The sequence below is a fragment of the Chitinophaga sp. OAE865 genome, from assembly GCF_040546735.1.
In the GTDB taxonomy this organism is placed as follows: Bacteria; Bacteroidota; Bacteroidia; order Chitinophagales; family Chitinophagaceae; genus Chitinophaga; species Chitinophaga polysaccharea_A.
In genome coordinates, this window is the sequence record NZ_JBEPOF010000001.1 from 7,742,972 (window position 1) to 7,800,642 (window position 57,671).

At 45.6% G+C, this 57,671-nt stretch carries 51 protein-coding genes and 1 other RNA gene (2 of these 52 running past the window's edge); 24 read left to right on the forward strand and 28 right to left on the reverse strand.

Going from position 1 to position 57,671, the window contains the following annotated elements; genetic code table 11:
• Positions 1-425, forward strand: the 3' portion of a protein-coding gene (locus ABIE50_RS30840) for a hypothetical protein (RefSeq protein WP_209862874.1). It extends 94 nt beyond the left edge of the window; 425 of the gene's 519 nt are visible here — the last part of the coding sequence; its start codon lies beyond the left edge, outside the window; the stop codon is at positions 423-425.
• Positions 426-1,657: 1,232 nt separating this feature from the next.
• On the opposite strand, the gene ABIE50_RS30845 is transcribed toward ABIE50_RS30840, so the two are convergent.
• Both ABIE50_RS30845 and trpS read right to left on the reverse strand, forming a co-directional pair.
• Complete coding sequence (locus tag ABIE50_RS30845; protein WP_142686051.1) at positions 1,658-2,293, reverse strand: deoxynucleoside kinase; 636 nt, start codon at positions 2,291-2,293, stop codon at positions 1,658-1,660.
• A gap of 48 nt (positions 2,294-2,341) precedes the next feature.
• The gene (gene trpS / locus ABIE50_RS30850) at positions 2,342-3,349 is read right to left on the reverse strand and encodes a tryptophan--tRNA ligase (RefSeq protein ID WP_209862877.1); all 1,008 of its coding nucleotides are present in this window, start codon (positions 3,347-3,349) and stop codon (positions 2,342-2,344) included.
• A 185-nt stretch (positions 3,350-3,534) separates the two neighbouring features.
• On the opposite strand from trpS, the gene gatC reads away from it, so the two are divergent.
• The 5 genes from gatC to ABIE50_RS30875 all read left to right on the forward strand — a co-directional run bounded on the left by gatC (position 3,535) and on the right by ABIE50_RS30875 (position 6,550).
• Positions 3,535-3,825 (forward strand): Asp-tRNA(Asn)/Glu-tRNA(Gln) amidotransferase subunit GatC, encoded by a 291-nt coding sequence (gene gatC / locus ABIE50_RS30855; RefSeq protein ID WP_142686049.1) that lies wholly within the window; start codon positions 3,535-3,537, stop codon positions 3,823-3,825.
• Positions 3,826-3,830: 5 nt separating this feature from the next.
• On the forward strand, positions 3,831-4,532 hold the full coding sequence (locus tag ABIE50_RS30860) for an ABC transporter ATP-binding protein (RefSeq protein ID WP_142686048.1): 702 nt from the start codon (positions 3,831-3,833) through the stop codon (positions 4,530-4,532).
• A 114-nt stretch (positions 4,533-4,646) separates the two neighbouring features.
• A complete protein-coding gene (locus tag ABIE50_RS30865; protein WP_142686047.1) occupies positions 4,647-5,207 on the forward strand; it encodes a cob(I)yrinic acid a,c-diamide adenosyltransferase in 561 nt (186 codons plus the stop codon).
• Positions 5,208-5,228: 21 nt separating this feature from the next.
• Positions 5,229-5,819 (forward strand): riboflavin synthase, encoded by a 591-nt coding sequence (locus tag ABIE50_RS30870; protein ID WP_209862880.1) that lies wholly within the window; start codon positions 5,229-5,231, stop codon positions 5,817-5,819.
• Positions 5,820-5,860: 41 nt separating this feature from the next.
• Positions 5,861-6,550 (forward strand): hypothetical protein, encoded by a 690-nt coding sequence (locus ABIE50_RS30875; RefSeq protein WP_209862883.1) that lies wholly within the window; start codon positions 5,861-5,863, stop codon positions 6,548-6,550.
• Here the strand turns inward: ABIE50_RS30875 and ABIE50_RS30880 are convergent, their stop codons facing one another.
• Genes ABIE50_RS30880 through ABIE50_RS30900 form a run of 5 tightly spaced genes read right to left on the reverse strand, consistent with a single transcriptional unit; the run spans position 6,551 to position 11,951 of the window.
• A complete protein-coding gene (locus tag ABIE50_RS30880; protein WP_209862886.1) occupies positions 6,551-7,903 on the reverse strand; it encodes a DUF58 domain-containing protein in 1,353 nt (450 codons plus the stop codon). It abuts the gene before it with no gap.
• A gap of 22 nt (positions 7,904-7,925) precedes the next feature.
• On the reverse strand, positions 7,926-8,906 hold the full coding sequence (locus tag ABIE50_RS30885; protein ID WP_209862889.1) for an AAA family ATPase: 981 nt from the start codon (positions 8,904-8,906) through the stop codon (positions 7,926-7,928).
• Positions 8,907-10,133 (reverse strand): DUF4350 domain-containing protein, encoded by a 1,227-nt coding sequence (locus tag ABIE50_RS30890; RefSeq protein ID WP_209862892.1) that lies wholly within the window; start codon positions 10,131-10,133, stop codon positions 8,907-8,909.
• Positions 10,130-10,954: a hypothetical protein gene (locus ABIE50_RS30895; protein ID WP_209862896.1), complete on the reverse strand. Its 825-nt coding sequence runs from the start codon at positions 10,952-10,954 to the stop codon at positions 10,130-10,132. Before ABIE50_RS30895 ends, ABIE50_RS30890 begins: the two co-directional genes overlap by 4 nt.
• 1 nt (position 10,955) lies before the next feature.
• Positions 10,956-11,951 (reverse strand): stage II sporulation protein M, encoded by a 996-nt coding sequence (locus tag ABIE50_RS30900; protein WP_142686040.1) that lies wholly within the window; start codon positions 11,949-11,951, stop codon positions 10,956-10,958.
• Positions 11,952-12,071: 120 nt separating this feature from the next.
• On the opposite strand from ABIE50_RS30900, the gene ABIE50_RS30905 reads away from it, so the two are divergent.
• Entirely contained in the window at positions 12,072-12,812 is a 741-nt protein-coding gene (locus ABIE50_RS30905) for an RDD family protein (protein ID WP_209862899.1), read from the forward strand.
• 214 nt (positions 12,813-13,026) lie between these two features.
• On the opposite strand, the gene ABIE50_RS30910 is transcribed toward ABIE50_RS30905, so the two are convergent.
• The gene (locus ABIE50_RS30910; RefSeq protein WP_209862902.1) at positions 13,027-13,545 is read right to left on the reverse strand and encodes a hypothetical protein; all 519 of its coding nucleotides are present in this window, start codon (positions 13,543-13,545) and stop codon (positions 13,027-13,029) included.
• 383 nt (positions 13,546-13,928) lie between these two features.
• Complete coding sequence (locus ABIE50_RS30915; RefSeq protein ID WP_209862905.1) at positions 13,929-14,372, reverse strand: DUF5684 domain-containing protein; 444 nt, start codon at positions 14,370-14,372, stop codon at positions 13,929-13,931.
• 202 nt (positions 14,373-14,574) lie between these two features.
• On the opposite strand from ABIE50_RS30915, the gene ffs reads away from it, so the two are divergent.
• The 5 genes from ffs (at position 14,575) to ABIE50_RS30940 (ending at position 19,950) form a co-directional block, all read left to right on the forward strand.
• An RNA gene (gene ffs, locus ABIE50_RS30920) (signal recognition particle sRNA small type) lies at positions 14,575-14,674 on the forward strand.
• 123 nt (positions 14,675-14,797) lie between these two features.
• The gene (gene fsa / locus ABIE50_RS30925; RefSeq protein ID WP_142686038.1) at positions 14,798-15,448 is read left to right on the forward strand and encodes a fructose-6-phosphate aldolase; all 651 of its coding nucleotides are present in this window, start codon (positions 14,798-14,800) and stop codon (positions 15,446-15,448) included.
• A gap of 153 nt (positions 15,449-15,601) precedes the next feature.
• Entirely contained in the window at positions 15,602-17,095 is a 1,494-nt protein-coding gene (gene glpK, locus ABIE50_RS30930; protein WP_209862908.1) for a glycerol kinase GlpK, read from the forward strand.
• Between the two features lie 28 nt (positions 17,096-17,123).
• Positions 17,124-17,834 carry an MIP/aquaporin family protein gene (locus ABIE50_RS30935; protein ID WP_209862911.1) on the forward strand — a complete coding sequence of 237 codons (711 nt, stop codon included), beginning with the start codon at positions 17,124-17,126 and terminating at the stop codon, positions 17,832-17,834.
• Positions 17,835-18,636: 802 nt separating this feature from the next.
• Positions 18,637-19,950 (forward strand): NAD(P)/FAD-dependent oxidoreductase, encoded by a 1,314-nt coding sequence (locus tag ABIE50_RS30940; RefSeq protein WP_209862914.1) that lies wholly within the window; start codon positions 18,637-18,639, stop codon positions 19,948-19,950.
• A 59-nt stretch (positions 19,951-20,009) separates the two neighbouring features.
• Here ABIE50_RS30940 and ABIE50_RS30945 read toward each other — a convergent pair whose 3' ends face one another.
• A complete protein-coding gene (locus ABIE50_RS30945; RefSeq protein ID WP_209862916.1) occupies positions 20,010-21,302 on the reverse strand; it encodes a type IX secretion system plug protein in 1,293 nt (430 codons plus the stop codon).
• 169 nt (positions 21,303-21,471) lie between these two features.
• On the opposite strand from ABIE50_RS30945, the gene ABIE50_RS30950 reads away from it, so the two are divergent.
• Positions 21,472-22,707 (forward strand): ABC transporter permease, encoded by a 1,236-nt coding sequence (locus ABIE50_RS30950; protein ID WP_209862918.1) that lies wholly within the window; start codon positions 21,472-21,474, stop codon positions 22,705-22,707.
• Here ABIE50_RS30950 and ABIE50_RS30955 read toward each other — a convergent pair whose 3' ends face one another.
• From ABIE50_RS30955 to ABIE50_RS30965, 3 genes are read right to left on the reverse strand one after another with little or no spacing between them, the layout of a single operon-like run.
• Positions 22,708-24,978 (reverse strand): hypothetical protein, encoded by a 2,271-nt coding sequence (locus ABIE50_RS30955; protein WP_354028258.1) that lies wholly within the window; start codon positions 24,976-24,978, stop codon positions 22,708-22,710.
• Between the two features lie 25 nt (positions 24,979-25,003).
• Positions 25,004-26,029, reverse strand: a complete 1,026-nt coding sequence (locus ABIE50_RS30960) for a hypothetical protein (RefSeq protein WP_209862922.1) — start codon at positions 26,027-26,029, stop codon at positions 25,004-25,006.
• A 6-nt stretch (positions 26,030-26,035) separates the two neighbouring features.
• The gene (locus tag ABIE50_RS30965) at positions 26,036-26,776 is read right to left on the reverse strand and encodes a TrmH family RNA methyltransferase (protein ID WP_502913950.1); all 741 of its coding nucleotides are present in this window, start codon (positions 26,774-26,776) and stop codon (positions 26,036-26,038) included.
• Positions 26,777-26,878: 102 nt separating this feature from the next.
• Here ABIE50_RS30965 and tamL point away from each other — a divergent pair, with 102 nt between their 5' ends.
• Positions 26,879-29,311 carry a translocation and assembly module lipoprotein TamL gene (tamL, locus tag ABIE50_RS30970; protein WP_354028301.1) on the forward strand — a complete coding sequence of 811 codons (2,433 nt, stop codon included), beginning with the start codon at positions 26,879-26,881 and terminating at the stop codon, positions 29,309-29,311.
• Here the strand turns inward: tamL and truB are convergent.
• Positions 29,292-29,987: a tRNA pseudouridine(55) synthase TruB gene (gene truB, locus ABIE50_RS30975; RefSeq protein ID WP_209862929.1), complete on the reverse strand. Its 696-nt coding sequence runs from the start codon at positions 29,985-29,987 to the stop codon at positions 29,292-29,294. The genes tamL and truB overlap by 20 nt on opposite strands.
• A gap of 122 nt (positions 29,988-30,109) precedes the next feature.
• Here truB and ABIE50_RS30980 point away from each other — a divergent pair, with 122 nt between their 5' ends.
• On the forward strand, positions 30,110-30,907 hold the full coding sequence (locus ABIE50_RS30980; RefSeq protein WP_142686026.1) for a class I SAM-dependent methyltransferase: 798 nt from the start codon (positions 30,110-30,112) through the stop codon (positions 30,905-30,907).
• A 222-nt stretch (positions 30,908-31,129) separates the two neighbouring features.
• On the opposite strand, the gene ABIE50_RS30985 is transcribed toward ABIE50_RS30980, so the two are convergent.
• The 3 genes from ABIE50_RS30985 to ABIE50_RS30995 form a co-directional block, all read right to left on the reverse strand.
• Positions 31,130-31,864, reverse strand: coding sequence for a shikimate dehydrogenase family protein (locus ABIE50_RS30985; RefSeq protein WP_209862932.1), 735 nt, complete (start codon positions 31,862-31,864; stop codon positions 31,130-31,132).
• A gap of 113 nt (positions 31,865-31,977) precedes the next feature.
• Positions 31,978-32,742, reverse strand: a complete 765-nt coding sequence (locus tag ABIE50_RS30990; protein ID WP_142686024.1) for a phosphosulfolactate synthase — start codon at positions 32,740-32,742, stop codon at positions 31,978-31,980.
• 180 nt (positions 32,743-32,922) lie between these two features.
• Positions 32,923-34,344: a tetratricopeptide repeat protein gene (locus tag ABIE50_RS30995; RefSeq protein ID WP_209862936.1), complete on the reverse strand. Its 1,422-nt coding sequence runs from the start codon at positions 34,342-34,344 to the stop codon at positions 32,923-32,925.
• A 278-nt stretch (positions 34,345-34,622) separates the two neighbouring features.
• Here ABIE50_RS30995 and ABIE50_RS31000 point away from each other — a divergent pair, with 278 nt between their 5' ends.
• Together ABIE50_RS31000 and ABIE50_RS31005 are read left to right on the forward strand one after the other, a co-directional pair.
• A complete protein-coding gene (locus tag ABIE50_RS31000) occupies positions 34,623-34,907 on the forward strand; it encodes a hypothetical protein (protein WP_209862939.1) in 285 nt (94 codons plus the stop codon).
• Positions 34,908-35,146: 239 nt separating this feature from the next.
• On the forward strand, positions 35,147-35,926 hold the full coding sequence (locus ABIE50_RS31005; protein ID WP_209862942.1) for a hypothetical protein: 780 nt from the start codon (positions 35,147-35,149) through the stop codon (positions 35,924-35,926).
• Positions 35,927-36,184: 258 nt separating this feature from the next.
• Here the strand turns inward: ABIE50_RS31005 and ABIE50_RS31010 are convergent, their stop codons facing one another.
• The 3 genes from ABIE50_RS31010 to pafA are packed head-to-tail and all read right to left on the reverse strand — an operon-like array spanning position 36,185 to position 39,366.
• A complete protein-coding gene (locus ABIE50_RS31010) occupies positions 36,185-36,832 on the reverse strand; it encodes a hypothetical protein (RefSeq protein ID WP_209862943.1) in 648 nt (215 codons plus the stop codon).
• 37 nt (positions 36,833-36,869) lie between these two features.
• On the reverse strand, positions 36,870-37,649 hold the full coding sequence (locus tag ABIE50_RS31015; protein WP_209862946.1) for an enoyl-CoA hydratase/isomerase family protein: 780 nt from the start codon (positions 37,647-37,649) through the stop codon (positions 36,870-36,872).
• 49 nt (positions 37,650-37,698) lie between these two features.
• Positions 37,699-39,366: an alkaline phosphatase PafA gene (gene pafA / locus ABIE50_RS31020; RefSeq protein WP_209862949.1), complete on the reverse strand. Its 1,668-nt coding sequence runs from the start codon at positions 39,364-39,366 to the stop codon at positions 37,699-37,701.
• A gap of 174 nt (positions 39,367-39,540) precedes the next feature.
• Here pafA and ABIE50_RS31025 point away from each other — a divergent pair, with 174 nt between their 5' ends.
• Positions 39,541-40,782: an aminotransferase class I/II-fold pyridoxal phosphate-dependent enzyme gene (locus ABIE50_RS31025; RefSeq protein WP_142686018.1), complete on the forward strand. Its 1,242-nt coding sequence runs from the start codon at positions 39,541-39,543 to the stop codon at positions 40,780-40,782.
• Between the two features lie 770 nt (positions 40,783-41,552).
• Here the strand turns inward: ABIE50_RS31025 and purL are convergent.
• Entirely contained in the window at positions 41,553-43,778 is a 2,226-nt protein-coding gene (gene purL / locus ABIE50_RS31030; RefSeq protein ID WP_209862951.1) for a phosphoribosylformylglycinamidine synthase subunit PurL, read from the reverse strand.
• Positions 43,779-44,067: 289 nt separating this feature from the next.
• Between purL and ABIE50_RS31035 the strand changes: the two genes are divergently transcribed.
• Entirely contained in the window at positions 44,068-46,257 is a 2,190-nt protein-coding gene (locus ABIE50_RS31035; protein WP_209862954.1) for a glutamine synthetase III family protein, read from the forward strand.
• 136 nt (positions 46,258-46,393) lie between these two features.
• Here ABIE50_RS31035 and accC read toward each other — a convergent pair whose 3' ends face one another.
• The 3 genes from accC to efp all read right to left on the reverse strand — a co-directional run bounded on the left by accC (position 46,394) and on the right by efp (position 49,027).
• Positions 46,394-47,731 carry an acetyl-CoA carboxylase biotin carboxylase subunit gene (gene accC, locus ABIE50_RS31040; RefSeq protein ID WP_142686006.1) on the reverse strand — a complete coding sequence of 446 codons (1,338 nt, stop codon included), beginning with the start codon at positions 47,729-47,731 and terminating at the stop codon, positions 46,394-46,396.
• 112 nt (positions 47,732-47,843) lie between these two features.
• Complete coding sequence (accB, locus tag ABIE50_RS31045) at positions 47,844-48,326, reverse strand: acetyl-CoA carboxylase biotin carboxyl carrier protein (RefSeq protein WP_142686005.1); 483 nt, start codon at positions 48,324-48,326, stop codon at positions 47,844-47,846.
• 134 nt (positions 48,327-48,460) lie between these two features.
• Positions 48,461-49,027: an elongation factor P gene (gene efp, locus ABIE50_RS31050; RefSeq protein ID WP_142686004.1), complete on the reverse strand. Its 567-nt coding sequence runs from the start codon at positions 49,025-49,027 to the stop codon at positions 48,461-48,463.
• Between the two features lie 238 nt (positions 49,028-49,265).
• On the opposite strand from efp, the gene ABIE50_RS31055 reads away from it, so the two are divergent.
• From ABIE50_RS31055 to ABIE50_RS31065, 3 genes are all read left to right on the forward strand, one after another.
• Positions 49,266-49,721 (forward strand): peroxiredoxin family protein, encoded by a 456-nt coding sequence (locus tag ABIE50_RS31055; RefSeq protein WP_209862957.1) that lies wholly within the window; start codon positions 49,266-49,268, stop codon positions 49,719-49,721.
• A gap of 98 nt (positions 49,722-49,819) precedes the next feature.
• Positions 49,820-50,761: a malate dehydrogenase gene (mdh, locus tag ABIE50_RS31060; protein WP_142686002.1), complete on the forward strand. Its 942-nt coding sequence runs from the start codon at positions 49,820-49,822 to the stop codon at positions 50,759-50,761.
• 343 nt (positions 50,762-51,104) lie between these two features.
• A complete protein-coding gene (locus ABIE50_RS31065; RefSeq protein WP_142686001.1) occupies positions 51,105-51,566 on the forward strand; it encodes a MarR family winged helix-turn-helix transcriptional regulator in 462 nt (153 codons plus the stop codon).
• On the opposite strand, the gene ABIE50_RS31070 is transcribed toward ABIE50_RS31065, so the two are convergent.
• The 3 genes from ABIE50_RS31070 to ABIE50_RS31080 all read right to left on the reverse strand — a co-directional run bounded on the left by ABIE50_RS31070 (position 51,567) and on the right by ABIE50_RS31080 (position 54,905).
• Positions 51,567-52,802 carry an MFS transporter gene (locus tag ABIE50_RS31070; RefSeq protein WP_209862960.1) on the reverse strand — a complete coding sequence of 412 codons (1,236 nt, stop codon included), beginning with the start codon at positions 52,800-52,802 and terminating at the stop codon, positions 51,567-51,569.
• A 72-nt stretch (positions 52,803-52,874) separates the two neighbouring features.
• On the reverse strand, positions 52,875-53,558 hold the full coding sequence (locus tag ABIE50_RS31075; RefSeq protein ID WP_142685999.1) for a DedA family protein: 684 nt from the start codon (positions 53,556-53,558) through the stop codon (positions 52,875-52,877).
• 66 nt (positions 53,559-53,624) lie between these two features.
• Positions 53,625-54,905, reverse strand: a complete 1,281-nt coding sequence (locus ABIE50_RS31080; RefSeq protein ID WP_209862963.1) for a dicarboxylate/amino acid:cation symporter — start codon at positions 54,903-54,905, stop codon at positions 53,625-53,627.
• Positions 54,906-55,106: 201 nt separating this feature from the next.
• On the opposite strand from ABIE50_RS31080, the gene ABIE50_RS31085 reads away from it, so the two are divergent.
• Complete coding sequence (locus ABIE50_RS31085; RefSeq protein WP_209862967.1) at positions 55,107-56,603, forward strand: amino acid permease; 1,497 nt, start codon at positions 55,107-55,109, stop codon at positions 56,601-56,603.
• A 172-nt stretch (positions 56,604-56,775) separates the two neighbouring features.
• Positions 56,776-57,486 (forward strand): YebC/PmpR family DNA-binding transcriptional regulator, encoded by a 711-nt coding sequence (locus ABIE50_RS31090; protein ID WP_142685996.1) that lies wholly within the window; start codon positions 56,776-56,778, stop codon positions 57,484-57,486.
• Between the two features lie 86 nt (positions 57,487-57,572).
• On the opposite strand, the gene ABIE50_RS31095 is transcribed toward ABIE50_RS31090, so the two are convergent.
• Positions 57,573-57,671 carry the 3' end of a response regulator transcription factor gene (locus ABIE50_RS31095; protein ID WP_142685995.1) on the reverse strand. The gene runs 624 nt beyond the window's last position, so only the last 99 of its 723 coding nucleotides appear in the window; the start codon falls outside the window, past its right edge — the gene reads right to left on this strand; its stop codon occupies positions 57,573-57,575.

Here is a 57,671-nt window from a genome sequence, read left to right on the forward strand (position 1 = left end):
ATACTTTGGCTAAAAAAACAATACGTAATTTCAGAATTCCCAGAGATGTTGCAGAATCCTGCAAATCTTCTGTTATCGCATTTATTATTAGAATTGATAGGAAATTAAACAAAAACATCGCTATAAAGAAAGAAATTCAATTCTCAAAAAATTTTCCCATAGAGCTTAAAAACGATATATTAAATAACCTTGTGATTTTAGAATCCATAAAATGGGAAAAGCTGTTTCCTAGCATAAAAAGTAGTGGTACTTACTCATTCCTTGTACCAATGGTTTATTATTTAAGTACTGACTGTAATGAGAGAATAAATTCTGGGGAGTTTGCAGACATTGTTAATGCTGGACTATCTTTTGATGAATATCCGCAACATTCATTATTTTTTCTTAAGCCTTTAGTCATTTCTATAAGTAAACCAATACCGTAGATTAGTTGGAAATATACTTTACTTATCCTTTAAGGCAATGCTTAATGCTGCTATCTCTAATCAACTTAAAAGCTGGGTAGCCAGGACTGTTAACTCGTTGGGGGATAATGAGCTATCGCCAAAAGATTCCTTAAATTCTCAGAGAACCCTCCCGAAGAGTTTAAAGATAATCTGTTGAAATTGCAGCAAGCTGATGTTAAATGGTCTGCATTCCTGCATGGGTAACCTTCACGGAAAAGGTATGATTTACTACTTACTGTCTATATAATAATAGATTCAGTTCATTTTGTATTTGCAGCCCCGGAAAATGGTCTTGTGCCAGCGAATTATTTTACACAGATTTATAATTTCAATGATACGAATTATGACTTAAGTTCAGCTATTTTTCGTACCTCCTATTGTCATGAATGCTTCGAATATAGAAATAGATGAGAGTCAACGACTAGACACCAATGATATCCGCAAAGCATTATCACACACCTAAGTTATATTATGAATTCAAAGGGAGTGACTGGAATTTTTATCTGCTTCATTTTTCTAATTAAAACTGCTTAGGTGGGTCTTTTGTTGCAAATGCCAATGATCTTTATCCTGGAATGTTTCAATTTGGAGAAGTCGACTTGATAAGTGAAAAAGGTTATGCATGGATTCGGACTACCACTGCAGAAAACTGAAAGTAAAATGGTACCAGGTAGCACGCAACTTCATTGGTAACGATCAGATATGTTTTCACAATGCTTATGTTTAATGACCTTAGTGTTAGTGGAACAAAATTGAAGGTCCTAATCCACTCCTTCTTAACTGCTATTTAAAGTAGCTGAATATTACAATACACAAATGACAATACGCTGGTAAGTTTAAGAGCTTGTTTAAAAATTAAAGGATGTGAAATTAGAGAAAAAGTAAGCCAACGACGAAGTACTTCTTTGGCGGGTATGGATGATGCGCTAACTTTACTGCAACAGAATTTTAAAGATGCAATTCGTCGTGAGCTTACTTCTAAAAAGGAAGTTACAGTGCCAAATAGACTACCATGATTAAATTGATTATATAGTTTTCTTTTACTCTCAGCATATCCCATAAAAAAAGGTTGTTCCCTGATAAAGAACAACCTTCTATAATGTCACAAAACCCGCCAATCATCTACTCAAAAACAAAAAAATACTCAAATCCTCAAAAATCAAATCATCGTAATCATCATAATCCTGAGTCAGACAACATCCGCGCACGCATCAGAACAAACCGTACAACTGGGAATCGATCCTCGAAATAATTTCTCCCAGGTCCTCATCGCTCTCAGGGAATTTGTTCTTGTCAATATCAATGATCAGTAACGGTCCTTCGTTATACTTTTCAATCCAGTTATTGTAATATTCGTTCAGGCGTTTCAGGTAGTCGAGGCGGATATTTTCCTCGTACTCCCTTCCCCTTTTCTGTATCTGCGCTACCAGCGTGGGAACGGATGCCTGCAGGTAAATCAGCAGGTCCGGTGGTTTCACCATGCTTTTCAGCGTTTCAAAAAAATTGAAATAGTTATCAAAATCACGTTTGGTCATCAACCCCATTTCATAAAGATTAGGCGCAAAAATATGTGCATCTTCATAAATGGTCCTGTCCTGGATCACCGTTTCTTTCCCGTTCTGCACTTCCAGCAACTGTTTCAACCTTCCGTTCAGGAAATATACCTGCAGGTTGAAAGACCAGCGGGGCATATCTTCATAGAAGTCGTTCAGGTAAGGATTGTGCTCCACATCTTCATACTGGGGATGCCATTTGTAATGCCTGCACAACATTTCTGTGAGCGTGGTTTTGCCGGCGCCGATATTGCCGGCGATGGCGATATGTTTGATCTTATGCTGTTTTGCCATGCGATATGAAGTGGTTAATACTGAAAATAGCTACAGTTGGCGACTTTTTCAATAATAATTTATTCCAATTAGTTTTTTCGCCTGTTGCAAAGTTTGTGCCGCATTCGCCCTGGCCTTTTCTGCACCGGCTTTCATAATCTTCTTCAGGTAGTCGGTATCACGCTGCAGCTCTTTCGACCGCTCCCGGATAGGCGATATAAATTTCACCATATCTTCTCCCAACTGCTTTTTCAGATCCCCGAACCGGATATTGCCCTTGTTGTTCCATTCGGATTCATAGAACGCCACGGCATCCGGGGCAGACACCAGCTTCATCAGGTCCAGCAGGTTTTGTACAGAGTCCGGAACAGGCGCCCCCGGCTCACCGGAGCCGCTGTCTGTTTTAGCTTTTTTGATCTTGTTGATGATCTTATCATCCTCATCTGCCAGGTATAGGGTAGCCAGTTCATTCTCACTTTTACTCATTTTACCATTGCCATCCAAGCTGGGGATACGTACCAGGCTGTCGCCATAGTTAAATGCTTCCGGCTCAGGGAACAGGTCACCATAACGGTGATTGAACCGCTGGGCGAAGTTACGCGCCATTTCCAGGTGTTGCCCCTGGTCCTTGCCTACCGGTACTTTTACCGCACGCTGGATCAGGATATCCACGCTCATGAGCACGGGATAAGTAAGCAGCCCGGCGTTCACATTCTGTGGCTGCAGCCGCACTTTATCTTTAAAGGTAGGCACCTTTTCCAGCTCGCCCACATAGGCAAGCATATTCATGAGCAGGTACAGCTCTGCTATTTCAGGGATGTCGCTCTGTACATACAGTGATACTTTCTCAGGATCCAGGCCTGATGCAATATTCTCCGCCAATACCCGCATTACATTCCCGGGAAGATCCTTCGGATCAGGATGGGTGGTCAGCGAATGCCAGTCTGCCACAAAAAAATAGCAGTTAAACTCGTCCTGCATCCGGATATAATTACGGATAGCGCCAAAATAATTGCCTAAATGCAAATAACCGGTAGGGCGTATGCCGCTTACCACAATTTCTTTTTCAGTAGCCATAACAGGGCGCAATTTAAAGAATAGCTTTTAGCTTTTAGCCATTCACAACAGGCTGTTTTGTAAAAAAAACGCCAAAAGCCAAAAGCAGATGATCAAAAGCACTTTATTCTGTCCGTTTATCCCTAATTTTGAGATACTATCATATTTACCATTTATATTTCATTATCTTTTGATTTAATTTGATTATGGAAGTGAACGACGTACTGGTGCAGCAGCTGGCCGATCTGGCCCGGTTGGAATTCAATGACCAGGAGAAGATTGAGATACGGGGAGACCTCCAAAGGATGATCACGTTTGTGGAGAAACTCAATGAACTGGATACTACAAACGTAAAACCATTACTTCATCTGACAGATGATTATAATGTTTTCAGGGAAGATAAGGTTATACCCGTGATCACCCGTGAAGAAGCTTTGAAAAACGCGCCTTCCGCCACGGAGGAATACTTTAAAGTACCGAAAATAATAAAGAAATAACCCACATGGAAAAGTCCGTCATACACCTGGAAGAAATCAGGAAAAGCTATTTTCTCGGTAAAAATGAATTACCGGTACTAAAAGGCGTATCGCTGGACATCTTCAAAAATGAATACGTAGCGCTCATGGGCCCCTCTGGCTCCGGGAAGTCTACCCTCATGAACATCCTCGGATGTCTCGACACTCCCACCGCAGGAAAATATGTTCTCAGCGGACATGATGTGAGCAAAATGGAAGATAACGATCTGGCCCTTGTTCGCGGCAAGGAAATAGGCTTCGTATTCCAGCAGTTCAACCTTATGCCCCGCCTTACCGCCCTGGAAAATGTAGCTATCCCGCTCATCTATGCAGGCATAAGCAAAAAGGAAAGAGACGAAAGAGCCATCGCCATGCTGGAAAAAGTAGGTCTTGGCGAACGCTATAAACACAAGCCCAATGAGCTTTCCGGCGGACAGTGCCAACGCGTGGCCATCGCCCGCGCCCTGGTAAACAATCCATCCCTCATCCTTGCCGATGAGCCCACCGGTAACCTCGATTCTAAAACATCCGTGGAAATCATGGAGATCTTCGGTACCATCCATGCCTCCGGTAATACTGTAGTACTGGTTACCCATGAAGAAGATATTGCCGACCACGCCCGCCGTGTTATCCGCCTCCGTGACGGCGTTATCGAATCAGACCGCATCAACGAAAAAGTACACGCGTAAAATATCAGTTACAAACAACGGCACATTACAGGCATCTCAGCGATCCATACAATCAGCTGAGGCGATCCGTAATGCCGTTATTCGTAATTTGCAGACCAATCAACACCAACACCCATGTCTTTCAAAATATATACTAAAACAGGCGATAAAGGCAAAACATCCCTCATTGGCGGCACCAAAGTACCCAAGAGCGATGTCCGTATCGATGCCTACGGCACCGTGGATGAGCTCAACTCCTACATCGGCCTGGTAAACGATTACATCGCCGACCAGGATACCAAAAACCTGCTCCGCGAAATACAGGACCGCCTCTTTACCATAGGCGCCGCACTGGCCTGCGACCCCGACAAGGAAACCAAACTGAAAATACCGGACCTCCACGAAGCGGATATCACCCTCCTGGAAAAAAGCATCGACCAGATGAATGAGGAGCTCCCTGTCATGAAGTCGTTCATCCTGCCAGGCGGCCATGTAGCCGTATCCACCTGCCACATCGCCCGCTGCGTATGCCGCCGCACAGAACGCCTCTGCGTAGGCATGCAGGAACACGATATGTTCATTGAGCCACTGGTACTGAAATATATTAACCGCCTCAGCGATTATCTTTTTGTACTGGCCCGCTGGACGGGCCATAAACTGGGTGCAGCTGAAATCCCCTGGAAACCCCGGGTATAAAAAATTGCTTAAATTTGTCAAATGTTTACAGGAATCATAGAAACACTAGCAGAAGTAGTATCTACCAGGAAAGAAGGCGGCAACCTGGTGATCACGATACAAACGCCACTGGCAGCCGAATTGAAAGTAGACCAGAGCGTATCGCATAACGGCGTTTGCTTAACCGTTACCAACATCAATGGCAACACCTACGAAACCGTAGCCGTAGATGAAACCCTGCAAAAAACAAATCTCGGCCAGCTCAGCCCCACTCAGTTCGTAAACCTGGAAAGGGCTATGGTGTTCAACGGCCGCATCGACGGACACCTGGTACAGGGCCATGTAGATAGCGTAGGCGAATGCCTCTCCTGCCAGGCACAGGACGGCAGCTGGCTTTACCGCTTCCGCTACCCTTCCGAATTTGCAGCGCTGATCGTGGAAAAAGGAAGCATCTGCCTCAACGGCATCAGTCTTACCGTTTTCAACGTTACCAACGATGAATTCTCCGTGGCCATCATTCCATACACTTACGAATTCACCAATATATCGAAAATAAAAACCGGCAGCCTAGTAAACCTGGAATTTGATATCCTCGGTAAATACGTGGCCAGGCAAATGGCGGTAAGGAATTAATACACCCGGCGACTGCCGGGCGCTAAAACAATGGAAACCGCATGCTGAAATATCTCCTGCTCTGCACCGTCCTTTTTTTTACCCTGCCGGCAAATGCACAGCAGGCAAAAGTAGCGCGCATAACAGCCTTTTATGATGCAGATGCAGTAACCGAATTGTACAACACAGCCCCACTGGGCATCCGGCTTACGTACACCGACAGCTCCACACAGCAAACAACAGGCCTGCTGGAAGGAAACCTGCGCTGGAACAAATTAACCGTAAACAGCAGCAACGGGCAGGTACAAAACGGTGTATTACGTTTTAACAGGGAACAGCTGGTGAAAGATAATTACCGTATAACCCTTACCGTTACTACACCCGACAACTCCACTCATCAGGCCTTCCTGCAACTACCCGTCATCACCGGCATACGGTTCAATCATTATGCCGACAGCATAAAACGCGATATCCGTTTTTACCTGAATGTAGAAGGAAAATTCAGCAGCGGGAAAGTATTCCCACTCGATACAAGCGCTGTCCGCTTTGCTGCTTCAGATGGAAAATTAATTGGTCAGGATCTCTTACTACCTAAAAATGATACGGTAAAATCAGTAACGGTAGAAGCCTGGTACAAACATAACAACCGGCTTTACCTGCGCTCGGTGATCCCCGTAAAACAAGCCCCGGACGCGGACTCACTCATTATGAAAAATACCGACGGACTCTTTAAAAGAAAACGGAGAAATTAACTAGATCAGCATACGGGATTTCAACTCAAGATACTTGTTCACTACATTCAGTGTCAGTTGCTCCGGGGGGCTTAGCAACGACATAATACCATACTTAGCCAGCTCCTTTACAATGAGCTTCTTATCGTAGGCGAACTTCTGCACAATGGTTTGTTTGTAAATACCTTCCACATCCTGCACTGTTTGCTCCGTAACCCGCTTCAGCTCTGTATTTTCAAAAAACACTACCAGCACCAGGTGATAACGCGCCAAACGCCGTAAAAAAGGCAACTGCCGGTGCAGGCTCGACATCGACTCAAAATTAGTATAGATCATCAGCAGCGACCGTGTGGATAAACTGCCGCGCAGCTGCACACTCAGCGCTTCGTAGTCGCTCTCCTGCCATAATGTTTCCTGTGCATACAGCGTTTCAAGGATCTTGTTCACCTGTATTTTTTTATTGCTGGCTGCCAATACCTCTACTTTGCTTTCCGTAAAAGTAACCAGCCCGGCCTTATCTCCTTTGTCAACCGCCACATTACTGAACACCAGCGATGAATTGATCGCATAATCCAGCAGCGATAACCCATTGAAAGGCATCTTCATATTACGGCCTTTATCAATGATGGAATACACCTGCTGCGATTTTTCTTCCACATAATTATTGATCATCAGGTTACCACTGCGGGCAGTGGCTTTCCAGTTCAGCATACGCACATCATCTCCTTTTGTATAGGGCTTGATGTGATCAAACTCCATACTGTGGCCAATTACACGGCGTTTGTGAACGCCCAGTTCATTCAGCCGGTTCATATACGAATACAATGCATAATGCCGCAGCTGGTGAAAACTGGGATATACGCTGATGGTTTGTTCATTATTAAAAATAAACCGCCGGTTCACAATACCCAATGCACTTCTCACAAATACATTACTATAACCAAAATTATACAGCCCTCTTTCAACCGGCCGCAATACATACCGGAAAATATGTCCACCTCCTGCCGGCACCTTTGCCTGGAGTAAAAAATCGCGGCGCTGGAACTGCATCGGCAGTTCATCTATTACAGATACAAATACCGGGAACGGGTACCGGCTCTGGAAGTCAAGCAATACCTCGTTATCATCCCCGTTACTGAAACGGTTACCGGTTTTCCGTTCCATCGATACAATGGAGGAAGGGCGCAGGATCAGCAGGATCATATCCAGTAATACAATACCCACCAGCACAATAAACGCGATCACCGCAATATTGAAAATATGCGGAACAAAAAACGAAAGGATAAACAACAGGATATTCCCTCCCAGCAGGAAGTAAAGCCTGTTGGTAAAAAAGAGTATCTGGAATAAATTATTTTTTACAGTGGCTGGCATACTAATATCTTCTTGGAGATGATTATCTCGGTACCTCTATCGTTTTTACGATCTGTGCGATCACATCATCTGTTTTGATGCCTTCCATTTCCTTTTCAGGAGTAAGCATAATACGGTGGCGTAATACGTGGGGCACCATTTCCACTACATCATCAGGGATCACAAAATCACGGTTCTTCATTGCAGCAGATGCCTTGGCGCAGTTCATAACGGCAATGGACGCACGTGGTGAAGCCCCCAGGTACAGCGATGAGTTCATGCGCGTTTCGTTGATGATGGAGGCAATGTAATGAAACAGCTTTTCATCTACCACTACCTGTCTTACCAGGTTCTGGAATTCTATGATCTGCGTGGTTGTCACCACTTTGCTGATCATTTTTGTAAGATCTGTTTCCCCGTTGAAATGATGAATGCCGCGTAATACCGCTACTTCCTCTTCCAGGTTGGGATACTTCACTTCTATCTTAAACAGGAACCTGTCCAGCTGCGCTTCCGGCAACCGGTAAGTACCTTCCTGCTCAATCGGGTTTTGCGTGGCAATTACCATAAATGGCCGGTCCAGCGACCAGGTGGTGCCGTCATTGGTGATCTGCCTTTCTTCCATTACTTCAAACAGGGCCGACTGTGTTTTGGCAGGAGCGCGGTTTATTTCATCGATCAGCACCAGGTTGCTGAAAACAGGTCCCTTCTTGTATTCAAACTCCCTGGTTTGTGGGTTAAAAACAGAAGTGCCCAGTACATCCGCCGGCATCAGGTCGGGCGTAAACTGGATGCGGCTGAAATCAGCATCCACACATTGCGCCAGCAACTTGGCCGTGAGCGTTTTGGCCACACCGGGAACACCTTCAATCAGTACATGCCCCTGGGTAAGCAAACCTGCTATCAGCAGGTCTACCATCTGGTGCTGCCCTACTATTACTTTACCTATCTGCTCCCTGATAGCTTCCACACCTTCATGCAAGGCAGAAAAATCAGTCCTGGGTTGAAATGTATTGGTATCCATTTATTGCGTGTTTATATAAAATTGTTGAATGCGGTTATAAAAGTCCTTTAGCTCTTCATCGCTTATATTTTCTTCCAGTTGAACCTGGTGCACCATATGCAGCAGCTTCCTTATATCTTCCTCCGGCACCGCCGATTTTCGCGATAGCGAAGCAATGAAATCATCGTTCAGTACATTGGTGTTAAGATAATAACGTGAACGGATATACTCCATAAAATGAACGATCATTTTATGCGCCAGATTGTAGTTATTATGCTGCTGGTAATACAACTGGCCGATGGCATCCACAAACTCCAGCGAAGTATTGCTTACAGGAGGCCTGTCGGGAATGATCCGCTGCCGGCGCTTGCTTTCAAACACCACATACAACAGCAGCAATACCACGGTGAGCCATACTGCCCAGCGCATGGATGCATAACGCATCAGCACCTGCCATTCACTGAAATCGCCCGACTGTGCACTGTGCTGGCTGTTATAAAAATCATCCCAGTATACATTACTGGCGCCGTCTGCCAGGTACGACAACTGTGTTTCCAGCGCTTTTACATTATCGTGGTGCAGCAAAAAGTAGTTGGTAAAAGTATATGGATTCAGCAGCAGGTAAACGTAACCACGACTGTAGGCAATGCGGATAAAATTGGGTTTGTTCTTATAGTTGTAGCCCAGAATACTGGTGGTATTGCTGTCTACCCCTGAGAAATAACTGCCGCTCACCATACCCGGGTACCTGAAGGAAGTATCCATCGGGATGGTTTCATCTGCATACCGCTGTACTACGCCTGTTTTTTTGAATTGCATGTTGCTGCTTTCCACGGTAACAAATTTCAGCGTTTTCTCCAGCAGGGGATCCGGTGTATTGACGGCAATAAACAACTCATTTCCCCGCGATACGTAGTCCAGCATGGCATCTACATCTTTCTCTGTGGTAAACAGCCGGTCGGCTACCAGGATGTAAACATTATTGCGGAATTTTATTTCGTTGTCTTTATCAAAAGTTCTTGCAAATGGCTTTGTTACCACTTGCACAGAATTTCTCAGGAACAGCTGCGGCAGCATTCTGAAAGCTGCATAGGCGCCTCCCGCTTTTTTATCCTTGCTGTAAAAAGATGATTCCGTCATATCGGTAGACTGCTCATTCTTTCTGCTGGCAAAATTTCCACTTGCCACTACCAGTACTACCAGCAGCAGCAAAACAGACAGGATCGCATATATAGGCTTCTTCTTCACGAAACTTTTCCGATTGTGTTATTAAAATCCCTGAACTCCTGGTTAATATTCCTGAAAATCTCCTCACTTACATCGAATCCTCCGTACCAGATATATTCATAGTCCAGTGTGAGTGTGGCAAATTTTTTATAATAGGGAGTACTCCGCATACTGCGCAGGTAGTCGTTGTTGGTTTTCTCTCTTCCTGGTACTATCAGCTCCCGTCCCGCCAGCTGGAATAAGGTATACAGGTACCACCAGCGGATGGCTTGCCGTGTTTCCCCGGCTGCTATCGCCGCTTTTATTTTTTCTTCGTATTCCTGTGCACTGTGCAGCTCTTCCTCATGCACCTCTGTTAAACCTTCTATTAATTTAGGTTTGCGGAAGAAGCCAATGCCATTGCTTTTCATGAACCAATATACCAGGAAGCCCAAACCCGCCAGCAACAATAGCATTACAATAATGCGGATAGTGCTGATAGCGGAAAATAAAGCAATTAAAAAACGCTGCATCCAGGAGTTATCCGGTGGAGGCCCCTGTGGTATGTCTTTATACTGCAGTTTTTTATTTTCTTTCAGTGCTTTTACCAGTGAATCCGGTACAGTGCGCAGTTCGAAGAGAGGCGTTTCTTCTTCATAATTTTCATTTGATCCGGTGGCTGTTGCTTCCGCTTCAGCGGCCGCATTTACGGTAGCAATGCTATCTTCCGTGATCCTTGCCTGCAATAAACTGTCGTATTCCTCCTTGCTCCTGGCGGTTTGTTCATATTGCCCCATACTTTGCAGGGCTCCGCAAAGCAGCAGTAACAGCAGGCAGTATTTAATCCGGTGAAAAATATTCATGTTACTGCTTTGAAAGGATAAATGGTGTTAATACTTTCCCTTCCGCACTCAATCGATATCCTTTCTTATGCAGGTAAATGGGATAAAAAATAAAATAGCCCAGTATAAAAGCCAGTGAGCCCAGGAGGATAAAAAGACTTACCGCCAGCGGCATCTCCGTATACCTGGTTACAAAACTTTCCAGGAAAGCTGCTACAATAAATACCGGGATCAGGGTTACCATGATCTTGATACCGTCTTTAGCGCCTTTGCGAAGAGAGTCCAGTCTTTTCCGCGTGCCGGGGAACAGGATGCTTTTCCCCATAATGATACCTGCGCAACCTGCAATTACAATACTGGATATTTCCAGCGTGCCATGTATCCATATCACCAGGATAGATTTCCAGCCCAGCCCGTGCGAAAAAAAGATATACTGGAAAACGCCCAGCATCACGCCATTGCGCATCAACAGGTAAAGGGAACCAACACCAAGGAAAATGCCACCTAAATAGCAATAGAAAGATACCATGATATTGTTGTAGGCAATCCGGAAAAACATCAGTATAGAATTACCATCCTTATATACGCCAAAAGGATCTTTATTGGCAATATTCCGCTCGGTCATGTTTACGTATTCATCTCCCAATACGCCACGCACAAAGGTTTCATCATGTGCCGATGAAAATGCGCCGATGATACAGAACAATAAAAAGAAACAAAGCGTAAATAATAACAACCGGTGATGCTTACGGAACAACAACGGTAATTCATATTTAAAAAACAACTGGAAACGTCCTACATCTTCCTTGCGGTTCTGGTAAATGCGGTGATAAATACCTGCAGCTAAACCGTTGATATAGCGGGTTACTTTACTGAAGCTGTAAAAAGTTTTAGCGTAAGACAGATCATCTAACAGTGATACAAATCTTTCCGCCATTTCATCAGGGTCGTCTGTCGGTTCCTCCTGGTATTTCTTCCAGCGCGACAAATTCTTTTTGATAAACAGCGATTCTCTCATAGTGAGTCCTTTCCCTTTTAAAATACAGATATCACCTACAGTAATGGGTTACTAATGGGGAAATACCGGCAAACATACTAAATCGTCTAACAATATATAAACAAATATGTAAATTTGAGTATGGCAGATATAAAAATACCGACTTCTTTCAATATAGACCTGGAATTTGAATCAGCAGACATCATGAAAAGATTCCTGGCCTGGCTTATCGATTTTGCCATCCGTGCCTTTTATTACCTGGTGGCATACATGACATTAAGTTCTTTCCGCATAGAAATGGAAGGTCATATTGGTCTCTATTTCATCCTGGTGCTGCTGCCCCTGCTATTTTATTTTCCGGCCACGGAAATAGGTATGAAAGGACAAACACCCGGGAAAAAAATACTGAACCTGCAGGTGGTAAGCATGACGGGCAACCAGCCAAGCATCAGCCAGCACCTGATAAGATGGATATTCCGTATTATAGAAACGCCCCTGTACTTTTTCATGCTGGTACCAGTCATTATCCCTACCGTATCAATTGTGCGCACACCTTATAACCAGCGACTGGGCGACCTGGTAGCCGGCACCATCGTGATCAGTACCAAAAGAAAAGGCAGTATTGAAGAAACTATCTTCCGGGATCTTTCCAACAGCGATTACAAACCGCAGTTCCCGCAGATCATGAAACTTTCCGACAGGGATATGAATAAAGTGAAAGACCTGCTGGACCGCGCACTGAAGGCAAATGATGAGGATCTCGCAGGCAGGGTGGCTATGAGGGTGAAGGAGGTGCTGCATATTGAATCGGAACTTCCTAATACGTATTTCCTCGAAACAGTGCTGAATGATTATAATTATTATACTACTAAAGAGCATTAAAAAAGGCGACTGAGTTTAATGTTGTCGTTTGAAGAAAATTTTACATATTTATTCTTAAGTGAATAAGCTTCTTCGCAAAGGCTTCTTCGAAAAGTCAACCGCTCATATTGATTCAACATTTTTTAGTATTGCCTTCTTCAGCTCACCTTTTATTATAATATGCCCTGCAATCACACTATATTTCTAATCTCTTTAAGTGTGAACTATACGAAACTCAATGCCGCCTTGGTGCACTGCGGGTGTGAGGATGCACATATGTACCATCTTTCCTATAATACCCCTTAACATTTACAGTACCACCAGGATTAGAATATGTATTTTGTGCTCGTTGAGAAGTTTGGATAGAGGCAGGGTTATAGATGTAGTATAACTTACCGTGTGTTCCTTTAAATAGTTTTTCATCCTGGTCAATAGCGACAGTGGCAGGAATTATTTTATAAAATGACCTGTATCGTTTCGTAAACTTAGGCCTATATAAATACCCTATATGGGTGCCGACTTGAAATTTTTGATACTTCTTTCTCGGCGATGATTTTGTATAATAAATAGCTCCAGGTGCTATGTATACATCATGAATAGCGCTGTTATTAGGCTCACTTAAAAGGTAATACCCTTGATCTGATATGCACTCATAGTAATAATCTTCACCATTTTGTGACGTTTTGCAACCAAACAAAAGGAATACAAGAAGGATTGACATTAAATAGTGGTGCACTGTATTTTTATTTGTCATTACTTAAGGGTTTACATTTTGGGTTTATCAATTGAATAAATTAATATAATGGCAGTTAAGAGCCTCTCCTAAGCACGTCCTCCAAATCCATAAAAGGATTAGCAAAATTTTCATAAGAATGTGAGGTTAGGTAATTACTCTAGGAATATTTCTCTTATTTATTCAAACTTAATAATATTTGGTAGGTATTTGAGCTTATTCTTTTTAACTGCTACTTCTCTTAAAACGTGGTTCATTCTAAAATGAACAATCTTTTCATGATCTCTATATTCTATTCAATTTGTCATCTTACCATTATATAAAAATGATCTTTCAATAATCAATATTAAACTTAAAAAGGCGACTGAGTTTCAGCCGCCTTTCTTTAATGCCAATTATTTTGATCAGGCCGTTTTTCCTATCGAATTCAGATCATCGTTTACATTGTTGAAACGGGTCGGATCGCCTGCAGGACCTTTGTACACAATAGTACGGTCAAATGCTAGGATCGGGTAAAATATAACCCCAAGAAATATTAATCCTATAGTAAACCCTTCGGTTTTACCAAAACTTTTACTGAGCAGGTTGGTTGCCCAAATGGCAAAAACAATGTTTACTATTGGAACAAAGAAAATTATTAACAGCCACCACCAAGGTTTTCCTATGATTTTTAAAAAAATATAAATGCTGTAAATAGGTATAATAGACTTCCAGCCCTCTTGGCCAGCCTTTTCAAATATCTTCCAGCCACAAATAATAAAGAAAATAGATGCTACTAAACAGAGAATTAAAAAAGTGCCGCCGAATATAACGCCGAAGGCACTGCTGCTTTCATAACTTGTTTCCATAATTGAGGTTTAAGTGGTTTGTAAAATGAATGACAATATAGTTTGGGATACGTTCGCTTTCCAAATATATATAATTTTTCCCATTACATAGCGTAATCAGTATTAACCTTCAAAGAATACGTATTCCTACGGTTTTAAAAAATATTTCAACATTTCCATTTCTAATATTTGGATATTCAGTGCATTATATTACCTTTGCAACCGGCAAGTCTTATACGACCAGCTCCTACTGAACTCCCCCAGGACAGGAATGTAGCAAGGGTAGGTGGTTGTAGCGGTGCGATATAAGTAACTTGCCTTTTTTTCTTTGTTTTATTGTCATTAGTTGCTTGTCAATAGTATTCTGGTTGCTATTTTCTCCACCTCTTTCACTAATGACGGCATCTCCACAAACGCTCATTTCCTGACAACTAATTTATCATAGTATGAAATTCTTTATCGATACAGCTAATCTGGCGCAAATCAAAGAAGCTCATGATCTTGGCGTTCTGGATGGTGTAACCACCAATCCCTCCCTGATGGCCAAAGAAGGTATCAAAGGCGACGCTGCAATTATTAAACATTACGAAGACATTTGCGAAATAGTAGATGGTGATGTAAGTGCAGAAGTGCTCTCTACCGATTTTAATTCTATCATTGAAGAAGGTAAAAAACTGGCCGCTATTCACCCGAACATCGTGGTGAAAGTGCCTATGATAAAAGATGGTGTAAAAGCCATCAAATGGTTTACCGACAATGGTATCAGAACCAACTGTACCCTGGTGTTCTCTGCAGGTCAGGCCATCCTGGCTGCAAAAGCAGGCGCAGCTTACGTTTCTCCCTTCATTGGCCGTATAGACGATACCAACTGGGATGGCGTGGAACTGATCGCCCAGATTGCACAGATCTACAGCTTACAGGGTTATAAAACCGAAATCCTGGCTGCCTCTATCCGTAGCGCTCTTCACATTGTGAAATGTGCTGAAGTGGGCGCCGACGTATGTACCTGCCCGTTAGATTCTATTCTCGGCCTGCTGAAACATCCGTTGACAGATATCGGTCTCGCTAAATTCCTGGAAGACGCAAAGAAAATGTAGTCTCAATATTTTTTAGATGGTGTATCCCCGGTGCAGTAATTGCGCCGGGGATTTTTTTTCCCTTCGGGAGATGATCATGTTTTGTTGGATAATTTATCTAAATTCAACAATAATATCCACGTAAACCCGGTAATATATATAAATGAAAAGCTAATGGGAAAATATATTCTTTCGCTGGATCAGGGCACCACCAGCTCCCGCGCCATTATTTTTGACCACGATGGCAGCATCAAAGCGATTGCCCAGAAAGAATTCAAACAGATATTCCCCCAACCCGGATGGGTAGAACATGATGCAATGGAAATCTGGACCTCACAGGCCAGCGTAGCCGCTGAAGCCATACTCAAATTAAGAGTGTCGGGGGAAAACATTGCAGCTATCGGTATCACCAACCAACGCGAAACCACCATCGTATGGGACAAACGCACCGGCAAACCCATACATAACGCCATTGTATGGCAAGACAGGCGCACTGCGGCCTATTGCGATACCCTTATCAAAGAAGGTAAGGAACAACTGGTTAAAGATAAAACCGGCCTGCGCATCGACGCATACTTCTCCGGTACCAAAATAAAATGGATCCTCGATAACGTGCCGGATGCCCGCAGGAAAGCAGACAACGGCGAGCTCGCATTTGGTACGGTAGACAGCTGGCTCGTATGGAACTTCTCCAACGGTAAACTGCATATCACAGACGTAAGCAACGCTTCCCGCACTTTATTATTTAACATCCATGATATGCAATGGGACCAGGAACTCCTGGATCTCTTTAATATTCCAGCCTCCATGTTGCCGGAAGTAAAGCAATCCAGCGAAGTGTATGGTTACTCCGAAGCTAACCTTACCCCCTACCGTATTCCCATCGCCGGTATTGCCGGCGACCAGCAGGCTGCCCTGTTCGGGCAGTTATGCACACAACCCGGCATGCTCAAAAACACCTATGGCACCGGTTGTTTTATGGTGCTGAATACCGGCGATAAGCCCATTCCTTCCAAAAACAACCTGCTTACCACCGTAGCCTGGAAAATCAATGGCAAAACCACTTACGCGCTGGAAGGCAGTATTTTTATTGGCGGCGCTGTTGTGCAATGGCTCCGTGATGGCCTTGGTATTATCCGCCACTCTGCAGATGTGGAAAAACTGGCCGCTACCGTGCCTCACAGCGATGGAGTATACCTCGTGCCCGCATTTGCCGGCCTGGGCGCCCCTTACTGGAACCAGCACGCACGCGGTACTATGGTAGGTCTCACCCGCGGCTCTACCGCCGCTCACATTGCCCGCGCGGCGCTCGATAGCATCGCCTTTCAAACAATGGATGTCATGAAAGCAATGGAAGCGGATGCCGGTATGCCTATCTCCGAACTAAGAGTTGATGGAGGCGCTACAAAAAATAACCTGCTCATGCAATTCCAGGCCGATCTGCTCAATGTAAGAGTGGTTCGCCCCACCATTACAGAAACCACCGCACTGGGCGCAGCATATCTTGCAGGGCTTGCCATCGGCTTCTGGGACAGCATTGAAACCATTGCGCAGCAGTGGAAAATAGATGCCACCTTCGACGCTGCGATGGAGCCTGCTGAAAACAAACGGTTGTGCAGTGAATGGAAACGCGCCATCAGGGCAGCCCAGGCATGGACCGAAGAATAACATTTATCCACGCTTATCAATATTCCTTATGTCACCTTTTTTAGCAGAACTGGTAGGTACCGCCTTCCTCATCGTATTGGGCGACGGCGTAGTAGCCAGCGTAATCCTCAACAAATCCAAAGGCAACCAGGGCGGCTGGATCGTTATCACCATGGGTTGGGCCATGGCGGTATTCATCGGCGTATATGCCACTGCTAAATACAGCGGCGCTCACCTCAACCCTGCTGTCACTTTCGCACAGGCGCTGCAGGGGAAACTTCCCTGGGAAGATGTGCCCGTTTATATAGCCGCACAAATAGCCGGCGCTATGCTCGGCGCACTGCTGGTGTGGCTTGCCTATAAAAAGCAATTCGATGAAACACCTGATGCGGATACCAAACTGGGCGTATTCTGTACTATTCCAGCCATCCGTAACCCGAAATATAACTTCCTCACAGAGTTCATCGCTACCCTGGTGTTCATCCTGGCCATCTCGTATATTACCGGTCCCACTGCGGGCATCGGTTCATTAGACGCCCTGCCGGTGGCTTTCGTGGTACTGGCCATTGGCCTGTCGCTCGGCGGACCCACAGGTTATGCCATCAATCCTGCAAGAGACCTCGGGCCGCGGCTGATGCACTTCCTCCTGCCCATCCCCGGCAAGCGCAACAGCGACTGGGGTTACGCATGGATTCCCATTCTCGGTCCGCTGGCAGGTGCGGCAGCAGCGGCTTTCCTGTACCAGTATTTCCTTCATTAAGCGCGGCGGGGATTGTAGCGGAGGTTGTCTGACTCAGGATTATGATGATTATGATGATTTTTTTGATTTGATTTTTTGTTTTTGGGTGATTTTTTGGAAGATATAGAGCAATTGGCTAACAATATTTTCGCCACAGGATATTTAAAAGACACCCACTATACTTCATTAGCGACCTTTAAATAGCGATAACACAAAACGGCGCGCATTGACACATTCAATGCACCATGTTAAGTCATAGCAGTGATTAAACAATAAGGCCGTTTATCTATCTGGTTTTAAGAATATGTCATTGTTAACCTACCCTATGAAATGATAATCTATAAACCAAACAAAACGCCGCCTACCAGATGCAGCAAACATACAATTTGTCTAAATCATCCAATATTCCACAAAAAGTCAAAAAATCAAATCATCATAATCCTGAGTCAGACAACCTTCGCTGTATTCACCCACAGACAACAACATCAAATCAATTACCCCAAATCTTCCAAAATTCTACAAAAATCAAATCATCAAATCATCATAATCCTGAGTCAGACAACCTCCGCTGCATTCACCCACAGACAACATCAAACCAATTATCCCTAAATCTTCCAAAATTCTACAAAAATCAAATCATCATAATCATCATAATCCTGAGTCAGACAACCTTCGCTGCATTCCCACCCATAATTTTCATTTTTTTCTGAAAGTTTCGTAACTTTGAGAATCTTTAATACGGTATGCAGTTTGACAACAACCTGCAATACCCAATCTAAGACCATATTATCACAATTGCGGCAACCATATAAAATGATGAATTATGATTCAGCCCAACATCCCGGAAACCACACAACCTCGAATCGTTATAGTAGGTGGTGGATTCGGCGGCGTAAACCTTGCCAAACAGCTTAAACATGCACCCGTTCAGGTAGTGTTACTCGACAGGAACAACTATCACCTCTTTCAACCATTGCTGTACCAGGTATCTACCGCCGGCCTTGAACCGGATAGCATCGCCTTCCCCCTGAGAGGCATCTTCAGGAAACAGCAAAACCTCGTATTCCGCATGGCGGAAGTAACCGGTATCCGCTCTTCAGAAAATATACTTGAAACCGGTATAGGTGAAATACATTACGACTACCTCGTTTTCGCCACCGGCAGCAATACCAACTTCTTTGGAAATAAAGATATCGAAGACAATGCCATCGGTATGAAATCTCTCATAGAAGCCGTGCAGATCAGGAACTACGTGGTAAAACAATTTGAAGAAAGCCTGCTGCTCCAAAACCCGGAAGAAATAAAACCCAAACTGAACTTCGTGATGGTAGGCGGCGGCCCTACAGGCGTAGAACTGGCCGGTGCTTTTGCAGAGCTCCGCAAATACATTATGCCCAAAGATTATCCCACCCTGCCACAGTCGCTCATGAATGTATACCTCATTGAAGCAGGCCCTAAACTACTGGCCTCCTTTAGTGAAACTACCTCTCAGAAAACACTGGAAGCACTGCAGGAAATCGGTGTTCGTGTATTACTCAACACAGGCGTAAAAGAATATGACGGCAAAACCGTTACACTCAGTACCGGTGAACTGATCCAAACCCAATCCCTGCTTTGGTCTGCCGGCGTAAAAGGCATCCCTGTAAAAGGTATTCCTGCAGACATTATCCTGCCCAACGGCCGCATCCTGGTGAATGAACTGAACCAGGTCAGCGGATTTAACAACATTTACGCTATAGGCGATATTGCCCAGATGACCAACGATCCCCGCTTCCCTAAAGGCTACCCAATGGTGGCGCAGGTGGCTATACAACAAGGTAAAAATGTAGCGAATAACCTCAGGCTCTCCCTGGAAAATAAGCCCATGAAAGGGTTTTATTACAAGGATCTTGGCAGCATGGCCACCATTGGCCGCAACAGGGCTGTGGCCGAGTTCTCAGGTATACGCATGAGCGGATACCTTGCCTGGCTGGCCTGGATGATTGTACATCTTATGAGCTTACTGGGATTCAGAAATAAGCTGGTGGTTTTCATTAACTGGTTCTACCGCTATTTCACCTACGAAAGAGGTACCCGCATCATCATTAAACGGGGCGCCGCCAATATTGTTAAACTACGCCAGAGTATAGGCGCATAAATAAAAAGAAGAAGGGAGATGAATGATTCATCTCCCTTCTTCTTCTAGAATATTTCTTCCTATTTACGATTCAAGATCGAATTCAATGTGATTGACGATACCAGCTCATCAGACCTTCCACCCAGCGCCCGGTAATACAGCAATATGGTGTAGTTGTTCTCCGCTTCCCAATAATTTCCCTCCGTCATATCAGTATCGAACCTGGGATTAGCCGCTGTTTTGTCTACCAGTCCGTATATGTAATTATAATACCCCTGCTTCAGGAAAATAGTGCCTTCATAGGCGCGGCTGGCGCCATTATAAGTGAGCTTGTTGTTATCGTTAAGCTCATAGTTGGTAAACTCTCCGAAAATATACATATCATATCCAGCATAAGGTTCCGGTGCTCCAAAAGAGAAATGCACAGTGGCATAATCGCCTTCGAAATTAGGGTCATAATCGTCCAGCGTGGCCAGGTAATATTTCCCGTTGATGTCTTTAATAAACTGGTATTGCTTGTCGGCTGTTTCGTAATCCGTTACCGCAAATACATCGGTGCTGTTGCTATGATATTCCGAACGCTGCACCCGCTCCGTTTGCAGGCGGAAACTGCGCAGGTCAATCCAGCGGTATTCTTTACCGGCAGGCATGATACAGTCCTGCTCTGCATTGTACTTCAGAATATTCCCGTTAATAAACTGTGGCTTCAGTTTGGTGAGGGCATTATCCCAACGGTAATTTTGCAGCACCACCACTTTGATCTGGTCAAAAGGGTTCTGGATATTCAGGGAACCGGTGTTAATTTCAAAGTTGATCTTCTGGTGCGTACGGAACAATTTAGGTGCAATAGGCTGCTGGATAAATCCTGATATACTGGCCTTATTTTCCACCACATACATCCGGCGGGTAAAGGCCAGCTGCGAAGTATCGCTGTCCAGGTATACCTTCAGCATATAATTGCCTGATTTTACCGGATAGCTGTTGGTACCCGGCAGCTGGATACTGTAATGTGTATAACGCTGTAAGGATACACTGGATAACTTATAGTTCAGGATCCTGGTTTCGGAAAATCCACGCATATAATCAAACTGGTTCACCGGCGCCGGCGTCCAGTCCGCATTACAAAGCACAAAGGAATAGTAATAGTTCTTCACATCATTGTCCATGTCGTCGAACGAGAGCTCCAGCTTCTCACCGGTGCCAATGGTATACATGGGTAAGCTCAACGGATCACCTGCCTGGTTAAACTTCACAGATCTGATATTCTTGTGGTATACATGGTCCGGGGTAATAGCATTCACTTGTGCAGATGCGCCATTGTTAAACAGGCAGGCAACAAGAGCTATTGTAAAAAATAATGCTGCTGTACGCATATGAGGCAATTGATATTATTCAAGTTACGATTAAAAGCGGAAAGCCGGAAGCCAAAAGCCGGGTAGCAAATGACCCCGGCGAAGATAAAATATTTATCCGGCACGGGCGCCATTAGTCTACCTTTTTGCTTTATGCGCTGCACTTTCAGCTTTTCCCTATATTTGTTCTATGCGCTTATCATTTTTTATTGCCAGACGGATTGCTTTCAATAAGGGATCTTCTTTCTCAAAGTTCATTATCAATATCGCAGTAGCCGCCACCGCGGTGAGCGTAGCGGTAATGATCCTGGCAACAGCGCTGGTAAACGGCTTTCAGCAGGTGATCCAGGAAAAGATCTTCAGCTTCTGGGGCCATATCCATATCAATGAATACCAGCCAAACGCAGGCCCGCTCACAGAAGAAATTCCCTTCTACAGCCGCCAAAGCCTGCTGGACAGTTTGAAAAAAGTGCCCGGTATTAAATCCATCAGCAACTACGCTACCAAATCTGCCATTATAAAATCCGAAAAAGAAATAGACGGCATCATCTTTAAAGGAATAGATAAAGAGTACGACTGGCCACAGCTGAAGCGCTTTCTGCAGACCGGTAACCTGCTACAGTTCAACGATAGCTCCTATGCCCCGGAAATTATGATCTCCGAATACATGGCCAGGGAATTGCAGCTGAAAGTAAATGATAAGGCCATCATCTATTTTATACAGGGAGGCGGACTACCACCACGCGCCCGCAAACTAACGGTAACGGGCATATTTAAAACCGGTATCGAGGAATATGATAAAACTTATGTGATCGGCGATCTTAACCTGGTGCGCAAGCTCAACGACTGGGACCCCAACCAGGTGGGCGGTTATGAACTATCTATCAATAACTACCGCAATATGGATTCCCTGGCCAGGTATATGGATAACAATGCATTGCCGGATCAGTTGTTTACCCGCACCATCCGGGATATTTATCCCAATATTTTCGACTGGCTGCAACTGCAAAACCAGAATGAGCTGATCATTATTGTTATCATGACCATCGTTGCCATCATAAATATGATCACAGCCATTCTTATCCTCATCCTGGAACGCACCAATATGATAGGTATTGCCAAAGCACTGGGTATGCGCAACTGGGATATCCAGAAAATATTTGTATACCAGGCTGCCTATATCGTTATCCTGGGAATACTGATCGGCGACTTCTTCGGGCTGGGCATTGCTTTCCTGCAGCAGGCCACAGGCATCTTCAAACTGCCGGAAGAATCCTATTACATGTCGGTGGCAGCCGTATCCCTGCACTGGGTCGATATCCTGCTGATCAACATAGGCACCTTCCTCATCTGTATACTTATACTGCAGGTGCCGGCCAGGATCATCCGGCGTATCACACCGGTAAAAGCCATCCAGTTTAAATAGTTATTTCTTCCGGGTACTTTTTACATAATCACGCAGGTAACTGCATTGGTTATATGCCTGCTGGTAAAACTTCGTTTCCCCGTAACTGCCAGCCAGCAACGGGAAATAACGGTTATTTATCCATGCGTGAATATACTTGTCGCGGTCATCCCTGCTAACGATCCGCTTCTGGGAACAACGGGCAGCCATAAACGCGCACCGTGCCCGGAACTCTTTATCCGTGCTGGCCTGTGCAGCCCTCGTATAATAGCTTTCAGCCGCATAACATCCGAAATACTGCTTTTCAAAAGCGTCTTTATCACAATCGGGGGAGTACCATGAAGTGCTGGGACGGTAACCTTTCACAAAATACCATGTTCTGCCATAGTAGGAAATGCTGAATAGCGCGGTGGCATAATCATAATATACTTTTGCCGGCACCGGCGCTGTTTTCATCTTTTCCTGCAACTGCAGCATGCGCTCGCAAAACTGCAGCTGTGTAATGGCCTTATTGTATGGCCCTGCAGCGGTATCTTCCCCGAAATCCTGCAGCTGCTCATGAAACACCTGGTAGGAAACAGCCAGCGCATCTGGAGCCGCCTTTTTAAACCAGTCGCGCGCATTACTGAAATCATGGAGCCGCACATAACTCACTCCTATAGCCTGGTCCAGGTTAACGCCCTTGGGAAAGAACCCTGCCAGGTAAGATTCATACGGTGTTTTACCTGGCTGATGCAGGAACTCTTTCAGTCGTATGAGCGTTGCCGGTTTCATGTCGTTATTGATCTGGTCCAGCGAAGTCTGACCGGAAACAAAATAGTCGTTCATATTCAATGAATCGCAGCGTCCCCTTATCAGCGACTCCTTTACCAGCTCGCCCTGCTGGTGATAACGTGGCGCAAGTATGGCGAACAACAGGTTACGATAGATCTTACCAAATGCAAAACGCTTATCATCACTGCCATCCCAGGCCCTGTTCCAGTAATTCCCGATGCCGGCGGTTTTGGTATCAAACCATTTCAGGGAAGGCAGTAGCTTCGCTTCAAATGTGCTGTCAATCGTTTTTTGCTGGTTGATGTTCACCAGCAGGCCTACAATCTCCCACTGGTCTTTTACTTCGGGATCTTTTGCACGCACTGCCGCCAGCTGCTGCGCAGCTGCCGGGTAATCTTTACGGATATAGGAAAGGTAGGCAGATGAAACCAGCCACAGGTCCGCATCTTTTAACTTACCCTTTTGAACAAGGCTATCTGTTACAGTTTGTAATTCATTTAACTTTGCCAGCATCCTGCTCCTTTCTCCGGGCGGGTTTTCCCTGATGCCCACCATGTCGGTTCCTCCTTCTCCCAGCAGCGGGCTGAAATAAGCATCTTCCAGTTTATTGATTTCCCTTCCCAGCAATATATTCAGTGCCGGAGACGCCGGATCAAATGCATACACCCGCCGGATAGCCGTTACATCCGGCTCAGGATTGGTGAAGCCGTAAATAGCAGCTACCATTGCCTTTTCATGATTGTCTTTACAAAGCGGGTATACCTGTTCCATGCTCGCATTGGTCCACATTAAACTGGTAAAACAGGAAAGCCGCAGCGATGGCGCCTTGTCAAACACCCGGGAAAACAGGTAAGCGCTCTGCACAGAATCTTTCAGGTGATATAAGCCGCCTGCCTTGAGTGCCAGGGCCTTATAATATACCAGGGAAGCTCTTTCCTTTTCTCCAAACAGCTGGTCAAATGAAGCCACCGCCTCCCCGTATTGCCGGCTGTAATGCCGCAGCCTTATCAACTGGAAACTGTAACGGTCACGGATATCCTTATCCTTTACTTTATCATGCAGCTCCAGCCCCTCTTTATATAATGCCTCCATCAATACATTGTTGCGCTGCGGCGCAGTCCACTGGTCTTCCCTGGTTACTGCCGGCTCGCAGGATTTTGCGAACAACAGGTAACGCGCTGCTTCCCGGTTCTTTTCCTTTCCCAGGAACTGTGCAAAAGTGTTCCTCTTCACGCTGTCCGGTAATGCAGCACTGCCTTCTGCAATAGCAGATAACTGTTCCTTTGGATAGGTATAGATACATTCACGTATATCCTTCACCGTTATCCCGTTACCGGCATAGTTTTGCCAGTCGGCCACATTGGCTGTTTCCTCAGACGGCGTAGGGTTCCCGAAAAAATTGGTGAGGGCTGTGTAATAAAACGGCTCATAGCCGCCGCCTTTGGTATACGGACTGAAAAATGAAATGTAATAATCATACGGGTCCGGTGTAGGTCCGCAGGATAAAGTGTAAATCACGTTGCCAAAGAAAACAGCACAAAAGCTAATTAAAAAAACGACAAACTTTTTGCAGTTCATTTAAGGGATATTTTTTCAGGGTTGTTGAATCAAGATGATAAAATATGATAACCGGGTCCGGCGTCCGCAATTGTTTTGCCACCATTTTTGCAGCTGCTTCCAATGAAGGCTGGTCAATGGTTTCACGCCGTATAACATTTCCTTCTTTTAAGGGATAACCATTCAGCAGGGTATCTTTCCGCACGGTATACAATTGTTTCTCATCAATTGCAAAGATAGTGGTATCCTGTAATTCCTGCGTACCGATATTTCTTAAAATACCGGTATATGCAGTGCCGTTCCGGAATAGAACGCTCCAGCTGAATAAGGGTAATGCAATATCCAGGGGTAACGGATACCCTGCCACCCTGTTTTCACCAAGGTAGGACTCCATAGCATCTATGTCAAGAATGGAATTATGTGACCCCGGTTTACGCAGATCGCCCATGTTATAGCACATCAGCAATCCCCTGTCTACCGGTGGCACGCCGGTGCGTACTTTATATTTCACCTGGTACATACGGATGGTAGCCGATACGCGCCGATGCCGGAAAAAGGGGGTTTGCCGGATCTGTTTTATAAAAGAGAAATAGGCATCCCGGGAAGCCTGTGTCCAGTCGCAGTCCAGCTGGATCTCCTTTATGCCGGCAGCCGGCAGGGAATCGCACAGCTGCTCTATCAGCCTGGCCACATTGGCGGCCAGCCCGGGGTCAGGATGTGCCCATACTTCATTCATCAGGAATACTACCGGTACTATTTCCACACCGGCAGGAAAAGCAGCTTTCTGATTGAACACTGCTACCGGTGCAGGCGCCTGGGTAGCCCCGTTAACATCCACATCAAACAGCTTTACATACAGCCGCCTGGCAGGCAGCTCCTGCATATATTTCAGCTCGGCGCTGTTACCCGTCCAGGTTTGCTTCCAGTAATAAAATGCCGGCGTTACCTTCCGTTTCGCAGCGTGATTACAGGAAAACAATAGTATGATGATAAATAATATCCTGGGGCTCATGAGTGGTTAAATAAGCAGGCGGCCGCAGATAATCCCTGCAGCTACCGCAGCATTCAATGATTCGGCGCCACCGATCCGGGGAATGGTGATCCGGTGGGTAGCCATAGCGGTAACATCTTCCGTTAATCCCCTTCCTTCATTACCGATCAGGATGATACCTTCTTTGATAGCGGGAAACTCCGCAATATTCTTTCCATGAAGCGTGGCAGCGTAAGAAGGCAGCTTTGTTTGCTGCAACAATTCCCTGATACCGTATTCGGCTATACGAACCCGGATCATACTACCCATGGTGGCCTGTATGGTTTTGGGATTATACACATCCACACAGTCGGGCGAGCAAATGATCTGCGGAATCCCGAACCAGTCGGCAATACGGATCAGCGTACCCATATTACCCGGATCCTGGATGGCTTCCAGCGCCAGTGCCACTGTACCGGGGGCCGGCAGCGGGTTCACACGTGCAGGCATATCCAGTAAGGCCATGGCCCGGTTGGGCGTAGTGAGTGACGACAATTGTTTCAGCACAGCAGCATCCACTTCAGTTACAGTACCTGCCGGCATACGGCCGGCCAGGGAGCCATGCTGCTCCAGCCAATCGGCTGTTGCAAATACTCCTTTCACCGGCATGCCCGCCTGTAGCAGCTCCTGTACAATCTTATCACCCTCTGCCACATACTGGCTGGATTTTTGCCTGTTTTTTTTGTGCTGTAATGATTGAATATATTTAATTTGCGCCTTTGACAACATGGGATCAAACCTACACGATTTCTTTTAATCAGCCAAGAAGAGGCATGGTTACCCGTTTGTCAGCATTGACCTTAAAAAAATTTAACAACGTTTTTGCCCGTGATGCAGCTGCTTCCCAATTCAAAAACCTTACTGCTGAAACAATTGCTGCTATGGGCGGTAATACTCACGTTGGCGGCCTGCTCCAATACCAAATATCTCCGGAAAGACCAGTCACTTTACACCAGTGCCAAAGTAGATGTAAACGGGGAGATCCTCAATTCTGAAAAACAGGACCTGCGTAGCTCCCTTTCATCCAAATCGCTGATGACGCAACAACCCAATAAAAAACTGCTCAACAGCCGCATCAAAGTATGGCTCTATAACCAGAAGTACAACGAAAAAAAATCCAACTGGTTCTGGAACCTCGTACTCGCTAAACGAAACCTGGAAGAACCAGTGGTCTATGATTCTACCAAATCCAAGGAATCAGTGGAACGTATGACCAGCTATCTTCACAACCAGGGTTTCTTTTATGCCAGCGTAAACTATGAGGAAAAAACATCACGCCACAAAACCAGCGTTACCTACAGCGTTAATACAGGAAAAAACTTCGTAATAGATAAGATCACCTACAATGTACCTGATTCCTCCATCCTCCATATTGTAAAAGCCAATGAAGGATTGTCGCTGATTAAGAAAGGCGTTGTATTCAAATCAGCCACCCTGGGCAGCGAAAGGGAAAGGCTCACCCGCCTCATCAAAGATGCAGGGTACTACAAATTTAACCGCGATGCCATAGAATTCAGTGTAGATACTCTCAACAAAGCCCTGTTCCGTAACACGCTCAACCCTTTTGAAGGATTTGTAAATATCTTCAATGAAAATAAAGGAAGAGATAAACTGACAATGGATGTGGAAGTCCGGATCAAAAACCCCGAAGACAGTGCCGATACCTGGCAGAAGTATCACATCGGCAAGATCTACGCCTATCCGGACTTTTCTCTCAACGGCAATCCAAACGACAGTACCCTGAAACAGGATGTACGGAAGTTTATTACCATCCGTGCCCACCAGGAAATGCTGAAACCAAAGATCCTTTCAAGGTCTATCCTGCTGCGGCCGGGAGAAACCTATTCCATCCAGCAATACACCAATACCGTTAATAAGCTGTACGACATCGGTGTATGGCAATTCGTCACCCTGCAATATAAAGAGCCCAAAGACTCTACCAATACTCTCGATGCCTACGTGTTTCTTACGCCCCGGCGCAAACAGGAACTGGGGCTGAGCTTCGAGTTAAGTAACAGTTCCGACTATACGCTGGGGTCGGGCGTTACGCTGAACTACCGGCATATAAATCTGAATAAAACCGCCACCCAACTGGGTATGGCGCTAAGCACCGGTATTGAATTGGTGCGTCCCCAGGAATCTGGCTGGGTGCTACAATCCAAACAGTTTGGAGGCGAGGTAAGTCTTACCTGGCCACGGTTTGCCTTGCCGTTCAATTTTAAACAAAGCAACCGCTCCAATGTAAAAACAAGATTAACACTGGGCGCCAACTACCTCTCCCGCATAGAAAAATTTGATGTTACCAGTTTGAATTTATCTTATGGATACGACTGGAACGAAACAATCTACAAACGCTGGATCGTACGGCCTTTTACGCTCAACTATGTAGGTGTGAGCCTTGACCCTACTTTCCGCGACAGCGTAGTAAATACCAATCCGTACCTGAAGCGCAGCTTTGAACCGGCACTCATCGGCGGGGAAAGCGTTTCATTTATTTTCAGTAACCAGGACCTGCTGCACCAGCGCCATTACAGCTACTTCAGGGTGAACGTGGAAGAATCAGGTCTTTGGCTCAGCGGCATCAACAGCCTGATGAACGGCATCAGCGGTAAAAAGACAAACCTGGAAACGCTGACCAGCGTGAATATCTCGAATTTCGTAAAGATAGAAGCAGACTACCGCCACTTCTGGAAACTGGGACTGCACAGCGGGCTCGCGACCAGGGCTTATGCCGGCGTTGGCATCCCGTACAGTTATTCACAGGTACTGCCTTATGTACGGCAGTTCACCTCCGGTGGCCCCAACAGTATCCGTGCATGGCGTTTGCGTACCCTTGGCCCCGGCTCCTATAAAGATTCCTCCGCCACCGCACAGGCTTTCCCCGATCAAACCGGCGATATGAAACTGGAGGGCAACATCGAATACCGTTTCGATCTGCTGAGAATGTTTGGCGGCACTGTAAACCTGAAAGGCGCCACTTTCCTGGATATGGGTAATATCTGGATGATCCGGAAAGATTCCACCCGGCCGGGCTCCGAATTCCGGTTCGACCAGCTGTACCATGACCTGGCCATGGGCACAGGCGCGGGCCTGCGACTTGATTTCTCTTTCTTCCTCATCCGCCTGGATTGGGGTATCCCGCTGAAAGTGCCTTACTTCACCGGGAATAAGAACGGCTGGTATGTGAGTGAGTGGGATCTGAAAGACAGCCGCTGGCGTCGTGAAAATATCATCTGGAATATCGCTATTGGTTATCCGTTTTAGGAACGGAATTAGCCGCAATAAAATCTTCCATATCAGTAGCATTATCCAAACTGAAATTACCGATACGGGTTCTGCAAAGACTGCTCAGGTAAGCGCCGCAACCTAGTTGTGCGCCATAATCGTTTGCCAGGGAACGTATATACGTGCCCGTGCTGCATACCACCCTGAAATGTACTTCCGGCAATGCTATTTTAGTGATCTCAAATTCAGTAATGGTTAATTTCCTCGGCTCTACTTTCACATCCACCCCTTTTCTTGCCAGCAGGTAAATGGGTTTCCCGTTTTGTTTAATAGCAGAATGTATGGGAGGCAGCTGCATAATTTCTCCTATAAAGGGCCGCGTGGCAGCCAGTATAGCGGCTTCATCAAGATGGCTGATATCTTTAAAATTTTCCGGCTCAGACTCTTTGTCGAACGTAGGCGTAGTTGCGCCCAATGTAAAAGTACCGGTGTATTCTTTCTCCTGTGCCTGGTATTCGTTGATCTTTTTGGTCATTTTACCGGTACAGCAAATCAGCAGTCCGGTAGCTAAAGGATCCAGCGTGCCGGCATGGCCTATTTTAGCTTTGGTGATGTTTCTTATTTTACGTACTACATCAAAGGAAGTCCACGTTAAAGGCTTGTTGATCAATATCACGGCCCCTTCCTGGTAATTGGTCTTTTCGTTCGTTTGCATGCCGCAAAGATAGCTATTAGCAGGCAGCCCGCAGCATGTGGCCGGCAATTATAGGATTTATTTAAGACCACTAAAAGCAGAAAGCTAAGCGCTTTTTATTAAATTCACGCAATTTTAAATACATGGCTTTACAACATCATTTAGACGCAACACTACGGCACAAGCAACAGGTGGATAATTCGCGCGACTACGTGCTGCCATTCATACAGCAGGAATTTCCGCAACTGGAAGGCCTGCGCGTAATGGAGGTAGGATGCGGGGAAGGCGGCGTGCTTACTCCCCTGCTGGAAAAAGGATGCAACTGCGTAGGCGTGGATCTTGCACCCGACCGTATTGAGCTGGCTAAAACTTTCCTGCAGCAATACCTCGACAACGGACAATTAAAACTGATCGCTAAAAATATTTATGACCTGGATTTCCTGGGAGAATTCCGGAACTCTTTTGATGTTATTATTTTGAAAGATGCCATTGAGCATATTCCTGACCAGGAGAAGATCATCGGTCATCTCAAACAGTTACTAAGCCCCCGCGGGCAGGTATACTTCGGCTTTCCACCCTGGTATATGCCCCATGGCGGCCACCAGCAGATCTGCAAGAACAAATTCCTCAGTATGGTGCCCTACATTCATTTGCTTCCCCGACCGCTCTACAAAGGCGTTCTGCGGATGTTCGGAGAAGGCGATGATGTAGTGGTTGACCTTATGGATGTAAAATCCACCGGCATTTCCATTGAGCGTTTTGAGCGCATTGTAAAGCGACAGCAGTATAAAATTACACAGCGGAGGTTCTACCTGATCAATCCTATCTACAAATACAAATTCGGTGTTAACGCACGCGTGCAATGGAAACCTGTTGCAGCCATTCCTTTCTTCAGGAACTTCGTCACTACATGCGTGTACTATATGATCAAGCCAGTGTAGTGGATCGCCTTCGGCGATTGTCTTGGAACGCTGATTACGCTGATTTTGATGATTTGTTTGATTTTATTTTTTGGGATTTTATAAATAATTAAGGGAGATATATGCATCTATTCGCTTATATCTCCCTTAACTATTTTTTATTTTAAAATAAAATCAAACAAATCATCAAAATCAGCGTAATCAGCGTTCCAAGACAAAATTCGCATCGCCGAAGGCGATCCCCTACGCTGCATTCCATATGTCCCAGGAGGCTTCCGCCTGTAGTATCAGCATCTCGTGCCCGTTTTTGATGGTAGCGCCCTGCGCAGCACCGCGTTGCAAGAAGGCGGTTTCCGCAGGGTTGTACACCAAATCATATAGCAGGTGCCTGGAAGTAATATACTGGTAAGGGATTTCAGGGAAAGTATCTGTTTTGGGATACATGCCCAGGGGTGTTGTATTCACAACCACCGTATGATCTTCCATTACCTGCCTGGTCAGCGATTCGTACGACACAGCGCCATTCACCGGTTGCCGGCTCACTACAGTGTAGGTAATGCCAAGTTGCTCCAATGCATACATGATGGCTTTGGCGGCGCCGCCGGTGCCCAGCACCAGGGCTTTTTGATGATGAGGCTGCAGCAGTGGCTGCAACGATTTGGTAAACCCTATTACATCGGTATTGTAGCCTGTTTTCTTCCCGTTTTTAAAATGAATGCAGTTCACCGCGCCTATTTGTGCAGCTGCATCGCTAAGCTCATCCAGGAAAGGGATCACTGCTTCCTTGTAGGGAATGGTAACGTTCAAACCATGCAACTGCGGATGCTGTTCCAGCAAAGACGTGAATTCAGAGATACCCGGGATAGGGAAATTATCATACACACAACCTGAAATATTTTCCTTCTCAAATTTCTCTTTAAAGAAACCTTTGGAGAAAGAATGACTGAGCGGGTAGCCTATAAGTCCATAAATTTTCATGCACGGGGGAATTGATCATTACCAATGATAAATAACGGATGAAGGAGCTGTGTTGATGCAATCATATCCACAATCCTTCATCCGTTATTAATATCCTGCAATTATTTCTAAAACTATTCTCTGTCGAGGAACAGGTTAAAGGTATCTCCTCTTAAACCAATACGCATGGCTTCCAGGGAAATCACCTCATTGGGAGCCAGGTTGCCGAGGTTGGCGTTACAGCCTACCAGCTCCAGGAAGTAAAGCTGCTGGGCTTTCTGTGGTGCTTCCCAGATAATTTTTTCAGCAGGGATCTGGGTCAGGATTTCCTGTACCAGTCCTTCGCGAACTTCACCGCTGCCGCGGTAAATACCTACGTTACCGCTTTCGCGCGCTTCTGCGATCACATAAGTGGCGCCGGCGGAGAGCTCAGCGCTCATCAGTTCTATCCACTTATAGGGAGGTATAATATGCTCTGCATCTTTAGAGCCTACTTCACTCAATACCAGTCCGATCTTAGCCAGTTTCTCAATATAGCCGCATTTTTCAGCATGCGGGATGGTGATAGAGCCGTCGGAAACTTCCATGTAACTGATTCCGAATTCCTTTACCACTTTTATGTACTCTTCAAACTGGTTGCGGATTACAAAGGCTTCGAACAGTGTTCCGCCAAAGTATACGGGAATGTTTGCCGACTGGTAAAGTTCAATTTTTGCGCGCAGGTTGGGCGTAACGAAAGCAGTGCCAAAGCCCAGTTTCAGGATGTCAACATGCGGACCTGCTACCGATAAAAAATTTCGTGCTTCTTCCAAACTCAGCCCCTTGTCCATTACCATAGTGAGTCCATGTGTACGGGGCTTCTTTGTCCTTTCCGGGATTTGTGTCAGATTAAAATTCATTTGAAATATTTTTATCTTCTTATTGGTCAGTAAAACACATACTAATTTTCGCCAGGCACTTCGGGATAGCGTAGATGCAATTTTAGTAACCGGAAATACTATTGACTTTTGTCCATGACAATTAAAAGCCGGCGCAAAAATAAGAAGTATACTTTATTTTATTAAAGTAAATAACATTGGTTAACGTTTGCGGCGATATTGGGCAATCAGATCCACCACACTCACATGCTGTAATACAGCAGGGTCAAGCTCTACAAGCTTTTTAACAATTTTTGGGGCCTGTTGCAGGGCTGTTTCCAGGTGCAGCAACCCTTCTTTTGTTTTACCCATAGCTATCAGGATAGCGGCCCGGTAGTAAATAAAAATGGGCTTCCGTCCGGCCTTTTCCTCAGCTATGGCCAATTGTACAAGGGCTTCCTCCAGGAAACCGGATACATACAGCCCCTTTAGCAGCTCCTGCCAGGTAACTGCGCTTTTAGGCCTGGTACGTACAGCATTCATGAAATGTACCAGTGCATCCTTGTTCTTTCCAAGCTCCAGGTAGCATTCACCCAGGCTCATGTTATACTCTGCGTTGGTTTTATTTATTTTAAGTGCGCTCAGCAGGGATTTGGCAGCGTTTTCCCAGTTGGCTTCCATCATATAGGCCACAGCGATCTTGTAATACAGCTTGTCGTCGCTGGGGCTCAGATGCGAAGCTTTACGGTAGTAATAACGGGCCTGCGTAAATTTCCGCTGCCGCTCATAACAATGCCCGATGGCTTCATAGATCACATCCTCTGGCTTGGCTATTTCCAGGTGTTTCTGAAGCACTTCTATCGCTTCTGCATACTTACGGAGCCGGATATACGCATCGCCCATATTACGGTAGGCGTAATCAAATTTCTCGTCTATTGCCACCGCATACTGGTAAGCATCTATCGCTTTTTCGTACAGCTTAAGCCCCTGGAACGCCGTTCCGAGGTTAAACCAGGCCAACTGGTTATACGGATGTTCATCGATAATGGCGGTGTGCAAACGGATGCTCTCTTCATTGCGACCGGTAAATTCTGTCCAGAAACAGATCTTATGCAACGCCTCCTCACTGGTAGGATCGTATTCCAGCGCCATTTTCAGGCAGTCGAAAACTTTTTCAAATTCCTCCCAGTCGTCATACACATCAGCCAGTTCCAGCAACAATTCCGTCCTGTCTTCTCCCGAAAACTGTTCAATCTGTTCTTCCAGTACAGCAGCCGCCTTCTGATGCTGGTTCAGCGCCAGGTAAACGTCTGTTTGCAATATATAAAGATTGATATCAGTGCGGTCCAGAACTTCTGCTTTCTCCAGCAGATCCAGTGCTTCCTTATATTTTTTGGTTTCTATCAGTAAGTTGGCCTTTTTGAGCAATAAGGTGGAGGAATAGGGAAATTGTTCGATGGCTATTTCTGCGGCCTGCAATGCGGTCGGCATTTCGTCATGCTCATCATAATAGTCTATGATCTGCTCAAATGAATCTTCGTCCAAAAAAGAATGAGACTTACCTGCCCGGAGGTTTTCAAACTGCTGCAACAAGTCTCTCAGATCATCAAAATCCTCGTTTAAAAATGAAAAGTCTTTACTCATTAATGTAAATATAGTACTTTTATTTATGCCCAAATATGGGGGTAAATCAATGTTTTAAAATATTTTTAACAATTCTTTGTGATTTCTTCGTATCTTGCGTTAAGAAGATGTTATTTGATACATCAAAAAGTTTGTACATTTGTGTTACAATGAAAGCGAAAACTTACATATCACGCACCTTTTCATTGTCTTGCTTGTTAGCGGGCGCAATGGCGTTTTTTGCTCTCAATGCGGTGGCGAACAATAACGTTTGGCCGACCGATAATAATAAAGACAAAGTGAAAAAAACAGCTGACAGCCCACATTTTGTGCTGAACACAGCTATGCCCAAAACCAACCTGAGCCTTGACGCTGGCTACCGCTTTTCCGGTACCTTCAACTCAGCCTTTAAGTTTACTACTACCAACAATAACAATACTGTCATTAACCTGAAAGCAGTAATGACCTATACAAAGGGTAATGTTACTTACGTAGTTCCTTCAAACGTCCAGGTACAGGCACAACCTCCTGGAAACATGAACTTTCAGAAACTGCAGATCATTCTGCCGCTTAAGAAAGGGTAATAACTTTAACGTTTCTTCAATTACAATATGGGCCGGTTAAAAAGTTCAACAGCTTTTTAACCGGCTCTTTTTTTAGACAACTTCCAAGGCCTCATGCTTTCCCTTTGAATAAATTCTAACCCCGGTCCAACTCACTTTAAACAGCGTCCAATACGGCATACACTCCCTTTCGTCAGTTACTAATAGCGCCAGCCTGCCATGATAAAAGCTTTATTTATTTTTAATAAAAAACTTAACTCATGGCAAAACAAACAGGTTTGATCCAGTTCACCGGTAAGCTGGGCAACGTAATCGGCTACCGGAGAAATGGCGCCTGCTATTTGCGCAGCTTACCCGAAAAGGTCCGTCAAACAACAGCCACCCGGCAAGCCTCCCGCAACTTTGGTATCGCCAGCAGTAAAGGAAAACTAATCAGGCAGGCTATTGTTCCCCACCTGGATATATTTCCCGGCGGCTCAATGGGCAATTGCCTGAATAAAACGCTTATCCAGGCCGGAAAAGACCTACACTCCCTGGAAGGCTTCCAGTTTAACAGGCACTGTAATGTGGAAAAGTTTTTTTTCAGCCAGCCAGTGATTTTACCGGGCGGGATTATTCAAATACCCGCACAACCATTACCGGAGCAGGAAGCCGGCTCCATACTGGAAATTAAAGCTATCGCCGTCCGTGTGTGCTTTGTTACAAGGAAAATAACCGCCAGGCGTACAGCCACCATTACAGCGGATACAGGAGTTCCGTTCCCCGGCGCTACCATGGAGCTGACGGTACCGGGCAAAGGGCTCCTGATGCTGGTATTACAGGTAAGAATGTTTAAGGCAGGGGCTGCCTCCTTCGACCGTCGTTTCATGGCAGCCGATATTGTTGGCGTACTCGTAAATACCCCCAAAAGGAAAAAGCCGGTTAAAACGGAAAAAATGCCGGTGTCCGGAAAAATACCGGCCGGCTGTCTGCAAAATATTACGGGCTATCACCTCAGCCCGGTCAACCGCCCATCTGTAGCGCTGTATCAACTGGAATAAGCTTATTCCCTTCTTTGAATTTGTTGATTATTGGTTAACCGAAGCATATGCTTCGTGGTTTGTTATGTAAATACGTGACCATATGCCTGCTTTTAAGAAGGCAACCGCCCCGATTCATCTCCCCTAAAGAAAATAAACCCTCTCTTATACACCGGAAATGTGCTTCTTTATACCCTTTTCCAGGGGAAATAAACCCTAGTATCACCTCCCTCATATACGTAGATCAAGTCCACCTGCTCCTTAGAGAAAAAGCACTGTCTACATATTCTGTAATTCTTTCTGACTTACCTCTTTATACCCCGTCTTAGGTACGTCGAAATAGGAAGCAGGAATCGGGTACAATTCCACTTTAACGGCTACTACCCTCGTTTTCGACCCGGTTTTTGTAAGGATCTCAAACTCCAGGGGAATTCCTTTCAGGTTTACAAAGCGGCGGTTATACTGCTTGTTTTCCGGAACAAGATCAATGGCATAGTATACCTCGAAAGTTTTTCCATCAGGCATTGTGCCAATGGCTTTTCTACAGTCGTAATCTGCTATCTTCTTGATCTCTTCCTGGTCCTGGAACTTAATTCCCTCGTATTGTTTCAGGTCCTTTTCATATTGATCTTTCCCTGCGCGTATCAGGTACTTGTTACCATGCTGGTCTATCAGCGTGGTCATGGTTTCAGCTTTACTGTTGATCAGGTAGGTATAATGTACAATATTGAAATTCATATCTATCCTGCTCAGAGGACCCCGCATGTACTGGGTAAAGGTGCTGCCTTCCAGCATGGCATCCATTTGCAGCTGCTCAGGTGGCAGCTCCATTTTATAAACGATCTTGGCATCTGAAACAACACGCTGCGCCAGTAATGTGCCGGTGCAGCACAGAAAGGTAAAAGTTAATAACAACCGATTTGACATAGTGTGTTGAATTAAGATAATGGCAATCAGTGATCCGTTACCAGTTTAGCTTTTCTTTGTTTAAAAAAGCGGCTATCCCGCGTTTACAGTCGTCATGGCCCCGGGTGGCAGCATTCAGTATGGCTGCGTGCGCCAGCCCTTCCGCTACCGGTAAGTCCAACACTGTGCCAATCAATTTTTTGGTGACCTTCAGGGAGTTTGAAGAAGCTTCATTACATAGGCTGGCAGCCACTTTCGCTACCTTTTGGGCTATTTCCGGCGCGGGCACTACCGCCGTGATCAGGCCATCGGCCGCGGCTTTTTCCGCCGTTACCAGTTTACCGGTTAGCAATAACTCGCGGGAACGGCCCTCTCCTATTTTTCGGACCAGGAAAACGGCCACCAGGGCGGGGATAAATCCGATTTTCACCTCCGTGTATCCCAACAGCGCTTCAGGTACTGCATAGCTGAGGTCGCACAGCGTTACTAAACCGCAGCCACCGGCAACAGCATGTCCTTCAACCTGACCAATCACTATCTTATCAAGATCATAGATCTCCCGGAACAATTGCATCAGTTCCCGGGAATCTGCGAGGTTTTCATCATAGGTATTTTGCTGCAGTTGCTGCAGGTATTCCAGGTCGGCTCCCGCACAAAAAGCCTCCCCATTCCCCTTCAACACTACCACTTTCACGGCTTCATCAGCTGCCGCCGTACGGAATGCAGCACGGAGCTCCGCCACCATGGGCCCGTTGAGCGCGTTACGCTTCTCCGGCCGGTTCAGGGCGATGGTAGCTACCCGCTCAGACACCGTATATTCGATAAAAGAAAATGCCATAAACAAAGAATTTCCAGGCCTTGTTTATGGCAATCTAAACAAAAAAAATTTAATGGGTAATCTCCTGTATTACCTGACCTACGCTACCACTTGGCATCTGCATATGCAGCAAGGCTGCCAGGGTTGGCGTAATATCCGTCATACCAATGGTACGGTTGGTTTTGCCCGGGCGAATGCCCCATCCCATCCATACCAGCGGGATATGCGCATCGTAAGGGTACCACAATCCATGAGTGGTGCCTGTATTACCGCCATCGATGTAGCCTGGCGTTAACACCACCTGGATATCACCGCTCCTTTTGGTATTAAAACCGTTGGATAGCATAGTGCGCATAGGCTCCGGTAAAACAGTCCACATGAGGTTATCTGTAGAAAAGGCTTTGGAAATGGCGGGCGACTTCAGCAATTCCCTGATAATGAACTGCCGGATTTCCGCCTCGCTTTTACCAGCCTGCCCGATAGCATCGTGATTCAGCCAGAACTGGTAATTATCAGTGGCTTTTATTGCTTCTTTCACACCAAACCTGGCTGCTACCTGCCCATTCAGGGATGCCACCACCGCTTTATCGTCCCAGGTACCGCCGGGTAGTTTGTTTTCCGCCATAAATCCGGGCACATGGGCTACCCCATGATCGGCGGTGATAAAGAACAGGTACTGTCCTTTGCCCACTTTCGCATCAAGGTAGGTGAAAAATGCCGCCAGGTCCTGGTCCAGGCGCAGATAAGTATCTTCTGCCTCTATGGAATTAGGACCGAACTGATGCCCTACATAGTCCGGGGAAGAAAGGCTTACAGCCAGCAGATCCGTTGCCTGCCCTTTTCCCAGGCCATAGGCTTCCATTGCTTTTTTGGCAAACTCCAGCGTCATGGTATTGCCATAAGGAGAGGCGGAAATGGCGGTATTCGCGATGTCCGACAACTGGTGCGGAAACGAAGTGTTGGCGGCGTTTTTATACTTCCCCTCATAAGATTTTTCATCAGCGGTACTGAGGGTATAGGTGGATGCAGGATAAAGGGTGGTCCATGGTTTGCTTAAATACTGCTGCGGGAATTTCTGCCGGTTGAACTCCTGCGCCCATGCGGGCAGCTCATTCATGTAGTAGGTGCTGCTCACCCAGTTACCGGTGCCGGCATCATACCAGAAAGCAGCATTGGCGCTGTGCCCTGCGGGGAGAATAGCTCCGCGGTCTTTAATGGCTACGCCTATTACTTTACTTTGGAAATTATTGGATAACTTCAATTCGTCGCCGATAGTAGTTACCAGCATATTCCGCGGGCTCATTTTACCGGCAGCAGAAGAACTGCCTACCGTTGTTACCGTAGTATCTTCCGCACAATACACCGTGCGGCCCAGTTCAGGGCTGTACCAGGTGTTGCCGATGATACCATGTATAGCAGGCACAGAGCCGGTATACACACAGGTATGCCCGCAGGCGGTAATGGTAGGTGTGTAATTGATCAGGGTATTTTCACAGGAAAAACCTTCCTGCAGCAAACGTTTAAAGCCACCGGCTCCATACCTGCCGGCATAGCGGTACAGGTAATCCCATCGCATCTGATCTACCACCATACCTACTATGAGCCTGGGACGGGCGGTTGTTTTGGTGTTTCCGGCAGCAGGAAGAGAGTTGGACGGCTTTGAAGAAGAAGTGCTCTGCGCAGCGCCATTAATAGCAGACAACAGGAATGCAGCTGCCAGGAAATGTGTAAATTTCATCAGATTGTAATAATTTAAAAGTCTTTGTAATACAATAAGATATATCATCTTATTGTATTAATAAATGTAAAAAAAGGCTTTGGCCAAATGTGAACCAAGTTTACAAAAAGTAATATTTTAATACCTTTGTGTCCATTTTAAATGGAATGAATTAACCATTACATAATATACCGTATGGATATTTTCGAGAAACTGCTGAAACATCTGGGCCCTATCGGGGAGCATTCAGACAGAGCCCATGGCTATTTTGCCTTTCCTAAACTGGAAGGGGAAATAGGCCCCCGCATGAAATTCCGGGGAAATGAAAAGATTGTCTGGAGCCTGAACAACTACCTGGGTTTAGCCAACCATCCGGAAGTGCGTGCTACCGACGCCAAAGCTGCTGCAGACTTTGGAATGGCTTCTCCGATGGGAGCGCGTATGATGAGCGGAAATACCAACTACCATGAGCAGCTGGAGAATGAGTTGTCCGACTACATGGGTAAAGAAGCAACTACTTTACTGAACTATGGTTACCAGGGCATCATGAGTGCTATTGATGCTGTAGTAGGCCGCAGGGATGTAATTGTATACGATGCAGAGTGCCATGCCAGTATCCTGGATGGATTGCGTCTGCACCCCGGCAAGCGTTATGTATTCAAGCATAACGACATGGAAGATTTTGACAAGCAGATGAAACGTGCTACTGAACTGGCTAAAACACAGGGTGGTGGCATACTGGTGGTTACTGAAGGCGTGTTTGGTATGGCCGGCGACCAGGGTAAACTGAAAGAGATCGCTGCATTTAAAGATAAATATGAGTTCCGCCTGCTGGTAGATGATGCCCACGGCTTTGGAACAATGGGTAAAACCGGCGCCGGTACCGGCGAAGAACAGGGCGTTCAGGATAAAATTGACCTGCTGTTCAATACCTTTGCAAAATCCGGCGCTTCCATCGGCGCTTTCATCAGCGGAGAAAAACAGATCATTAATTACCTGCGCTATAACATGCGCTCCCAGATATTCGCAAAATCCATCCCCTTACCTATCGTAATCGGCCACCTGAAAAGGGTACAGCTGATGCGCCAGCATCCTGAAATGAAAGCGAAGCTGTGGGATAATGTGAATAAACTGCAGAATGGCCTGAAAGAGCGCGGATTTAATATCGGCAGAACCAATTCCCCGGTAACGCCTATCTACCTCCAGGGCGATATTCCTGAGGCTACGGCAATGTGCCTGGATCTGCGTGAAAACTACAACATCTTCTGTTCTATCGTGGTATACCCTGTTATTCCAAAAGGACAGATCATTTACCGCCTGATCCCAACCGCTGCACACAGCGATGAAGATATTGAGCTCACCCTGAAAGCGTTTAGCGAAACCAAAGCAAAACTCGATGAAAAAGTGTACCAGGTTGCCGAAATTCCAATGGTATAACTGACACATTTTATCATATAAAATTAAAGCCTTCCTGCTTTTCAGGAAGGCTTTTCTATTAAAAATGGGAAAAGGCCAGAGGGGTCATAGCTGAGAAGGTACGGCAAATCGGGTAAAACAAAAAGGGCTGATGTTACTCAGCCCTTTACTTCAAATCGTTCTTTCACTAGGTGTAATTTTTCATTAGATTTCATCAGGACATGGTAGAGAACAATTGGCTTTCATAGAAATTGGAATAACCAAGTGATTCCAAGTATCTTATAAATAAGTTTTATCTTAATTCGGTTTTTTTCCTCATTGATACTATTCAAAAATAGGGTAGATTTCAGCAAAAATTATAACACGTCCGTGGGATTTTGTTAATGGCTTGTTAAAGCTTCTATACTGCTGCGATAAATCACCAGGATAACCGTTCTGTTCAATAATCTCCCGGTCTGTATAAGGATTTTCCTGCTCACCCGTTATATTTTTATACCGGAAACAATACATACTGAACCTTTGCAATACCATTGCAGTAAAGAGCAGGCATAGCACTTTCGTTAATGCCGGCAAAATATATTCAAATACAGCCTGTTTAAGCGTCCGTACCATGAACCTGCACTTTGGCCCTGTTAAATGGCAGAACCGGGGCTACAATCGCCTTAATTACCGTAACAAAGTTGTTTTTACTGAATCCTGCCGGGTGGTTTGCTTAGCGGCGTTGTTGACATAAAAAAATGGTTCGCATAAATTATGCGAACCATTTTTTTATGTTAATGAAAAGCGGAAGATTATTTCTTCAGATGCTCTTCAATAGCGGTATCATATGTTTTTTTCCAGGTGCTTACCTTGCCCCAGTCTTCCCCGTTCACTTTAATGGTTTCACCGGTTACCACACCGAGCTTCTCGTAGCGTACAGAATTATCTGAAGCATCTACCAGGCCATGTAACAGGGCCTCGAACTTCTCTTTATCAGCGGGTTTAACGGTTACCACTACACGGCTCTGGCTTTCACCAAACAGGTAGGCATCTTTACGGAACTTGTTGTTGAGCGTCAGTTCAAAGCCTAAACCTGAAGGCATGGCGCTTTCCAGCAGCGTAACAAATAAACCTCCATCGCTTACATCGTGAGCAGACTGGATCAGCTTGGCTTTGTTCAGCTTAGTGATGGCCTGTTGCAGGTGCAGTTCCTCATCGAGGTTGAAGTGCGGTGCAGGGCTGTATTCTATACCGATGATCTTGTGCAGGTATTCAGAGCTGTTAATATCGTTACGGGGGCGGCCTACCAGGTATACCAGGTCGCCTTCTTCTTTGAAGTTAAGCGTGATGCGCTGATCCAGCGTATCCAGGATACCTACCATACCAATGGTTGGCGTTGGGTAAACCGGGCCGTCGGGCGACTGGTTATAGAAACTCACATTACCACCGGTAACAGGCGTATTGAATTTACGGCAGGCTTCACCCATTCCCTGTACAGCGTGTACAAACTGGTAGTAAACTTCCGGATCGTAAGGATTGCCGAAGTTCAGGCAGTTGGTGATTGCCACTGGTTCGCCACCGGAGCAAACGATGTTACGTGCAGCTTCCGCTACAGCGATCTGTCCGCCCTTATGAGGATCGGCAAATACGTAACGGCCGTTACAGTCGGTGGTCATAGCCAGCGCTTTTTTGGTAGGCTTCACCAATACAATGGCAGCATCGCTTGGCGCATTGGTGCTGGCGTTTGCTGTACCTACCATGCTGTCGTACTGGTTGTAGATCCAGCGTTTGGAGGCAATGTTAGGCAATGCCACCATTCTTTCTGCCACAAAACGCGGATGTTCTGTATCAGGAATATTCTGGATATCGAATGCTTTTATTTTAGCGAAATAAGCAGGTTCTGTATAAGCGCGGTGATATTGCGGAGCGCCGCCACCCAGTACCAAACTTTCAGCAGGAACATCTGCTTCCAGTTCGCCGTTCATATAAAACCTCAGGTTTTTATCTTTCGTTACTTCACCGATCTGAACGCAGTGCAGGTCCCATTTCTCAAAAATATCCAGCACTGGTTTTTCCTCTCCTTTCTTTACTACAATCAGCATACGCTCCTGGCTTTCGCTCAGCAGCATTTCCCATGCTTTCATATCTTTCTGGCGGGTAGGTACCTTATCCAGCCAGATGTTCATACCATGCTCGCCTTTCGCGCTCATTTCAGCAGTGGAGCAGGTAATGCCGGCAGCGCCCATATCCTGCATACCGATAATAGCATTTGTTTTGATGATTTCAAGGCAGGCTTCCAGCAGTTTCTTTTCCTGGAAAGGATCTCCTACCTGAACGGCAGGTAAATCTTCCACGCTGTCTTCCGTAATGTTTGCAGAAGCAAAGGAAGCGCCGCCGATCCCATCTTTACCGGTAGCGGAGCCTACAATGAAAACGGGGTTGCCTTCACCATAGGAAGTAGCGGAAACGGTTTGGCCAACTTTTACGATACCTGCGCTAAAGGCGTTTACCAGCGGGTTGGTACCGTAGCAGTCTTCAAAATAAGTTTCGCCGCCTACGGTCGGAACGCCAAAGCAGTTACCATAGTGGCCTATACCATGTACAATACCTTTTACCAGGTGTTGTGTTTTCTGATCATGAATATTACCGAAGCGCAGGGAGTTCAGCGCAGCAATAGGGCGGGCGCCCATTGTAAAGATATCGCGATGAATACCACCTACGCCGGTAGCAGCTCCCTGGAACGGCTCAATAGCGGAGGGGTGATTATGCGATTCTATTTTAAATACCACCGCGTAGCCATCACCTATATCTACCAGACCGGCATTTTCTTCTCCTGCTTTAACCAGGAGCCTGTCGCCTTCGCGGGGCAGAGACTTCAGCCAGACAATTGAGTTTTTATAAGAGCAGTGCTCACTCCACATTACAGAGTACATACTTAATTCTGTAAAATTGGGGATACGGCCTAAAATAGATTTAATTCGTTCAAACTCGTCAGCGGTAAGTCCTAGCTGTTCAGCAATTTCTACGGTGGTTTGCATGTATTTAAGTATAAAAAACGAGATGTTTAAAAGAAGTCGCAAAAGTAAATGATTTTCCTTCAAATGCCAAGAGAACCCTCTGGTGGCTTTTCTGCTGTTTCTTTGCTGCCCGCTATCATATTATTTATTTTTAAATTCATCAATTTGAAGTCTATCCACTCCGAATATTTAATGAAATGATAAAAAAATGGCCGTTTTAAATAGCTAAATGTAATTTTTCAGTTAAAATGAACAATTTATTTGTATTTATAGCGATGTATGCGTTCTTTTGTGTAAAATAATTTACAGCATGACATCGTTACGTTTCAAAGCGCTGGAAGGATTAGCTGGCGTAGACTCCACTCTCACCGAACATAACGGTAAAATTACCGAAGTATTTGGCAGCAATGTTTTCTCTGGTAAAGTTGTTCGGGAATATCTGAGCGATGAGGCTTATAAGAGCCTGATGAACTCTGTTAAAAATGGCACCAAGCTGGAACGTAAGATGTCCGAGCAGATCGCTTCCGGCATGAAGGCATGGGCAATGAAAAAAGGTGTAACACACTACACACACTGGTTTCAGCCACTGACCGGCACAACCGCAGAGAAGCACGACTCATTTTTCACTTTGAAAGGTGATGGTACTGCACTGGAAACATTTGATGGCGACGCACTGGTACAACAGGAACCAGATGCCTCCAGCTTCCCTAACGGCGGCCTGAGAGCTACCTTCGAAGCCCGTGGCTACACTGCCTGGGATCCTTCCTCTCCTGCTTTCATCCTGGAGCAGAATTATGGTAAAACACTTTGCATCCCTACCATCTTTGTTGCCTACACCGGCGAATCCCTGGATTACAAGGCGCCGCTGCTGAAAGCGCTGGCTGCTATGGATAAAGCTGCAGTAGACGTATGTAACTATTTCGATAAGAACGTTACCAAAGTAACCGGTACCCTGGGTTGGGAACAGGAATACTTCCTGGTAGATGAAACTATGGCTAACGCCCGTCCGGATCTGATCATGACAGGCCGTACCGTAGTAGGTCATGCTCCTTCCAAAGGACAGCAGCTGGAAGACCACTACTTCGGCGCCATTCCTGAGCGCGCTTATGCTTACATGCGCGATTTCGAAGTAGAATGCTACAAACTGGGTATTCCTTTAAGAACCCGCCACAACGAGGTAGCTCCTTCCCAGTTCGAGTGCGCTCCAATATTTGAAGAAATAAACATCGCAGTAGACCACAACTCCCTGCTGATGGATGTAATGAATAAAGTGGCAAAACGTCACAAACTGAAAGTGTTACTGCACGAGAAACCTTTTGCAGGCATCAACGGTTCCGGTAAACACAACAACTGGAGCATGTCCACCGATACCGGTGTAAACCTGCTGGCTCCCGGTAAAACTCCGAAGACCAACCTGATGTTCCTCACTTTCTTTGTGAACACCATTAAAGCGGTGCATGACTACGCCGACCTGATGAGAGCTGCTATTGCTTCTCCAAGCAACGACTTCCGTCTGGGCGCAAACGAAGCACCTCCTGCTATCATCTCCGTATTTACCGGTAAATACCTCTTTGATGTACTGCAGGAAGTTAAAAACCGTGTAAACAACAAGTTCGACGAACAGGATGAAGCTATCCTGAAACTGGATCTGCACCGTCATATTCCGGAACTGTTGCTGGATAACACCGACCGTAACCGTACTTCTCCTTTTGCTTTCACCGGCAACAAGTTCGAATTCCGCGCGGTAGGTTCTTCTGCCAACTGTGCTTCTGCAATGACCGTTCTGAATACAATCATGGCTAAAACCCTGGTTGACTTCAAAGCCGAAGTAGATGCACTGATCGAAAAAGGCGAGAAAAAAGAGATTGCGATTATGCAAACTCTTCGGAAATATATTGTAGATTCGGAAAAAATACTGTTCGAAGGCGACGGATACAGCGAAGAATGGGAAAAAGAAGCTGAAAGAAGAGGTTTACCAAATGTAAAAACCACTCCTAAGGCACTGGATGCAATGGTTACGCCAAAAGCAACCAAACTCTATGCTGAAACCGGCGTTTACAACGAAAAAGAACTGCACGCACGCCACGAAATACTGCTGGAAGATTATGTGAAGAAAGTGCAGATCGAAGCCCGCGTTATCGGCGACCTCGCTACCAACACCATCCTCCCGTCTGCTATCAGCTACCTGAACGATCTCGTAGCCAATATCAACGGTCTGAAAGGAATTGGCCTGGGTGAGGAATCTGTAAAAGCTCAAAAACAAATTGCTGGTAAAATAGCTGAACATATTAACGTAATCAGTGAGAATGTACAGGCTATGATTGAGGCCCGTAAGGTAGCTAACAAGCTTACCGACAGCCGTCAGAAGGCGATTGACTACTGTGAAAAAATTAAGCCGTACTTTGATGTTATCCGCTACCACTCCGATAAACTGGAGTTCCTGGTGGACGACAAAAAATGGGCACTGCCTAAATACAGAGAGCTGCTTTTCTTGCGATAAAACCGTAAGATTGTTTTGGTGTATGATTAGCCCCGGATCTTCATCCGGGGCTTTGTTTTTTTTACCTGTAATCCGTATTAATAAAAAAGTCCTCCTGATCAGATCAGGAGGACTTTCAATAGTATATCCGTTACCGTTATACCAGCTTAAATGTTTCTGTGAACTTGGTGGTAAAGTTTCCTTTACGGAAGTTCTCATCACGCATCAGCTGCTGGTGGAAAGGAATCGTTGTTTTCACGCCTTCAATTACAAACTCGCTCAATGCGCGTTCCATAGTGTTGATCGCTTCTTCGCGTGTTTGCGCCATGGTGATGATCTTTGCTACCATGGAATCATAGTAGGGCGGGATTACATAACCGGCATAAATGTGAGAATCCACTCTCACGCCATGACCGCCGGGAATATGCAGGGTAGTGATCTTACCGGGGGAAGGACGGAAATCGTTGTAGGGATCTTCGGCGTTGATACGGCACTCGATGGCGTGCATCTGTGGCGTATAATTTTTTCCGGAGATGGGAATGCCTGCAGCAATTTTAATCTGTTCCTTTACCAGGTCGAAGTTGATCACTTCTTCTGTAACCCCGTGCTCTACCTGGATACGGGTGTTCATTTCCATGAAGTAGAAGTTGCGGTGCTTGTCTACCAGGAACTCGATAGTACCCACGCTCTCGTAGTTGATAGCGCTGGCAGCCCTGATAGCGGCATCGCCCATTTTCTCACGCAGTTCAGGTGTCATGAACGGGGAAGGTGATTCTTCCACCAGTTTCTGGTGACGGCGCTGGATAGAGCAGTCCCTTTCACTGAGGTGGCACACTTTGCCGTATTGGTCGCCCGCTACCTGGATTTCAATATGACGGGGCTCTTCCACGAATTTCTCCATGTAAATACCGTCGTTACTGAAGGAAGCACGGGCTTCATTTTTAGCCATGTTATAAGCATTCTCGATCTCGCTTTCTTCCCATACCACACGCATACCTTTACCACCGCCACCGGCAGTAGCTTTGATGATCACCGGAAGACCCATGCTTTTTGCGATGGATTTTGCTTCTTCCACGCTCTGGAGCAGGCCCTCTGAACCAGGAATAACCGGTACACCGGCGGCAATCATAGTTTCCTTGGCAGTCATCTTATCACCCATTTTGCGGATCATATCCGGGGTGGGGCCGATAAACTTAATGCCATGTTCACCACAGATTTCGGCAAACCGGGCATTCTCAGCCAGGAATCCATAACCAGGGTGGATAGCATCTGCATTGGTGATTTCTGCAGCAGCCATCAGGTGAGGGATGTTCAGATAAGACTCCGAGCTTTGTGGCTTACCTATGCAAACTGCTTCATCGGCAAACTTCACATGCAGGCTGTCTTTATCTGCCGTTGAATAAACTGCTACCGTTTTAATACCCATTTCCTTACAGGTACGGATAATCCGGAGGGCAATTTCACCACGGTTGGCAATCAATATTTTTTTGAACATTGTTTTCCTTATAAGTTAATAATAGCTGTTAGCTTTTAGCGGTTAGCCTTTAGCCATCAGTGCACTACCATGGGTAAGACTGAAAGCTAAAGGCTAACGGTAAAGGCTATTATTACGGTTCAACTAAAAATAAAGGTTGATCATATTCTACCGGAGAAGCGTCGTCTACCAGTACTTTTACGATTTTCCCGCTCACTTCACTCTCTATTTCGTTGAATAACTTCATTGCTTCGATGATGCATACCACTTTACCCGGAGCAACTTCGTCACCAACATTTACGAATGGTGCTTTATCTGGGCCGGCGCTGCGGTAGAAGGTACCGATCATGGGAGATTTGATGGTTACCAGGTTATCTGCTTTGGCAGGAGCAGCAGGTGCGGCAGCCACGGGTGCTGCGGTGGACGGAGCTGCTGCAGGAGCTACAGCGGCTACTGCCTGTACAGGCGCCACGGGTGCAGGAACGGCGATTACCTGCTGAACTTCATTATCCTTCTGCTTTATTGTAATCTTAAACTTGTCCTGTTCAATGCTCAGTTCACTGATATTTGATTTGTTGATCATTTTTACCAGTTCCTGAATCTGTTTAAAGTCCATGTAGACAGTTTTTGGTTTAGAAATATATAGAATATGACAAATACTTTTTAACGCATTCAGGAACTTTGTTTCAGAAAGATCTCCCTTCGGAAACAAAATTCCTATTCTCCGAAAACCAGTATTTCAGAAATGCTTTATGCTTTTACTCTTTCAATGTATTCACCATTCTTGGTGTTCACACGGATCAGTTCACCCTCGTCTACAAACAGCGGAACCATAACAGTGGCGCCGGTTTCAACGGTAGCAGGTTTCAGGGTACGGGTTGCCGTATCGCCTTTTACCCCGGGCTCGGAGTAAGTTACCTGCACCACAATTTTATCGGGTAATTCAACCGCCATGTACTGATCTGTTTCTGTGTTGATCTGTACACTTACTTCCTGGCCTTCTTTCAGGAACTGAGGTGCATCGATAGCTGTTTCCGGCATAGCGATCTGCTCAAATGTTTCATTGTCCATGAAGTTGTAGCCGGTATCATCTTTATATAAATACTGAAAAGCCTTCTTTTCAATACGGATAGGAAAGATAGTATCACCTGAGTTCCAGGTGTGCTCAATAGAACGGCTATTGTCAACGCCCTTCAATTTAGCCCAAACCTTTGCGGCTGCACGGGCGGTTTTATTCTGACCAAACTCTACAACAGAATACAAACTGTTATCCAGTTTGATGATTAATCCTGTTCTGATATCTGCGGTGGTAGCCATAAATAGGTTACTTGATTTTAAGTTAAAAATTTATACGGATTGCAAAAGTAAAAATTTTCGCATATGAACAAGCAACTAATTCCCAAAATTAGAGAGATTAGTCCCTTTTCGGCTCAATTTTCGTCTTTTTTATTCAAATAATGACATTTATCCGGTATTTTTAAACTCAAATCAAGAAACTTTTATAAGTATGCGCTACGTGTTTTTAGTTATTTTAAGCTGTTTTCCCGTGTTTTTGATGGCCCAGACGCCCGCTAATACCAGCACCAAACCACCTTATTTACAATACCCTGTCATCCCTGCTTTCCCGCTCAGTCTTGCCGATGGTCATACAATTACCAAAAACGACCTGAAAAGAAATGAGAAGACTATGCTCTTCGTTTTCAGCGTTGACTGTGATCACTGCAAACACCTCACCGAGGAAATGCTAAAAAATATAGACAAGTTCAAAAAAACACAGATCGTAATGGTAACTCCCTTTAAAGTGGAGCAGATGAAAGAGTACTACGATCATTACAAGATCCAGAACTATCCCAACATTATCATGGCCAGTGAGCCCACCCGCCAGATCATGTATTTTTATGACCTTCATTACTTCCCTGGCCTGTATATATATAATAAGAAACAACAGTTTGTAAAGGGTTTTGAAGGAACAGCAAAACTTGATTCACTGCTGTTTTACCTCAACAAATAATGCTTTGTGAAAATGTAGCTGCCAGCGGATTATTGTAGTGCCGAATCATTACATTTGTTTAATCACATTCATTCTTCACTTTTAAAGCTAAAGACAAAATGAAAGTTACAGTAGTAGGAGCCGGGAATGTAGGCGCAACGTGTGCCAATGTACTGGCCCACAGAGATTTTCTGCAGGAGGTGGTTTTATTGGATATTAAAGAAGGAACGGCTGAAGGTAAGGCGCTGGATACATGGCAACAGGCTCCCATTGATTATTACAGCACCAAAATTACAGGGGTGACCAACGATTACACCAAAACCGCGAACAGCGATGTGGTGGTGATCACTTCCGGGCTTCCCCGTAAACCAGGCATGAGCAGGGACGACCTGATCTCTACCAATGCCAATATTGTGAAATCGGTTACCGAAAATATTACAAAACATTCTCCGGATGCCATCATCATCATTGTAAGCAATCCGCTGGATGTAATGACCTATTGCAGCTACCTCACGGCTAAAAAGGACAGCAGCAAAGTATTTGGTATGGCCGGCATCCTTGATACCGCCCGCTACCGCGCTTTCCTGGCCGATGAAATAGGCTGCTCACCAAAAGATATCCAGGCTATCCTCATGGGTGGCCATGGCGATACCATGGTTCCCCTGCCGCGTTATACCACCGTTAGCGGTATCCCTGTAACAGAGCTGGTAGCCAACGACAAGCTGGAAGCTATTATCCAGCGTACCAAAGTAGGTGGCGGTGAAATCGTGAACCTGCTTGGCACTTCCGCCTGGTATGCCCCGGGCGCCGCAGCTGCCCAGATGGTGGAAGCTATTGTAAAAGATGAAAAACGCATTTTCCCCGTTTGCGCATGGCTTACCGGCCAATACGGGCTGAAAGATATTTACCTGGGCGTACCCGTAGTATTGGGTAAGAAAGGTATTGAGAAGATCATCGAACTGCAGCTCAATGATGCTGAAAAAGAATTACTGAATACCTCCGCACAACACGTGAAAGAAGTAATGGACGTGCTGGACAAAATGCAGTCTGCCACCGCATAGCGATCGCCTTCGGGCGATGGAAATTGTCTTGGAGCAGGATTAGACTGATTAACCGTGATTATTCTGATTGGATTATATTTGATTTTTAAATGATTAAGGGAGATAGAAGTGGATATTCGCTTCTATCTCCCTTAATCATTTAAAAAAATTCCCGAAAATAAAATCAAGGTAATCATGGTTAATCAGTCTAATCCTGCTCCAAGACAATTTCCATCGCCCGAAGGCGATCTTGAACATAAATCCGCATTTATTCGTAATTTTACCCCATTCCCGAAACGGGCTAAAACAGTATAAATGAAGCAGTTCTAAATAGTTTCATAAAATTTGGTTTAACTCTGAATGTATGTCTAACCTGGAAAAACTGATTACGCAGAAAACATTTGAAAGCGAAAATCAACGTGGCCTGATCAGCCTGATTTTCATTGGTAACTGGATAACGTCGCGCCACCAGCAATTCTTTAAGCGCTATGGTATCACCATGCAGCAGTTCAACATACTGCGGATCCTCCGTGGGCAACACCCCCAGGCGGCAAGCATCAATGTGTTGAAAGAAAGAATGCTGGATAAAATGAGCGATGTATCCCGCCTTGTGGAACGGCTTCGCAAAGCAGACCTTGTGGAACGGAAAAACAGTGAAATGGACAGGCGCGCCGTGGATGTCCGCATCAACGACAAAGGGCTGGAACTGCTGAAATTAATAGATACAGAAATCAGGCAACTGGATAACACCCTTCAGTCGTTAAACGAAAAGGAAGTCATCCAGCTGAATAAGTTACTGGACAAAATGCTGGACAGCTATCATTGATTAAATCTCTTCCAGGTAATTAAGATCTTTGCCAAACGTTTCTTCCACCTTCCAGGCAGTAATCAACGCAACTCCGATACAAATCACCGCCACAATAGCCCCGCTTTGAAGGAAAGTAAAATATTTCTGTATTTGTATAAATAAGATAGAGATCAAAGGTAGCATCCCTCTTGCAAAATTCGGAACAGTAGTAGCCACGGTGGCCCGCAGATTGGTACCAAAGCTTTCGGCTGCAATCGTCACAAAAATTGCCCAGAACCCAACGCTGAAACCAAGTATAAAACATACGGTGTAAAACACCCAGGTTTCCACACCATGCAGGTTTAAGTATACAGCTACCATAATACCTGTAAGCACCAGGAATAACAGCATCACCTTCCTGCGGCTTTGCCATAACTGGCTGATAAGCCCGGAAGCGAAATCGCCCAATACCAGCCCTGCATAACAAAATGCGATGGCATCGCCAGGATTAATGGCGCCCTTTACTCCCATCAGGGTGGCGAACTTATTGGAAAAAGCGATGAGTATACCTACCACAAACCAGGTAGGGGTGCCCAGCAGCATACATTTCAGGTATTTAATAAACCGCTCGCGGTTGGTGAACAACGCTACAAAACTCCCCCTGGACGCGGTAGACGTTTTCACTGCATTAAACATTTGCGATTCCATAACGCTCACCCGCAGGATCAGCAAGCCCAGTCCCAAACCGCCACCAATGAAATAACAGATCCGCCAGTCGCCCACCAGCTTTGCAATCAGGTTGGCAGCCACCGCCCCGGACACGCCTACTGTGGCCACAATCATAGTACCATACCCCCGCTTCTCCTTTGGCAGGATCTCCGACACCAGTGTAATACCTGCACCCAGTTCTCCCGCCAACCCGAAGCCGGCCACAAAGCGCCATAGTACATACCCGTTGATGCCCTGCACAAAGCCATTGGCGATATTGGCCACGGAATAAATGAGGATAGAACCGAACAATACGCTCAGGCGGCCTTTTTTATCTCCGATAATACCCCAGAAAATACCTCCCACAAGCAATCCCACCATCTGGATATTGATAAGCAGCATACCGGCGCCGGCATCAATTTCACTCTGGGGCAATCCCAGCGATTTTAAACTTGGTACCCTTACAATAGTAAACAGCAGGAGATCATAAATATCCACGAAATAGCCCAGGGATGCCACTATTACGGCGATATTGAAAATAGAGACGGAACTTTTGTCGGCTTTCATTTTGTTTGGTTGTCGATAACGGGAATAAAAAAAAGGGCCTTTTAAGAAGGCCCTTTTAAAGATATAAAAAAATTATATTGGAGAATCAGTTTTTTCTGGTTCAGCGGTAGTAGCCGCATGCTGTGGTTTTACTTTACCAAATATCACCTTGATCAGTACCGGCAACGTGGTGATCAGTACTATTACCAGGATGATCAGTTCCAGGTGCTCCTTCAGGGTAGGAAAAGCCTTATCCAGATAGTGCCCGGCCAGCATCATGGAAAATACCCAGGCAAAGGAACCGATGATATTAAAGAACATAAATTTCTTGCCATCCATACCCACAATACCTGCCACTATAGGTGCAAAAGTACGGATGATAGGGAGGAAGCGGGCAAAGAAGATAGCGCCGCCGCCATATTTTACAAAGAAATCATGGGCCTGGTGCAGGTGTTTCTTCTTGAAAAAGAATGTATCCTTCTTCTTAAATAACAAAGGGCCGGACTTTTTACCAAACCAGAAGCCTACCATGTTTCCCAGCACACCGGCGGTGGCAATCAGGAACATGATCACCACAAATGGAAGATTAAAGAAGCTGTGGCAAAGGTCTTCGCTGTAGATGCCCGCTACAAAGAGCAGGGAATCCCCCGGCAGAAAGAATCCTATGAAGAGGCCTGTTTCTGCAAAAATAATTGCCAGTAACAGGTAAAGTCCACCATGTTCAATAATCCACGAGGGATTAATGAGGTGTTTAAAAAACTCAATAATCTGGTCCATGCTAAATACGCTATTTCTATTTCTGAAGTGGTAAAATAATCAATAAACTGTTACGCATTTGTTAAGTTAGGCTTTGGCAGTAACTTCTGCTGATGGTGCAAGTTTATTTTCCCATCTGGAAACAACGGCGGTGGCCATTGCATTTCCGATAACATTGGTAGCCGAACGGCCCATATCCAGCAGGTGATCTACTCCCAGCAACAGGATAAGCCCGGCTTCGGGGATCTTGAACATCGAGAGTGTACCGGCTATTACCACCAGCGATGCACGGGGCACGCCCGCAATCCCTTTACTGGTGATCATTAATACCAGCAACATCGTGATCTGCTGATCAATACCCAGGTGCATACCATATGCCTGGGCAATAAACAAACTGGCAAAGGTCATATACATCATCGAGCCATCCAGGTTAAAGGAATAGCCGAGCGGTAATACAAAGCTAACAATACGGCTGTCGCAGCCAAATTTTTCCAGCTCTTCCATGGTGCGCGGATACGCGGCCTCGCTGCTGGCAGTGCCAAAAGCCAGCAACAGCGGATCTTTGATCATCCCCAGTAACCTGAATACCCGTTTGCCCAGGATCAGTCCTCCTACCAGGGAAATAACCACCCACAAACAAACCAGCCCAAAATAAAACTGTAGGATGAATTTACCATAAGTTACCAATACAATGGGGCCTTTCAGTGCAATGATACCCGCCATGGCGCCAAATACCGCGAAGGGGGCAAAGTTCATTACAAAACCGGTCACTTTCAGCATGATATAAGCCACACTGTCGAGCAGCTTTACCACGGGGGTGGCCTTTTCGCCAATGGCTGCCGCCGCTACCCCAAAGAATATGGCAAATACCACGATCTGCAGTATTTCATTATGGGCCATTGCATCTACCACGCTGTCCGGTACTACGTGCCGGAAAAAGCCTTTGAGGGTCATATCTGCCTTGGCAATGCCGGAAGAAGCATGTTCATCGGGCAGGGGCAACGACAGGGATAATCCTGGTTTCAACAGGTTAACCAGTACCAGGCCTAAAAACAATGATACAAATGTTGCACTGATAAACCACAGCATTGTTTTGCCGCCAATGCGGCCAACAGCTTTTATGTCGCCCAGCTTGGCCACTCCTACCACGAGGGTGGAGAATACCAGCGGGGCAATGATCATTTTAACAAGGCGAAGGAAGATATCTGTCAGGATGGAGATGTTATCAGCGAAGATCTGCGGGGTATCCTTGGTTCCTGTGGTGGCAGGAGCATTGCCATAGGCAAGGAAAACACCATAGCCAGTGCCTATTCCGATTACCATAGCAATGAAAATATATAATGTGAGCAGATTCGATGATTTCTTCATGCTTAGACAGAATTTATCTTGTAATAATTAAAAGTTGTAACCGGAAAATTTATCAAAAATAAGGTTAAGCAGCTAAAGATGCGCTTTGGCAGGCAAAATAAAAGTATCTGTTTTTGATTTTAGATATTATATTTGGCGATCAACAGAACAACAACAAACTAAACTACCTTAATTAAAACATCAACCACAATACGACTGCGTATGAGCAAACTCTTTGCTAAAAAACAACTGTCTGTTTTAATGGCCGAAGCTGGAGAATCTGAAAAGGGTCTGAAAAGGACACTTGGTGCAGGTTCTCTTATAGCATTAGGTATTGGCGCTATTATTGGCGCCGGTCTTTTTGTAAGAACGGCTGCTGCTGCAGGCCAGCATGCCGGACCTGCCGTTACTATTTCCTTTATTATTGCTGCTATAGGTTGCGCGCTGGCGGGTTTATGCTATGCCGAATTTGCTTCCATGATTCCTATTGCGGGAAGCGCCTATACTTATTCCTATGCAACACTGGGAGAGTTTATTGCCTGGATCATTGGCTGGGACCTTGTACTGGAATATGCACTGGGCGCAGCTACGGTGGCCATCGGCTGGTCGCAGTACCTGAATAAGCTGCTTACCAATGTATTTCATGTCACCATACCTTACCAGTGGTGCCATAGTCCGTTTGAAACCTCTGATGCTGGTGTACAGGGCATTATGAATGTTCCGTCTGTGTTTATCCTCCTGGCGCTCACTTTGTTGCTGATCAGGGGTACACAGGGTTCGGCCATTGTGAATAACATCATTGTTATTACCAAAGTGGCCATCGTAATGTTGTTCATCTTCCTGGGATGGAAATTCATCAACCCTGCTAACCACACACCTTTTACCATTCCTGCAGATGCCGGTACCGTAAAAATGCACAATGGCCAGGTGGTAGATTACTCTAACTTCTGGAACCATGGCTGGGCGGGCGTGCTCAGGGGGGCTGGTGTGGTATTTTTTGCCTTTATTGGTTTTGATGCAGTATCTACTGCTGCACAGGAAACCAAGAATCCAAAAAGGAATATGCCCATCGGTATCCTTGTATCACTGGCTATCTGTACATTGTTATATATCCTGTTTTCTTTTGTGCTGACAGGTATTGCACCTTTTACCGACTTCCTGAAAGCCGGTGGTGAAGCATCCGTGGCTTACGCGATTGACACTTATATGCCTGGCTACTCCTGGTTGTCGACCTTCATTACAGTGGCTATCCTTGCGGGTTTTTCCTCTGTTATACTGGTGATGTTGCTGGGGCAGACAAGGGTGTTTTACTCCATGAGTAATGACGGCCTGGTACCATCTGTATTTGCCAAGCTGCACCCAAAATACCGCACGCCTTACCGCTCACAGTGGATGTTCTTTGTATTTGTATCCCTGTTTGCGGCCTTTATTCCAGACAATGTGGTGGGCGATATGACCAGTATCGGTACCCTGTTTGCCTTTGTACTGGTGTGTTTCGGCATTATTGTAATGCGCAGAACCAACCCGGAAATACCACGTGCCTTTAAAACGCCGTGGGTACCGATCATTCCTTTACTGGGAGCGGCTTTCTGTCTTACTATGATCATCAGTTTAGGCATAGAAAACTGGGCGCGGTTGTTTGTATGGCTGGGCATAGGTTTTGTGGTTTATTTCGGGTACAGTGTAAAACACAGTAAGGCCCGTAAAATGCAGGAATAAATAACCGGAAGTAAAATTTCCGGAGATGATATAAGCGGAGAACAGAACGAAGGATTTCCCCCCGTTTTGTTCTCCGCTTTAGTTAAAATCAGGTAAATCCGCTATTCCGGTACCTGAAAATCCTTATTTTTGCGTTCTGTTTTTAAAAGTCACTATAATATATACCACTCCAATGGGAAGAATATTTGAAGTAAGAAAATCGACCATGTTTGCCCGCTGGGATAAGATGGCGAAAGCATTTTCAAGAATAGGTAAGGAAATAGCCATTGCCGTAAAGGCGTCTGGTCCTGATCCGGATAATAACCCCGCACTCCGTCGCTGCATTCTCAACGCGAAGAGTGTTAACATGCCTAAAGACCGTGTGGACGCAGCTATCAAGCGCGCCATGGGGAAAGATAAAACTGATTATGAAGAAGTGGTTTATGAGGGTTATGCCCCTCACGGAGTGGCGGTAATGATTGATACGGCTACTGATAATACCACCCGCACTGTTGCCAACCTGCGTATGCACTTTACAAAAGGCGGTGGTAGCCTGGGTAACAGCGGATCTGTTGGATTTTTATTTAACCGCGTAGGTGAGTTCAAAGTAAAGAATGCCGGCCAGGACCTGGAAGAACTGGAACTGGAACTGATTGATTTTGGTTTGGAAGAAATAGGGGAAGACAGTGAAGGTAATATCATTATCCGCGCGGCGTTCACAGAATTTGGCAATATGGCCAAAGCCCTGGAAGAGAAAGGCCTGGAAGTGATCAGCTCAGAGCTGAAACGTATTCCGACCACTACTGTTGAGCTGAATGAAGAACAGGCAAAAGAGGTGCTGGAGCTGGTAGACCGTTTGGAGCAGGATGAGGATGTACAGCAGGTTTTCCACAATCTGAGATAAGATATCATTGGATATAAAAAGAGAAACGTCCGCTATTAAGGCGGACGTTTTCATTTGATGCGGTTAACCTTCTAAACCAAAAACAGCTAAACCTTAGCGATGGTGTGTGTGCGTCCCAGGTCATCTGCGATGAACATGAGCCCCTTACCGTGGTAGGTTTCAAGTTTTACGGCAGGGTCTTGCGC

Coding starts and splice junctions, on each gene's coding strand:
- ABIE50_RS30945 (WP_209862916.1), bottom strand. CDS start 21,302: ATGCGTACAGCAGCATTATTTTTTACAATAGCTCTTGTTGCCTGCCTG.
- ABIE50_RS31090 (WP_142685996.1), top strand. CDS start 56,776: ATGGGAAGAATATTTGAAGTAAGAAAATCGACCATGTTTGCCCGCTGG.
- ABIE50_RS30985 (WP_209862932.1), bottom strand. CDS start 31,864: ATGAAAATTTATGGACTTATAGGCTACCCGCTCAGTCATTCTTTCTCC.
- fsa (WP_142686038.1), top strand. CDS start 14,798: ATGAAATTCTTTATCGATACAGCTAATCTGGCGCAAATCAAAGAAGCT.
- efp (WP_142686004.1), bottom strand. CDS start 49,027: ATGGCTACCACCGCAGATATCAGAACAGGATTAATCATCAAACTGGAT.
- ABIE50_RS30860 (WP_142686048.1), top strand. CDS start 3,831: ATGGAAAAGTCCGTCATACACCTGGAAGAAATCAGGAAAAGCTATTTT.
- truB (WP_209862929.1), bottom strand. CDS start 29,987: ATGCAAACGAACGAAAAGACCAATTACCAGGAAGGGGCCGTGATATTG.
- ABIE50_RS30880 (WP_209862886.1), bottom strand. CDS start 7,903: ATGCCAGCCACTGTAAAAAATAATTTATTCCAGATACTCTTTTTTACC.
- ABIE50_RS30935 (WP_209862911.1), top strand. CDS start 17,124: ATGTCACCTTTTTTAGCAGAACTGGTAGGTACCGCCTTCCTCATCGTA.
- ABIE50_RS30845 (WP_142686051.1), bottom strand. CDS start 2,293: ATGGCAAAACAGCATAAGATCAAACATATCGCCATCGCCGGCAATATC.
- accB (WP_142686005.1), bottom strand. CDS start 48,326: ATGGACTTTAAACAGATTCAGGAACTGGTAAAAATGATCAACAAATCA.
- tamL (WP_354028301.1), top strand. CDS start 26,879: ATGCAGCTGCTTCCCAATTCAAAAACCTTACTGCTGAAACAATTGCTG.
- ABIE50_RS30885 (WP_209862889.1), bottom strand. CDS start 8,906: ATGGATACCAATACATTTCAACCCAGGACTGATTTTTCTGCCTTGCAT.
- ABIE50_RS30915 (WP_209862905.1), bottom strand. CDS start 14,372: ATGGAAACAAGTTATGAAAGCAGCAGTGCCTTCGGCGTTATATTCGGC.
- purL (WP_209862951.1), bottom strand. CDS start 43,778: ATGCAAACCACCGTAGAAATTGCTGAACAGCTAGGACTTACCGCTGAC.
- trpS (WP_209862877.1), bottom strand. CDS start 3,349: ATGGCTACTGAAAAAGAAATTGTGGTAAGCGGCATACGCCCTACCGGT.
- ABIE50_RS30950 (WP_209862918.1), top strand. CDS start 21,472: ATGCGCTTATCATTTTTTATTGCCAGACGGATTGCTTTCAATAAGGGA.
- mdh (WP_142686002.1), top strand. CDS start 49,820: ATGAAAGTTACAGTAGTAGGAGCCGGGAATGTAGGCGCAACGTGTGCC.
- ABIE50_RS30940 (WP_209862914.1), top strand. CDS start 18,637: ATGATTCAGCCCAACATCCCGGAAACCACACAACCTCGAATCGTTATA.
- accC (WP_142686006.1), bottom strand. CDS start 47,731: ATGTTCAAAAAAATATTGATTGCCAACCGTGGTGAAATTGCCCTCCGG.
- ABIE50_RS30895 (WP_209862896.1), bottom strand. CDS start 10,954: ATGAATATTTTTCACCGGATTAAATACTGCCTGCTGTTACTGCTGCTT.
- ABIE50_RS30875 (WP_209862883.1), top strand. CDS start 5,861: ATGCTGAAATATCTCCTGCTCTGCACCGTCCTTTTTTTTACCCTGCCG.
- gatC (WP_142686049.1), top strand. CDS start 3,535: ATGGAAGTGAACGACGTACTGGTGCAGCAGCTGGCCGATCTGGCCCGG.
- ABIE50_RS30905 (WP_209862899.1), top strand. CDS start 12,072: ATGGCAGATATAAAAATACCGACTTCTTTCAATATAGACCTGGAATTT.
- ABIE50_RS31005 (WP_209862942.1), top strand. CDS start 35,147: ATGGCAAAACAAACAGGTTTGATCCAGTTCACCGGTAAGCTGGGCAAC.
- pafA (WP_209862949.1), bottom strand. CDS start 39,366: ATGAAATTTACACATTTCCTGGCAGCTGCATTCCTGTTGTCTGCTATT.
- ABIE50_RS31035 (WP_209862954.1), top strand. CDS start 44,068: ATGACATCGTTACGTTTCAAAGCGCTGGAAGGATTAGCTGGCGTAGAC.
- ABIE50_RS31055 (WP_209862957.1), top strand. CDS start 49,266: ATGGCCCAGACGCCCGCTAATACCAGCACCAAACCACCTTATTTACAA.
- ABIE50_RS30990 (WP_142686024.1), bottom strand. CDS start 32,742: ATGAATTTTAATCTGACACAAATCCCGGAAAGGACAAAGAAGCCCCGT.
- ABIE50_RS30870 (WP_209862880.1), top strand. CDS start 5,229: ATGTTTACAGGAATCATAGAAACACTAGCAGAAGTAGTATCTACCAGG.
- ABIE50_RS31080 (WP_209862963.1), bottom strand. CDS start 54,905: ATGAAGAAATCATCGAATCTGCTCACATTATATATTTTCATTGCTATG.
- ABIE50_RS31010 (WP_209862943.1), bottom strand. CDS start 36,832: ATGTCAAATCGGTTGTTATTAACTTTTACCTTTCTGTGCTGCACCGGC.
- ABIE50_RS30900 (WP_142686040.1), bottom strand. CDS start 11,951: ATGAGAGAATCGCTGTTTATCAAAAAGAATTTGTCGCGCTGGAAGAAA.
- ABIE50_RS31025 (WP_142686018.1), top strand. CDS start 39,541: ATGGATATTTTCGAGAAACTGCTGAAACATCTGGGCCCTATCGGGGAG.
- ABIE50_RS30980 (WP_142686026.1), top strand. CDS start 30,110: ATGGCTTTACAACATCATTTAGACGCAACACTACGGCACAAGCAACAG.
- ABIE50_RS31075 (WP_142685999.1), bottom strand. CDS start 53,558: ATGGACCAGATTATTGAGTTTTTTAAACACCTCATTAATCCCTCGTGG.
- glpK (WP_209862908.1), top strand. CDS start 15,602: ATGGGAAAATATATTCTTTCGCTGGATCAGGGCACCACCAGCTCCCGC.
- ABIE50_RS31070 (WP_209862960.1), bottom strand. CDS start 52,802: ATGAAAGCCGACAAAAGTTCCGTCTCTATTTTCAATATCGCCGTAATA.
- ABIE50_RS31065 (WP_142686001.1), top strand. CDS start 51,105: ATGTCTAACCTGGAAAAACTGATTACGCAGAAAACATTTGAAAGCGAA.
- ABIE50_RS31085 (WP_209862967.1), top strand. CDS start 55,107: ATGAGCAAACTCTTTGCTAAAAAACAACTGTCTGTTTTAATGGCCGAA.
- ABIE50_RS30865 (WP_142686047.1), top strand. CDS start 4,647: ATGTCTTTCAAAATATATACTAAAACAGGCGATAAAGGCAAAACATCC.
- ABIE50_RS30965 (WP_502913950.1), bottom strand. CDS start 26,776: ATGTTGTCAAAGGCGCAAATTAAATATATTCAATCATTACAGCACAAA.
- ABIE50_RS30960 (WP_209862922.1), bottom strand. CDS start 26,029: ATGAGCCCCAGGATATTATTTATCATCATACTATTGTTTTCCTGTAAT.
- ABIE50_RS30910 (WP_209862902.1), bottom strand. CDS start 13,545: ATGACAAATAAAAATACAGTGCACCACTATTTAATGTCAATCCTTCTT.
- ABIE50_RS31015 (WP_209862946.1), bottom strand. CDS start 37,649: ATGGCATTTTCTTTTATCGAATATACGGTGTCTGAGCGGGTAGCTACC.
- ABIE50_RS30995 (WP_209862936.1), bottom strand. CDS start 34,344: ATGAGTAAAGACTTTTCATTTTTAAACGAGGATTTTGATGATCTGAGA.